At 54.6% G+C, this 57,138-nt stretch carries 53 protein-coding genes and 1 tRNA gene (2 of these 54 only partly in view); 36 read left to right on the top strand and 18 right to left on the bottom strand.

Going from position 1 to position 57,138, the window contains the following annotated elements:
- From CK627_RS03120 to CK627_RS03015, 22 genes are all read left to right on the top strand, one after another.
- Positions 1-829, top strand: partial view of a LuxE/PaaK family acyltransferase gene (locus CK627_RS03120; protein ID WP_095591652.1) — the 3' portion only. 230 nt of this gene lie to the left of the window's left edge; the window shows 829 of its 1,059 coding nt (coding positions 231-1,059); its start codon lies beyond the left edge, outside the window; the stop codon is at positions 827-829.
- Positions 826-2,013 (top strand): acyl-CoA reductase, encoded by a 1,188-nt coding sequence (locus CK627_RS03115; RefSeq protein WP_095591651.1) that lies wholly within the window; start codon positions 826-828, stop codon positions 2,011-2,013. Before CK627_RS03120 ends, CK627_RS03115 begins: the two co-directional genes overlap by 4 nt.
- Positions 2,014-2,183: 170 nt before the next feature.
- Entirely contained in the window at positions 2,184-3,128 is a 945-nt protein-coding gene (locus tag CK627_RS03110) for a glycosyltransferase family 2 protein (RefSeq protein ID WP_167385252.1), read from the top strand.
- 36 nt (positions 3,129-3,164) lie between these two features.
- Positions 3,165-4,265 carry a glycosyltransferase family 8 protein gene (locus tag CK627_RS03105; protein ID WP_095591649.1) on the top strand — a complete coding sequence of 367 codons (1,101 nt, stop codon included), beginning with the start codon at positions 3,165-3,167 and terminating at the stop codon, positions 4,263-4,265.
- 1,302 nt (positions 4,266-5,567) lie between these two features.
- Complete coding sequence (locus CK627_RS03100) at positions 5,568-6,614, top strand: glycosyltransferase (protein ID WP_226009258.1); 1,047 nt, start codon at positions 5,568-5,570, stop codon at positions 6,612-6,614.
- A 33-nt stretch (positions 6,615-6,647) separates the two neighbouring features.
- Positions 6,648-7,952 (top strand): nucleotide sugar dehydrogenase, encoded by a 1,305-nt coding sequence (locus CK627_RS03095; protein WP_043170568.1) that lies wholly within the window; start codon positions 6,648-6,650, stop codon positions 7,950-7,952.
- Between the two features lie 23 nt (positions 7,953-7,975).
- A complete protein-coding gene (locus CK627_RS03090; RefSeq protein WP_095591648.1) occupies positions 7,976-8,809 on the top strand; it encodes a glycosyltransferase family 2 protein in 834 nt (277 codons plus the stop codon).
- A gap of 41 nt (positions 8,810-8,850) precedes the next feature.
- Complete coding sequence (rfbF, locus tag CK627_RS03085) at positions 8,851-9,624, top strand: glucose-1-phosphate cytidylyltransferase (protein ID WP_005306697.1); 774 nt, start codon at positions 8,851-8,853, stop codon at positions 9,622-9,624.
- Positions 9,585-10,688, top strand: coding sequence for a CDP-glucose 4,6-dehydratase (gene rfbG, locus CK627_RS03080; RefSeq protein ID WP_174704169.1), 1,104 nt, complete (start codon positions 9,585-9,587; stop codon positions 10,686-10,688). Before rfbF ends, rfbG begins: the two co-directional genes overlap by 40 nt.
- Complete coding sequence (locus tag CK627_RS03075; RefSeq protein WP_080760857.1) at positions 10,685-11,248, top strand: dTDP-4-dehydrorhamnose 3,5-epimerase family protein; 564 nt, start codon at positions 10,685-10,687, stop codon at positions 11,246-11,248. The genes rfbG and CK627_RS03075 overlap by 4 nt, the downstream gene beginning before the upstream one ends.
- The gene (locus CK627_RS03070) at positions 11,245-12,468 is read left to right on the top strand and encodes a methyltransferase C-terminal domain-containing protein (protein WP_095591647.1); all 1,224 of its coding nucleotides are present in this window, start codon (positions 11,245-11,247) and stop codon (positions 12,466-12,468) included. The genes CK627_RS03075 and CK627_RS03070 overlap by 4 nt, the downstream gene beginning before the upstream one ends.
- On the top strand, positions 12,465-13,571 hold the full coding sequence (locus CK627_RS03065; protein ID WP_005306686.1) for a DegT/DnrJ/EryC1/StrS family aminotransferase: 1,107 nt from the start codon (positions 12,465-12,467) through the stop codon (positions 13,569-13,571). The genes CK627_RS03070 and CK627_RS03065 overlap by 4 nt, the downstream gene beginning before the upstream one ends.
- 19 nt (positions 13,572-13,590) lie before the next feature.
- Positions 13,591-14,370, top strand: a complete 780-nt coding sequence (locus CK627_RS03060; RefSeq protein WP_005306683.1) for a cephalosporin hydroxylase family protein — start codon at positions 13,591-13,593, stop codon at positions 14,368-14,370.
- A gap of 112 nt (positions 14,371-14,482) precedes the next feature.
- On the top strand, positions 14,483-15,562 hold the full coding sequence (locus CK627_RS03055; RefSeq protein WP_043172350.1) for a class I SAM-dependent methyltransferase: 1,080 nt from the start codon (positions 14,483-14,485) through the stop codon (positions 15,560-15,562).
- A 119-nt stretch (positions 15,563-15,681) separates the two neighbouring features.
- A complete protein-coding gene (locus CK627_RS03050) occupies positions 15,682-17,577 on the top strand; it encodes a hypothetical protein (RefSeq protein ID WP_095591646.1) in 1,896 nt (631 codons plus the stop codon).
- Positions 17,578-17,670: 93 nt separating this feature from the next.
- The gene (locus CK627_RS03045; RefSeq protein ID WP_043170571.1) at positions 17,671-18,627 is read left to right on the top strand and encodes a hypothetical protein; all 957 of its coding nucleotides are present in this window, start codon (positions 17,671-17,673) and stop codon (positions 18,625-18,627) included.
- Positions 18,628-18,664: 37 nt separating this feature from the next.
- Positions 18,665-19,186 (top strand): adenylyl-sulfate kinase, encoded by a 522-nt coding sequence (locus CK627_RS03040; protein ID WP_095591645.1) that lies wholly within the window; start codon positions 18,665-18,667, stop codon positions 19,184-19,186.
- Positions 19,186-19,761, top strand: a complete 576-nt coding sequence (locus CK627_RS03035; RefSeq protein WP_080760859.1) for a hypothetical protein — start codon at positions 19,186-19,188, stop codon at positions 19,759-19,761. The genes CK627_RS03040 and CK627_RS03035 overlap by 1 nt, the downstream gene beginning before the upstream one ends.
- Positions 19,758-20,480 carry a formyltransferase family protein gene (locus tag CK627_RS03030; RefSeq protein WP_095591644.1) on the top strand — a complete coding sequence of 241 codons (723 nt, stop codon included), beginning with the start codon at positions 19,758-19,760 and terminating at the stop codon, positions 20,478-20,480. Before CK627_RS03035 ends, CK627_RS03030 begins: the two co-directional genes overlap by 4 nt.
- Positions 20,477-22,873 (top strand): PEP-utilizing enzyme, encoded by a 2,397-nt coding sequence (locus CK627_RS03025; protein WP_095591643.1) that lies wholly within the window; start codon positions 20,477-20,479, stop codon positions 22,871-22,873. The genes CK627_RS03030 and CK627_RS03025 overlap by 4 nt, the downstream gene beginning before the upstream one ends.
- A 5-nt stretch (positions 22,874-22,878) precedes the next feature.
- Positions 22,879-23,508, top strand: coding sequence for a gamma-glutamyl-gamma-aminobutyrate hydrolase family protein (locus tag CK627_RS03020; RefSeq protein ID WP_167385251.1), 630 nt, complete (start codon positions 22,879-22,881; stop codon positions 23,506-23,508).
- A gap of 6 nt (positions 23,509-23,514) precedes the next feature.
- On the top strand, positions 23,515-24,282 hold the full coding sequence (locus CK627_RS03015) for a phosphocholine cytidylyltransferase family protein (protein WP_095591641.1): 768 nt from the start codon (positions 23,515-23,517) through the stop codon (positions 24,280-24,282).
- Positions 24,283-24,394: 112 nt separating this feature from the next.
- On the opposite strand, the gene pseC is transcribed toward CK627_RS03015, so the two are convergent.
- The 11 genes from pseC to CK627_RS02960 form a co-directional block, all read right to left on the bottom strand.
- Positions 24,395-25,528, bottom strand: a complete 1,134-nt coding sequence (gene pseC, locus CK627_RS03010) for a UDP-4-amino-4,6-dideoxy-N-acetyl-beta-L-altrosamine transaminase (RefSeq protein WP_095591640.1) — start codon at positions 25,526-25,528, stop codon at positions 24,395-24,397.
- On the bottom strand, positions 25,525-26,529 hold the full coding sequence (gene pseB / locus CK627_RS03005; protein ID WP_065018478.1) for a UDP-N-acetylglucosamine 4,6-dehydratase (inverting): 1,005 nt from the start codon (positions 26,527-26,529) through the stop codon (positions 25,525-25,527). The genes pseC and pseB overlap by 4 nt, the downstream gene beginning before the upstream one ends.
- Before the next feature lie 222 nt (positions 26,530-26,751).
- Positions 26,752-28,581 carry a maltodextrin glucosidase gene (gene malZ / locus CK627_RS03000; RefSeq protein ID WP_095591639.1) on the bottom strand — a complete coding sequence of 610 codons (1,830 nt, stop codon included), beginning with the start codon at positions 28,579-28,581 and terminating at the stop codon, positions 26,752-26,754.
- 5 nt (positions 28,582-28,586) lie between these two features.
- The gene (locus CK627_RS02995; protein ID WP_017764864.1) at positions 28,587-29,435 is read right to left on the bottom strand and encodes an HDOD domain-containing protein; all 849 of its coding nucleotides are present in this window, start codon (positions 29,433-29,435) and stop codon (positions 28,587-28,589) included.
- An 80-nt stretch (positions 29,436-29,515) separates the two neighbouring features.
- On the bottom strand, positions 29,516-29,935 hold the full coding sequence (locus CK627_RS02990; protein WP_167385250.1) for an META domain-containing protein: 420 nt from the start codon (positions 29,933-29,935) through the stop codon (positions 29,516-29,518).
- A gap of 176 nt (positions 29,936-30,111) precedes the next feature.
- Positions 30,112-31,473: a molecular chaperone gene (gene yegD / locus CK627_RS02985; RefSeq protein ID WP_095591637.1), complete on the bottom strand. Its 1,362-nt coding sequence runs from the start codon at positions 31,471-31,473 to the stop codon at positions 30,112-30,114.
- Between the two features lie 106 nt (positions 31,474-31,579).
- Positions 31,580-32,569, bottom strand: coding sequence for a 2-hydroxyacid dehydrogenase (locus CK627_RS02980; protein ID WP_095591636.1), 990 nt, complete (start codon positions 32,567-32,569; stop codon positions 31,580-31,582).
- Between the two features lie 77 nt (positions 32,570-32,646).
- On the bottom strand, positions 32,647-33,126 hold the full coding sequence (locus CK627_RS02975) for a CreA family protein (RefSeq protein ID WP_010635766.1): 480 nt from the start codon (positions 33,124-33,126) through the stop codon (positions 32,647-32,649).
- A 21-nt stretch (positions 33,127-33,147) separates the two neighbouring features.
- Positions 33,148-33,594 carry an Mpo1 family 2-hydroxy fatty acid dioxygenase gene (locus CK627_RS02970; protein ID WP_095591635.1) on the bottom strand — a complete coding sequence of 149 codons (447 nt, stop codon included), beginning with the start codon at positions 33,592-33,594 and terminating at the stop codon, positions 33,148-33,150.
- Positions 33,595-33,646: 52 nt separating this feature from the next.
- The gene (locus CK627_RS02965) at positions 33,647-34,504 is read right to left on the bottom strand and encodes a transporter substrate-binding domain-containing protein (protein ID WP_024942065.1); all 858 of its coding nucleotides are present in this window, start codon (positions 34,502-34,504) and stop codon (positions 33,647-33,649) included.
- Between the two features lie 173 nt (positions 34,505-34,677).
- Positions 34,678-35,064 carry a TraR/DksA family transcriptional regulator gene (locus tag CK627_RS02960; RefSeq protein ID WP_010635769.1) on the bottom strand — a complete coding sequence of 129 codons (387 nt, stop codon included), beginning with the start codon at positions 35,062-35,064 and terminating at the stop codon, positions 34,678-34,680.
- Positions 35,065-35,532: 468 nt separating this feature from the next.
- On the opposite strand from CK627_RS02960, the gene CK627_RS02955 reads away from it, so the two are divergent.
- The 9 genes from CK627_RS02955 to CK627_RS02915 all read left to right on the top strand — a co-directional run bounded on the left by CK627_RS02955 (position 35,533) and on the right by CK627_RS02915 (position 44,715).
- Entirely contained in the window at positions 35,533-36,864 is a 1,332-nt protein-coding gene (locus CK627_RS02955) for a glutamine synthetase family protein (protein WP_017764859.1), read from the top strand.
- Positions 36,865-37,039: 175 nt separating this feature from the next.
- Positions 37,040-38,401: an aspartate aminotransferase family protein gene (locus tag CK627_RS02950; RefSeq protein ID WP_005306621.1), complete on the top strand. Its 1,362-nt coding sequence runs from the start codon at positions 37,040-37,042 to the stop codon at positions 38,399-38,401.
- A 54-nt stretch (positions 38,402-38,455) separates the two neighbouring features.
- Positions 38,456-39,553: a polyamine ABC transporter substrate-binding protein gene (locus CK627_RS02945; protein WP_005306618.1), complete on the top strand. Its 1,098-nt coding sequence runs from the start codon at positions 38,456-38,458 to the stop codon at positions 39,551-39,553.
- 122 nt (positions 39,554-39,675) lie between these two features.
- Positions 39,676-40,755: a polyamine ABC transporter substrate-binding protein gene (locus CK627_RS02940; RefSeq protein WP_254425341.1), complete on the top strand. Its 1,080-nt coding sequence runs from the start codon at positions 39,676-39,678 to the stop codon at positions 40,753-40,755.
- Between the two features lie 75 nt (positions 40,756-40,830).
- Positions 40,831-41,985, top strand: a complete 1,155-nt coding sequence (gene potA / locus CK627_RS02935) for a polyamine ABC transporter ATP-binding protein (protein ID WP_005306611.1) — start codon at positions 40,831-40,833, stop codon at positions 41,983-41,985.
- Complete coding sequence (locus tag CK627_RS02930; RefSeq protein WP_010635771.1) at positions 41,982-42,887, top strand: ABC transporter permease subunit; 906 nt, start codon at positions 41,982-41,984, stop codon at positions 42,885-42,887. Before potA ends, CK627_RS02930 begins: the two co-directional genes overlap by 4 nt.
- The gene (locus CK627_RS02925; protein ID WP_017784198.1) at positions 42,884-43,729 is read left to right on the top strand and encodes an ABC transporter permease subunit; all 846 of its coding nucleotides are present in this window, start codon (positions 42,884-42,886) and stop codon (positions 43,727-43,729) included. Before CK627_RS02930 ends, CK627_RS02925 begins: the two co-directional genes overlap by 4 nt.
- 49 nt (positions 43,730-43,778) lie before the next feature.
- A complete protein-coding gene (locus CK627_RS02920) occupies positions 43,779-44,483 on the top strand; it encodes an MOSC domain-containing protein (protein ID WP_095591633.1) in 705 nt (234 codons plus the stop codon).
- Positions 44,484-44,638: 155 nt separating this feature from the next.
- Positions 44,639-44,715: transfer RNA gene (locus CK627_RS02915), tRNA-Pro, on the top strand.
- A gap of 411 nt (positions 44,716-45,126) precedes the next feature.
- Here the strand turns inward: CK627_RS02915 and CK627_RS02910 are convergent.
- Entirely contained in the window at positions 45,127-45,654 is a 528-nt protein-coding gene (locus tag CK627_RS02910; RefSeq protein ID WP_005306599.1) for an AbiTii domain-containing protein, read from the bottom strand.
- A gap of 124 nt (positions 45,655-45,778) precedes the next feature.
- Complete coding sequence (locus CK627_RS02905; protein ID WP_029306122.1) at positions 45,779-46,243, bottom strand: thioesterase family protein; 465 nt, start codon at positions 46,241-46,243, stop codon at positions 45,779-45,781.
- 133 nt (positions 46,244-46,376) lie between these two features.
- On the opposite strand from CK627_RS02905, the gene recQ reads away from it, so the two are divergent.
- On the top strand, positions 46,377-48,212 hold the full coding sequence (recQ, locus tag CK627_RS02900; RefSeq protein WP_095591632.1) for an ATP-dependent DNA helicase RecQ: 1,836 nt from the start codon (positions 46,377-46,379) through the stop codon (positions 48,210-48,212).
- A gap of 89 nt (positions 48,213-48,301) precedes the next feature.
- On the opposite strand, the gene CK627_RS02895 is transcribed toward recQ, so the two are convergent.
- Positions 48,302-48,601 carry a c-type cytochrome gene (locus CK627_RS02895; RefSeq protein WP_005306588.1) on the bottom strand — a complete coding sequence of 100 codons (300 nt, stop codon included), beginning with the start codon at positions 48,599-48,601 and terminating at the stop codon, positions 48,302-48,304.
- 103 nt (positions 48,602-48,704) lie between these two features.
- Between CK627_RS02895 and CK627_RS02890 the strand changes: the two genes are divergently transcribed.
- The 3 genes from CK627_RS02890 to CK627_RS02880 all read left to right on the top strand — a co-directional run bounded on the left by CK627_RS02890 (position 48,705) and on the right by CK627_RS02880 (position 51,237).
- Complete coding sequence (locus CK627_RS02890; RefSeq protein WP_095591631.1) at positions 48,705-50,132, top strand: protein adenylyltransferase SelO; 1,428 nt, start codon at positions 48,705-48,707, stop codon at positions 50,130-50,132.
- Between the two features lie 10 nt (positions 50,133-50,142).
- Positions 50,143-50,424, top strand: a complete 282-nt coding sequence (locus CK627_RS02885) for a DUF3630 family protein (RefSeq protein WP_167385249.1) — start codon at positions 50,143-50,145, stop codon at positions 50,422-50,424.
- A 138-nt stretch (positions 50,425-50,562) separates the two neighbouring features.
- Positions 50,563-51,237 carry a 7-cyano-7-deazaguanine/7-aminomethyl-7-deazaguanine transporter gene (locus CK627_RS02880; RefSeq protein ID WP_095591629.1) on the top strand — a complete coding sequence of 225 codons (675 nt, stop codon included), beginning with the start codon at positions 50,563-50,565 and terminating at the stop codon, positions 51,235-51,237.
- 270 nt (positions 51,238-51,507) lie between these two features.
- Here CK627_RS02880 and rraA read toward each other — a convergent pair whose 3' ends face one another.
- Positions 51,508-51,993, bottom strand: a complete 486-nt coding sequence (gene rraA, locus CK627_RS02875) for a ribonuclease E activity regulator RraA (RefSeq protein ID WP_005306574.1) — start codon at positions 51,991-51,993, stop codon at positions 51,508-51,510.
- Positions 51,994-52,139: 146 nt separating this feature from the next.
- Here rraA and CK627_RS02870 point away from each other — a divergent pair, with 146 nt between their 5' ends.
- Positions 52,140-53,993 carry a methyl-accepting chemotaxis protein gene (locus tag CK627_RS02870; protein WP_054543692.1) on the top strand — a complete coding sequence of 618 codons (1,854 nt, stop codon included), beginning with the start codon at positions 52,140-52,142 and terminating at the stop codon, positions 53,991-53,993.
- Between the two features lie 57 nt (positions 53,994-54,050).
- Here CK627_RS02870 and mgtE read toward each other — a convergent pair whose 3' ends face one another.
- The 3 genes from mgtE to nirC all read right to left on the bottom strand — a co-directional run.
- Positions 54,051-55,475: a magnesium transporter gene (mgtE, locus tag CK627_RS02865; protein ID WP_010635780.1), complete on the bottom strand. Its 1,425-nt coding sequence runs from the start codon at positions 55,473-55,475 to the stop codon at positions 54,051-54,053.
- A 132-nt stretch (positions 55,476-55,607) separates the two neighbouring features.
- Positions 55,608-57,014 (bottom strand): siroheme synthase CysG, encoded by a 1,407-nt coding sequence (gene cysG / locus CK627_RS02860; RefSeq protein WP_095591628.1) that lies wholly within the window; start codon positions 57,012-57,014, stop codon positions 55,608-55,610.
- A 12-nt stretch (positions 57,015-57,026) separates the two neighbouring features.
- Positions 57,027-57,138: the end of a nitrite transporter NirC gene (nirC, locus tag CK627_RS02855; protein ID WP_095591627.1), read on the bottom strand. It continues 701 nt past the right edge of the window; only the last 112 of its 813 coding nucleotides appear in the window; its start codon lies off the right edge, out of view; the stop codon is at positions 57,027-57,029.

The following is a 57,138-nucleotide window of genomic DNA, read 5'->3' as shown; positions in this document are numbered from 1 at the left end:
CGAAGTGTTCAAGGTGCTCACCTCGTCGGGCACCACGGGCTCGCCATCACGGATCGTGCTGGACAGGGAGACCGCAGCCCTGCAGAGCAAGGTGCTGGTGAAGATCCTGCAGGAGTTTGTTGGCAAGCAGCGCCTGCCCATGCTGCTGGTGGAGCAGCCCGCCCTCATCCAGAACCGCAGCGGCTTTTCGGCGCGGGGCGCGGGCGCGCTGGGGCTCTCCTTCCTCGGTCGTGACCACACCTATGCCCTCGACGAGCAGATGCGGCCCAATTGGCCGGTGATAGAGGCTTTTTGTGACAAATATGCCGGCCAGCCGGTGCTGTTGTTCGGCTTCACCTTCATGGTCTGGCAATGCCTGCTGGAGCCGCTGCGCGAGCGCGGCCTGCAATTGCCGCTGACGCAGGGCATTTTGTTTCACAGCGGTGGCTGGAAGAAGCTGCAGCACCTGGCGGTGGACAATTCCGCCTTCAAGGCCCGCTGCCGTGACCAGCTGGGGCTGGGCCGGGTGCACAACTTCTACGGCATGGTGGAGCAGGTGGGCTCCATCTTCGTCGAGTGCGAGCAGGGACACCTGCATGCTCCCGTGTTTGCCGATGTACAGGTGCGCGATCCGCTCACCCATCAGCCGCTCGGGATTGGCAGACCCGGCCTGCTGCAGGTGCTCTCCGCCATTCCCGGCAGTTATCCTGGCCACAGCCTGCTGAGCGAGGATCTCGGCGTGCTGCTGGGGGAGGATGACTGCCCTTGTGGCCGCCATGGCCGTTATTTTCACGTAACGGGACGCCAGCACGGCGCCGAGGTGAGGGGATGCAGCGACACCTTCCAATGACCCTGTCCGGGGCGACCACCGGACTCTGGCAGGAGGGGCCTGCGGTCAGCTTCGTGGCCCCGACGACGGGCTGGCCAACCTTCTGCCCGCAACCGCTGCCCTGCTTTGCCCCCGTCATCTGCGATTTCGTGGCGGCGCTGTCGGCCCGCCTGCAACAAGAGGGGCGTCGTCACCCCGATCTGGCCGCATTCGGTTTCTGGCTGCGGCCCCGGCAGCTGGCCAGAGAACAGCTGCGTTTGCAGGGACGGGGGCCGCTGGGGGTCACCTTTCACCTGGTGCCCTCCAACGTGCCGACGGTGGCTTTCTACTCCTGGTTGATGGCCCTGTTGATGGGCAACCCCTGCGTGGTGCGGCTGTCGTCACGCCGCGATCCGCAGCAGGAGGCCATGCTGGCGATCCTCAACGAACTGTTCAGCCTCGGTGAATGGCAAGCGATCGCCGCCCGCACCCGCTTTATTCGCTATGACCACGACGAGGGCATCACAACCTGGCTGTCGGCTCGCTGCCGGCTGCGCATCATCTGGGGCGGCGACGAGACCATTCGCCAGGTGCGGGCCATTCCCCTGGCACCAACGGCGCAGGAAGTGGTGTTTCCGGATCGCCGCTCGATGGCGGTGCTCGACAGCCGCTGGCTGGCCGGGCTGGATCCGCAAGAGTGGCAACGGACACTGGATGCCTTGCAGCAGGACTGCACCCGTTTCAACCAGCAGGCCTGCGCCTCGCCGACCACTCTCTGCTGGCTGGGCGAGCCCGACGAGGGGCTGCGCCGCCGCCTGCTGGAAGCCCTGTTTGCCCCCTTTGCCGCCGATCCCGCCCTGGCGATGGAACGACTCATCCACAGTCAACAAAATGCCGCCGAGCAGGGGGCAATGAAGGTGACCAGCTTGCCCGGCGTCACCTTATTGACTCCGGCGAGCGGGCTGCGGCTCGCACACGTCGGAGGAGGTACAGTTGCCGAATTTGTGGCCGATACCCTGAATGAGCTGCTGGCGCAGCCCTGGGACATGCAGACCTGCGTCTGGGTTGGCGGTGACAGGGCCGGGGTCGAAGCGGCGCTGTCGACTACCGCTGCCTGCCGGATTGACCGGGTGGTGGCGCCGGGACAAGCGCTCGCATTCGAATGGCACTGGGATGGCATCGACATGCTGCAACAGTGCAGTCGTGGCCTCAGCCGACGTGAATAATCGGGTGTGGCTCACATAAATCCAGCAGCTTCAATGGATTAGCTTGGTCAGGCATACCTCTTGCAGTAAAACCTGACAGAGAGGGAGAAGGGTTGACAGGGACCGTGCGGTAGCCTTGCCCATTTTCTTCCATCCGCTTCTTTTCTATTCATTTTCCCTTGGATTTCCCTATGAAAGTCAGCGTATTGGTGCCCGTCTACAATCTGGCGCGCTTCATCGAACCCTGCCTGCTCAGCCTGCTCGAGCAGCAGACGGATTTCGAGTTCGAGGTGATCGCCATCGATGACGGCTCGAGTGATGACTCCTGGTCCATCATGCAGCGGCTGGCAAGGCAGTGGCCGAGATTGCGTATCTTGCAAAACAAAAAAAACATAGGGGTGTGCCTGACCATACGTGCTTTGCTGGAACAAGCTCGGGGAATGTACATGGTTTATGTCGATGGAGATGATTTGGCTCTTCCCGGCAAGCTGCAGGCGCTGACCAATCATCTGGATAGGCATCCCGATTGTGGTTTCGTTTATCACGAGGCTGAAGTATTTGATAGCGACTCAAATCGTACCACCTCGCTATTCAGCAGGAATTATTACAACGCGAAATATATCCCTGAGCGAGCGGGTCCGGAACACCTAGTCCAGTACGGACTCTTTTTCAATACCAGTTCCTGTGCTTTCCGTCGGCATGAAAGAATGTTGGATGCAGTGAATCTTGATTGCCATGTAGTGAACGATTACTCCTGGCATATTCTCAATTCATTTTATTTGGGAGGAAGAATAGACCGTATTTCACAGGTGTATGGGCGTTATAGAGTCCATAGCGACAGCATTTGTGGAACTATTCGTGCTTCAGATGAACGTCGTAAGCTTGCCTTGCAAGATATGTTGTCCGCGTGTGACTTGGCACTTGAGGCAGGAATGGATGAGCTGTTGGTGAAAAAGGGGAAAAGCCATCTTTTGTTTTCCACTGCACTGTATTTTTTACGCGCCAGAAACTGGGCGTTGTTTGATTCGCTCATCACGGACTCTGTTCAGTCTCAGTGGTTCTTTGATGAGCGTCATGAATTTGCATGGCAGCATAGGAATGAACCGGAACGGGTGTTTAATAAAGTTTTTGGCTAATTTGACATTGTTTCAATAGCTGAGTTAGGTAATGATATGAGAAAAATAATTCATTCTGCTTTCTGTATTGATGATTCTTTTGCTGTTCACCTAGCGGCCCTAATACATAGTTTAGGGAAACACCTCAGTCATGACCTTCAACTACAATGTCATGTTCTAGCCAGGCTGAGTGAGACAAATAAATTTAAGCTATCAAAGCTAGAGTCAGAAAACTTAGTTATTAAGTTTTATGATAATCTACCAGATTATAAAGATATTCCCATCAGTAACCTCTATAATAATAGGTTGAATGAAGTCACCTATTATAGATTTGCGATCCCACATATTTTGAAAAGCATTGATAAAGTTTTATTTATCGATTCCGACATGATTGCTCTGGGAGATATCAGCCCGCTTTGGTCGATAGATATGGGGGATGCAATCGTTGCCGTTGTATCTGATCACATATTGGGATGTGATAAGAAAAAACAACTGACGCGAGGAATATCCTCAGGAAAGTATTTCAACGCAGGCTTTATGCTAATGAATCTCGATAAATGGAGAGACAAAAATATCAGTGAACAAGCATTGCGCTTACTGATTGAGAATAATGGCTTTGAGCATAATGATCAGGATGCATTAAATATTGTTTTAGAAAACAAGACGGTTTATATCGATAACAAATGGAATGCCCAGCCCAATCATCTTGCGCAGAATAATTCTCTACCCATTTTGGTACACTTCTGCGGTCAGGAGAAACCTTGGCATATATATTCTAATCATCCCTTTAAAGGTAGTTATTTGGTGAGTCGCAGAGAGACTGATTATGCTAATGAACCGTTGCAGTCATACCTTGATGATCATGACATTGAAATATTGTCTAGGTTAAGGCTTTCATTCCCTGATGGAGCACGTATAGGTGTTTGGGGAGCTGGGCAAAGAGGGCGTAGGTTGTGTCATGAAATATTAACAAATATGACATCATATTCTATTGAATGCCTTGTCGACAAGGTTGTAGTTGGCGATTTTATGGGGATAGAAATAAGAGCGTGTCTTGTCGATATAAGTTCAATTGATGTAGTGATAGTAGCATCACTTCCGCATCGTGAAGAAATAATAGAAGAAATTAAATCGAAGTTTGGAATTATGTATATATGAGGGCTTGTCCAATGGCGGTCAATAAATTAATATTTATCGTTGAGTGTCAAATTGAGCTAATATGACAGTCGTCATTACCTTTGTTTTATTAAGAGTTATTAATTCTCGAAGGAGTTTCAGTGACATATCGTTCAATCCGTTATCTAAGTTTAGGGGAGAGATTCCCTCAGCTATAAACTAGTTTTTGCATGAAGAACGTTTATAATTAGTTGTTATTTTTACTTACCAGTACTCATCTCATGTGGGCCTTGGTGGATCAGAGTGAGAGTAATGAAGGCAGCACCTTTCTATTAGTGTATTACTTTTCTTACGCTCCGCTTCTGTCAGTGCAAGAGGCATATCAACAGTGGGTAAGATCTGCTAGAGCGGTGAGATGGTTGGAGTTATCTGGTTTTAATTATTGGTCATCATAGCCGGAGGTTACTTTGAGGAATCTGAAATAGATATTAAAAATGAGTCTGCAAGACTATGGGATAATACCTGATTTGTTAGGCTTGGATAGGTGATATTATTATCTACTCTACATTGCTACAATAATCTTTATGATAGCTGCCACATGTCGTTCATGGTCACCGAAGGCACTACTTATAGAGACTCTGCTATTGATCAGCTGGGACTATTAGAATCTCAGTTGCATGTAATGAAAAACTTCATTAATTAATTGCTTCGATGATGGCGTATACCAGGCTCTAGAAGTAACAGCACAAGCAGCAAGGCCGGCGATATTAATTAACGCATATCCAGGTGAGGTCCGACAGCTCACCTCATTATTAATACCAATAGTTATCAAGGCCCATGATGAAGGAAAATTAAAAATTCACCAGCATGAGGAGGAGACGAGAGTAGCAGACAACGGTTTCTCAAATCATTGTAACTCATGATAAAACAGGTGAATATTTGATGGTTGTAATAACGCCAAGATCTGCCATATGCTACTGTAAAAAGAAGAAAAATCAAGCTATTATCTACACCATCTCAGTAAAGCATGCTCAATATTTACCACGTTGTTCATCATATATATAAGCAAGTTTATGGGACGTTTTTAAGAGCACGGTAAGCTTGTTGTTGTGATCCCACTTCGCTTATCGTTTTCTCATGATAAATGTCGGATTCCCTTATATTTTATAAGACAGTCAACCAAGGATTCAGGGATGTAGCGATTATCTATTCTAGATAAAGCTTTATTTTTTGTTTGAAAACTTTAGAGGTGTTATGTTAAATATATGCGTAATTGCTTGCGTTAATCTAAAGACAAAAGGTCTAATTGGTGTAAGAAAAAAAATTTACGCGCAGAGCATTCATATGTCAAAGAATAACGTAAGCATTTCTCTATTGTGTATGGATGGCTCGGACATTATCTTGACTAATTTTGTTGATGGGAGAGAAACAGGGCGAGAAACGCTTTATCGTCATACCCCATATGGGGATGAAATTTTTTTCGAGAAGGTTGTGTATTTAATAAGAAAAGGAAAAATAAACGCTGACAGATGGTATATACGATACTGTGTTCTTAATGATCACTCATTGGCATTGCTTTCAAAAGTTGCAGCCGAAAAAGCTACTGTTTATTTTGAGATCCCAACATACCCATACAATGGTGAGCTGACAGATGAACAATTAGTAGTTGATGTTGAAAATCAAAAGATGATAACACCTTATGTTGCGGGTGTATTTTCTCCTTCATGTGAAGATGGAGATGTTTTTCTTGGGAGAAAAATAATAAAAACAGGAAATGGCGTCCAATTTCTTGATTTTAACAAAAGCCCAGTAAGAAAAAAAATTGATAAAGAGTTTAATCTTATTGGCGTAGCCTTTCTAGCTTTCTGGCATGGCTATGACAGAATAATTAAGTCACTCAAAGATTTTAAAATTAAAGTGCCAGATGTGCGATGTCGTTATTATGTTGTTGGTGAAGGACCAGAAAAAAATGAATTAATCAGAATTGCTGAGAAATATGATGTTATGGACATGGTTGAATTTTGCGGTTCTGTAGATGGTGATGATTTAATTGAGCTTTATAACAAAGCTCATTGTGGTGTTGCATGCTTAGGGTTGCACCGGCGACAAGGAAGAAATATTAAAACAGAGCCGCTAAAGGTCAGGGAGTTTATGGCTGCTGGACTACCATTTATTCTAAGTTATCAAGATAGCATTGATTTCTCAAATCTCCCAGGTGTTTATCGTGTAAGTGATGATGATGCTGACGTCGATTTGGTTAATATATTTAATCAATGTAAATCCTTTTATATATCAGATGCAGAACATATATTACGAGATTTTGCAAAAAACAACTTCGACTGGGGGGTTTTCATGAAGAATCAAGTTGATCGGATTGTTAATAACCAATAGAGATCTTGACCAATTATTTTTGGGTGGTTGGAAATGAAATATTCACTGTTGAAAAAAATTTACGATCGAGATGCTATCGTTGCTATTATTGGTCTTGGGTATGTAGGTTTGCCACTGGCGCTTTGTTTCTGTAATAAAGGTTTTAAAGTGATCGGATTTGATGTTGATCATGAGAAAACTGACATGCTTAAAAATGGGTTTAGCTATATTTCTCATATAAAAAGCTCAGAGGTAGTAGCCGCCGTTTCTGATGGCCTAAGCATATCTAACGACATCAGCGATACTCGTATTGCTGATGTCGTTATAATTTGTGTTCCTACGCCATTAAATAAACATAGAGAACCTGATATATCTTTTGTCATTAATGCGATTGATGGAGTAAAACCTTATCTGCACAGCGGCCAGTTAATATCTTTGGAGTCAACAACATACCCAGGTACTACGGAGGAAGAGCTACAGCCAAGAATAGAGTCGAAGGGGCTAACAATAGGGGAGGATATTTTTTTAGTGTTCTCTCCAGAACGGGAAGACCCTGCCAATCCATTTTATACTACCTCTACGATTCCTAAGGTGTGTGGGGGAATAACAATACATTGCTTAGACGTTGGTGTTGCCCTCTATCAGTCGATAATAGAAACAGTAGTCCCTGTATCAAGTACCCGTGTAGCAGAGATGACAAAACTATTAGAAAATATTCACCGAGCGGTCAATATCGGTTTGGTTAATGAGATGAAAATAGTTTCAGATAAAATGGGTATTGATATATTTGAGGTGGTTAAAGCTGCGGCAACCAAGCCGTTTGGCTATGCTGCATACTACCCTGGCCCTGGTTTGGGAGGGCACTGTATACCTGTAGATCCATTTTATCTTTCATGGAAGTCAAAGGAGTATGGGATACATACAAGATTTATTGAATTAGCTGGGGAAGTGAATGCCGCAATGCCCGATTGGGTTATTAGTAAAATTGTATTTGCATTGAATGAAAAATTTAAGTCCATTAAGGGTAGTAAAATTTTAGTATTGGGCGTTTCTTACAAAAAAAATGTAGATGATATAAGAGAGAGTCCGTCAATCCACCTAATGGATAAGCTATCTCGTCTGGGGGCTTTAATATCATATAGTGATCCTTATGTGCCGAAAATTGAGAATGTTAGTGAGTATCAAATGGCTATGAGTAGTATAAGTTTATCGGCTGAATCCATATCAGGCTATGATTGTGTTTTGGTTGCCACTGACCATGATGATTTTAATTATGATATGATAAAAATGTGCTCTCAATTAATCGTTGACACCAGAGGTCGTTTTATTGAAGATGGTGATTTGGTTATACGAGCATAAATATAAAAGATAAGTGGGGCTTTATGTTTAAAGGGAGCGTAAGTGTTGGTCTACCAATTTTCAATGAGTATGAGTATATTGAGGAAACTATACAATCTCTTAAGCGACAGTCATGGAAAGATGTTTGCTTTTTGATATCTGATAATTGTTCAGATGATGGCACATTTGAGTTATGTCAGCAACTAGTTGCTGGTGATGCTCGTTTTAAATTATATAGGCAGGAAAAAAACATTGGTGCAATAGCTAACTTTGAGTTTCTTTTTAGAGAGGCGAATACAGAATTTTTTATGTGGCTTGGTGGGCATGATTATATATCAGATGGGTATATTGAGCGTGCAGTCCTTATGCTGATGGATCATGATGAGTTAAGCATGGTTTGTGGTGTACCATGTGCTGTTCGTGATGATGACGAAGTTGATGTAATGAGTGAGGCTATCTATCGTTTCAGCCCCAAAAGAATTGGTCGATATCTAGAGTCGGTAAGGTATATCAATAATTGTACTTTTTTTCATTCTGTCTTTAGAAGTAATAACCTTGTTAATTTCGAATTTAGAAAAAAAACTGGAGCTGATAATGTTATTATTAGTCACCTTCTATGGTTTGGTAATGTCCATTTCATGGAGAATGAATTCTACTATCGGCGTTATTTTGAGCATAGGACTGAAACTCAATCAAAAAGAATATCTGGAAATGATGAGTATCTAAGCAAATATGATTATATTTGCTATTATCTTGATGATTTCGCCACGCTTTACCATGGAGATGAACGGATGAAATCTTATGTTGAGAATGAAATAATACATGCACTCCAGAAAAATCTTGGTGTACAAGCTTTAATGCCAAATGATTTAATCTAACCAAGTTGTAATTTAAATCATCTCATTATAGGTGGCATTTTATGAAAGCAATCATTCTTGCCGGTGGGTTAGGAACTCGAATCAGTGAGGAGTCACATCTTCGCCCAAAACCCATGATTGATATTGGTGGAAAGCCTCTCCTTTGGCATATTATGAAAATATATTCACATTATGGTGTTAATGATTTCATTATATGCCTTGGCTACAAAGGCTATGTTATAAAAGAATATTTTGCCAATTACTTCTTACATATGTCTGATGTCACCTTTGATATGCAGAATAATCGCATGGAGGTGCACCATAACCACGTAGAGCCCTGGCGCGTTACTCTAGTCGATACAGGTGAAGAGACTCTTACCGGTGGAAGGTTACGACGTGTGGCTGAATACGTAAAAGACGAATCGGCTTTTTGTTTTACCTATGGTGATGGGCTTAGTGATGTTGATATCGGTCAACTAATCGATTTTCACCAACGTCACGGCAAGATGGCGACCGTGACAGCCGTTTCCCCTCCTGGACGTTATGGTGCTCTGACACGAGCGGGTGACGTGGTGACAGGTTTTTCTGAAAAACCGCGTGGTGATGGGGGGTTGATTAACGGTGGTTTTTTTGTGCTTTCTCCAGAGATATTTCAGTTATTGGATGGTGACCAGTGCAGTTGGGAAGGACAGCCACTGGTGACGTTGGCCAATATGGGGCAGTTGATGGCATTTGAGCATCAAGGTTTTTGGCAACCAATGGATACGTTACGGGAAAAGAATCAACTGGAGGAGTTATGGGCCAGTCACAAGGCCGCTTGGAAGGTTTGGGTATGACACGGGGTGTTGATGCATCCTTCTGGAAGGGGAAGCGGGTGCTCGTTACCGGTCATACCGGATTCAAAGGTAGTTGGCTGACTATATGGTTACATCGTCTTGGGGCTGAAGTGACGGGAATTAGCCTCGCGCCCCATTCAACACCAAATTTATTTGAAGCTGCCGAGGTAGCGAAGATTTGTCGGCACCATATCTGTGATGTCTGTGCCCCGGGACATTTCGGGCCTCTGATTTTGGAGTCACAGCCTGAAGTAGTATTCCATTTGGCTGCGCAATCTTTGGTACGCGAAGGATATGCCGAACCTGCTCGAACATTCGAAATCAATCTGATGGGCTCCGTGTATCTGTTAGACGCGCTTCGGTCGTCAGATTCGGTCAAGAGTGTTGTCATGGTGACCACGGATAAAGTCTATTCCAACTTGGAATCCAACTGGCCTTATCGTGAGAGTGACCGTCTGGGGGGGCATGATCCTTACAGTGCGAGTAAAGCGGCTAGCGAGCTGGTAATCACCAGCTATCGTGATGCGTTCCTGGCTGCACGAGGCGTTGCGGTTGCAACTGCTCGGGCTGGTAATGTCATCGGTGGGGGCGATTGGTCCGCAGATCGCTTGATACCAGATGCAGTGCGGGCCTGGCAAGTCGGTCAGACGTTAGCTATCCGAAGACCCGAGGCGGTTCGTCCATGGCAGCATGTCTTAGAACCTGTTGCGGCCTATATGGTCTTGGCACAACGTCTATATCACGAGCCACGGTTGGCCGGGGCTTATAACTTTGGTCCAGACAGCCGGGATGCGGCAAGTGTGGCGCAGGTGGTTAATTTGGCTGCGCTCAGTTTTGGTCTATGCCAAGAGGCTTGGCGCTTGGTGGGAGATCCTGGACCTCATGAGACTGGTTGGTTAGCACTGGAAACTGCCAAAGCGCGTCATGCGCTGAATATTTTGCCTCGCTGGTCATTGTCGCAAGCTATTGAGCAGACTATGTGTTGGTATCGTGATTGGTATCAGGGAGCGGACGCTCGAGAGTTGTGTGAGCAACAAATTAGAGCCTATGAGGCTCAGCTATGAGCCGTTTTACCCTATTGTCCGAACCTTTGCCTGGCGCCAGATTGTTACAGCGTGAAGTGCGTGGTGACTCACGCGGTACTTTGAGCCGACTGTTCTGTGCCGAAGAGCTGGCAATGTTGGGGTGGAAATCATGTATTGCTCAGGTCAATCTGACATACACGTCGCGCTGTGGCACGATTCGAGGACTGCATTATCAACATCCGCCGTATGCCGAGAAAAAGCTGGTGACTTGTATTCAGGGACGTATCTGGGATGTGATCGTCGACATTCGAGCGGATTCTCCGACCTTTCTACAGTGGTACGCTGAGGAGCTCTCTGATGATAACCACCGTTCTTTGTTGATTCCAGAAGGGTTTGCTCACGGCTTTCAGACGCTGAGTGACGAAGTTGAAATTCTCTATTGTCATTCGGCGGTTCATGTTCCTGCCGCGGAAGGTGGACTCTGTCCACTGGATCCACGACTTCAGATTTCATGGCCGCTGCCGATAACGGAAATATCCGTACGTGATCACCAGCATCCTGCATTAAACGACAATTTTCAGGGAATAGTAATTCAATGAGATGCCGACACTGCGATGCACCGTTGGTTCATCGTTTTCTCGATCTGGGCTTTGCTCCGCCCTCTAATGCATATTTGTCTTCTGATGATCTCTCTCGGCCCGAGGTGACGTTCCCATTACGTTTGCGAGTGTGTGACCAGTGTTGGTTGGTACAAACTGAGGATTTTGCCTCGGCAGATCAAATTTTTCATGCCGATTACGCATATTTTTCAAGTACTTCGAGCAGCTGGTTGGCTCATGCCGCTCTGTATTGCACGCGTATGCTCGATGAGTTATCTCTGACGCCCAAGAGTCATGTTGTTGAGATTGCTGCCAACGATGGTTATTTGCTTAAGAATTTTGTAGTAGCAGGTATACCTTGTCTCGGGGTTGAGCCTACCGCTGGCACTGCTGCCGTCGCAGAATCGCTGGGTATCCCTATCATCCGGGAGTTTTTCTCTGCCGAATTAGCCGAAAAGATGTGTAAACATGGTCAAGGTGCAGATTTGCTGATCGGCAACAATGTTCTAGCCCATGTTCCCAATATCAATGACTTCTGCCGTGGTTTGAAGCGATTGCTAAATTCTGGTGGAACCTTGACGCTGGAGTTTCCGCATTTGCTGCAACTATTGTTGCAGGTGCAGTTCGATACAATTTATCACGAGCATTTTTCGTATCTGTCATTGCGAACGGTGCGGCAGATTTTGGCTTCGGTTGGCTTGCTCGTGTTCCATGTCGAGTCTTTAGCGACCCATGGAGGAAGCTTACGCATTTTCGCCTGTCATGCTGATGAACAACGAGCCATTACTACGGCTGTTTCTGAGTGTTTGCGGCAGGAAGCCGTGGCTGGATTGTATCAGTTGGAGATTTATCAGACATTTCAAGCTCGGGCGGACTGTATCAAAAACGCTCTGCTTTCTTTCTTATTGGCGCAGCAAAAGTCTGGAAAAACTGTGGCTGCCTACGGTGCTGCGGCTAAAGGTAATACCTTGTTGAACTATGCGGGTGTTCGTCCTGATCTCATGCCCTATGTTTGCGATGCCGCTAGATCGAAACAAGGGCGCTTCTTACCTGGCAGTCATATTCCAATTATGTCTCCGGATGTGCTGATGGCTAATCCACCAGATTGTGTCCTGATTTTGCCTTGGAATTTGGCGGATGAAATCTGCCGCCAGCTGGCGCCACTGCGTTCTGCAGGTACTCGTTTTGTCGTCGCTGTCCCGAGTTTGGAGATTTTATGAGTGAGCGAATTTTATATACTAAGCCTTCTATCACCTCGTTGGAAATTAGTTACGCCACAGATGCGGCTGCCAATGGCTGGGGGGAGCGCTGTTACGAGTATATTGATCGTTTTGAGCGACTGTTCCGTGAATATTTGGGGGTTAAATATGCTATCGCTACCTCAAGTTGTACCGGGGCCTTACATATGGGGATGGCCGCGTTGGGTATCGGTGCTGGCGATGAGGTGATATTAGCGGATAGTAACTGGATTGCCAGTGTCACACCAGTGGTTCATCTGGGTGCGACACCTGTTTTCGTAGACATATTACCTGATTCTTGGTGTCTGGATCCTGAGTTAGTAGAGGCGGCGATCACTCCACGTACCAAAGCCATTCTTGCTGTACATCTATATGGCAATCTCTGCCACATGAGGCAATTGTTAGCCATTGGTGAGCGCTATGGCATTCCGGTGATTGAAGACGCCGCGGAGGCGATAGGTTCTGTGTTCCACGGACAACGCGCAGGCTCCATGGGACGTTTCGGTGCTTTCTCGTTTCATGGGACAAAAACCCTGACAACGGGTGAGGGCGGAATGTTCGTCACAAACGATGCTGAACTTTACGAACGTGTACTGACTCTGAGTAATCATGGCCGGGTTCGTGGACAGACTCGTCAGTTCTGGCCTGAGACTGTGGGTTATAAATACAAAATGTCGAACATTCAAGCAGCGATCGGTTGCGGTCAGATGGAACGGATTGAAGAGTTAGTTGCTCGCAAGCGACAGATATTGAATTATTATCGGGATGCTTTGTTGTCTTATTCTGGTCTAAGCATGAATCCAGAGCCAGATAATGGAGTTAATGGAGCTTGGATGCCAACGTTGGTATTTGGCTTATGTACAAATATTACGAGAGTTGATATTGAACATTTATTTCAATCGAAAGGCGTAGATGCCAGACCATTTTTTTGGCCGTTGAGTTCAACGCCACCATTTGCATCAAAAAATTCCACACCCAGATCATATTGCATTTCGACACGCGCAATTAATTTGCCGTCATATCATGATATGAGTGAGCAAAGCATTGATACAGTAGTTGGTATAGTAAAAAAAATTATGAGTTGAGATTGTGGAGCAATAATATATGAGACAAGACAAAATATTCCAAGAGCAATGTGTAGATGAAATTCGCCAAATGGCAGAATCTAAATCTCTTTGTGAGCTAACATCACGATGGATGTCTTTATCTTGTGAAAAAAAATATTCATATCATTTTCGTTGGGCTGGCCGACCAATTATTCAATATCCACAAGATATAGTCGCCATGCAAGAAATTATTTTTGATGTTAAACCAGATTTAATAATTGAAACTGGTATTGCTCATGGCGGGTCTATTATCTTTAGCGCAGCCATGCTTGCCCAGTTGGACTTGTTTGAAGCAATAGAGTCTGGCTCTACGATTGATCCTCGCCATAGTAAAAGGAAAGTGATTGGTATTGATATTGATATACGCGAGCATAATAGAGTACAGATAGAGAGTCATCCTCTATCATCAAGAATACAAATGCTACAAGGTTCTAGTGTCGACGCTGAAGTCATTAAAAAGGTTTATGAAATAGCGGCTGGATATGAAAAAGTCCTACTCTGTTTAGATAGTAACCATACACATGATCATGTGTTAGCTGAATTAGAGGCATATGCAGGCCTTGTCAGCGTAGGTAGTTATTGTGTTGTGTTTGATACTATAGTCGAAGACCTACCAGAATCATTATCCAGTGATCGTCCTTGGGGGCCTGGGAATAATCCTAAAACAGCTGTTCACTCATTTTTAGCTAAAGATACTAGATTTGTAGTGGACGAGTTCATCGAAAATAAACTAATGATAACGGTTGCGCCCGATGGGTACTTGAAACGAATAAAATAATGTGGGGTTACAAATGTCTCTGGCTACCATAATTATACGATGACATTTCTAATAAATGGTATGACTCTAAACATGAAGTCTAATCGCCGAAATATTCAATCGTAGGTGTTTTATGGAATATATATGCCCGCATTGCAGCTCTAATGTTGAGTTGTATTTTCATTTGGATAACTCTCCTATTCTTCAAAATGTTTTATATGATTCAGAAAGTGAAGCAATAACATGCAATAGAATTGCAGTGGATTTTTACTACTGTAATTCTTGTTGTTATTTATTTAATCCATCATTTCGTGCAGATGATATTGCTTATGATGCTCGATACAATAACGACCAAATGTCTTCTCCGTATTATAGAGAGTATTTATCTGGGCTGGCTGATAAGTTGATTTCTGAATGTTCTCTGGGTGAATCATCTAGCGTTCTAGAGATAGGATGTGGGAGTGGATATTTTTTAAAGTTATTAATAGATAAGGTAAAGGTTACAAAAGTTTGTGGTTTTGATCCTGCTTATGATGGACAGTACGGGTTGTCTAATATAATCCACAAGGAATACTTTTCCAAAAGTGAGACGAAATACAATCTTGTTATTTTAAGACATTGTTTCGACTCATTTATAAATTGTCCGAATCTGATTGACTCCATAAGGGACTCAATAGCTGACGATGGCGTCATTTATATTGAATATACAGCACTTGAATACATAATGGATGCTGGTGATTTCAGCATGCTATACCATGAGTATCATAGTTATTATTCTCTTCTGTCTATTACAGGATTGTTAAAAAAATTTCATTTAAAAATAGATAGTGTATTTAACCTCTTCAATGGTCAATATTCTGGAGTTATCTGCAGCAAACTAAATGCTGGGGTTCTTGATTTCTCGGAAATATTAAAAATAATAAGTGAATATAAAAATATATTGATCTGGGGGGTATCTGGTAGAGCGGTGACCTTGATGAATCATTTATGTTTGAATAAGGATATAGTAAAATTCGGTGTCGATGTTAATATAAATAAACAGGGTAGGTATATTCCAGGGACTGGGCAAAGGATAATATCTCCAGCTGATGCGGTTTTATTATCGCCAGAATTAGTTATCATATCCAATTATAATTATTTAGATGAGATAATGTCAAATTTTGACTCGAATGTTCATTTCGTAACGTTTGATGGTCAGTTGCATGTTAAATAATTTTAATTGTCAGATGATTTGGCTAAACGTTCTGATTTTTATGTTAAGAACGTCAAGAACGCTGTGTAATATAGCAGGAGGATAGCAATCTATATGTTTAAACTTTATGCGGTAACTATATGATTGGACAGCCAGTAGTTCGCTCGGTGACAGAACAGATTGATATTTGGAATCATTTTAATGGGGGTAAATACATTGTTGGTTTTAATTTATTCTTCAATGCTATCGCGAATCAATCGATACAATTTTTGCGCGAGCTAAATACCTACAAAAATATTGATTGTGTGGCTATCGTTCATGAGCTGGATTTTAAAAAAAACTATGTTTGGTATATGAAAGAGTGTTGCGATATTACTCTTGTTATATATAAAGACTCCGAGTTTGAAAGGCTATCACTGTTAGATGTTATCATTCTTGGTGAATCAAATTATGATCTCTTCTCTCGATTTCCCAGTTCAGTTGTAAAAGTTGGGTGCCAACATGGGATCGACATTGATATAAAGAAAACCATTGACGTATATGGTGGCGGTTTCTGCTTTGATTATATTCTTGGAATACGACATCATGTAGAGTCACCGAGCAACTCTTATATGAACAAGTTTCCAGAATGCATGCGATTTCACAAGCATCAGTTTGTGTGTGAAATCCCTTTTGGTCTTCCAAAGCTGGATGCTTTTTTCAATGCGGTTACATACTGCAAAAAACAAGATGCGATAATTTATCACCTTTCATACCTAGCGATAGAAAAATCGTGGGTGGTTGACTCCATTTTTCCAACATTAAAAAAATTACTTAACAACTTTCCTAATTATAAAATCATATTCAGACCTTATCATCTAGATCGTGGGCATGAGGTTATTCTCAGATGTATTGAATTAGGTTCTGGATTTGATAATTTCTTATATAGTGATTCAGATAATTATATTAGTGACTACTCTAGAGGTATCCTAATGCTAACTCATAGGGAATATTCAATCCATTTATTCGAGTTAGCAACTGGAAGACCTACGCTTTTGCATTTGCCTGAATCTGAGTGTAGTGACATAAATGATAGAGAGCGATACTACGTATGTCATGAAAATAATTTAATTGCCACCATTAATAAATTGATATCAACTAATGAAGTTCAGTCTGTAGAAAAAAGAGCTGGAGTATGTCAATCAGTTGGAGTACATAACGCTGGAAACTCAGTAGGTTATTTTGTCGAAAATATTGAGTATATACTCACTGGAAAACCACATCCTGACTGGAATTATTATGACATAACGTTTTCAGAAAAAATTGACATGAGGGTATTCATTGGTTTGCATGTTTTATCGTGTAGGCCAGCGAATATATTTTTTATAGCTCTATCGTCTTGTGGAATGAATTATAAACAGGCACTTTTGTTCGCAGCTGATTCATATTCTCGGGTCACTCAGCTAAAGTTTTATTATTATAGGCATGCGCTAAAGTTTTTTTATCAGTTTGTTATAGATGAATGTTTGAGTCTTGAGCTTTCAGATAAAGCTATCGATTGGTGGTTGAGCAAAGGTCGGAATATTTTAGAGTTTATTCAAAATGAAATGATAGATAATCATGATTCACTCAATGATAGTGAATCATGGCTAAAAAATACTTATGACAAAAATCTTATTGTTACTAAATCAAACATGTCAAGAGATTTAAAAGTAGTTAATCTCGCCACATTAAAACCTATATGTTCAATCCGTAATGTGATTCTATTCGGTGCCGGGCAGTTTGCTTTAGACTTTATTGAGTGGAATTTAGAAGAAAAAAGGGTGATTATAGTTGGTATTGTCGATTCTGACCCCCAAAAGCAAGGCTCATTTTTTTTAGGGGAGAAAGTCGGAGCGCCTCATGATTTAAATAATGCTTCGGCAGATGTGCTAATTTGTTCTCAGGCATATTTGCCGGAAATTTATTGTGACTTGGTTGATAAATATAAGTTTAAGAATGACATATTCACTTTTTCTGGTGATACATTTGCATTGTCATTTATGGATGTTTTGTGATGAGAGATTTTTTGTATACACTAATGCTTAAGATATTATTGTGTCTTGGGTTTGTGGGCTGACAATAGTTGATTTTAGTTATGAAGGATTATCATGAATACTGACTCTTTAAAGTCAAAAAGCATTGCATTTAGTTATCTTGAGTTTGGCTCGATTGATCCAGAACTTGGAAAAAAGACAGTATATGATTTCCGAACTAATGCTAAAGCATATGATTGGCTAATGCATGCTCGCTACTCGAATGATTTATTTTCGTATCATAGGATGATCCGACTTTTATGTAGCAATGAATTCAATGATATTGCCAATATATATGCCGATGAAATTCATCATGCTGACGATTTTGTTTTTAATTTAAATAAACTGATGGCGTTGGAGTTGATTGGTTCCTCTTTCTTTGAACTTGGCCAGACTTTACTTGGGTGCATCGATGGGATGGAGTTTATTCAGCAATTACAACTAGCTCTGGAATTGCCATCTATACAGGTCGATTTGTCTAGTATTAATTGGTTTGGTTATGATATTTCTCCATTTTTTAATTTAATGGCGAAGTTGATGCACGAAAAATACCAAGTAATTACAACTGATGCTTCCTCTGAACTACCCGTTAGTTATGATGTTTTTTTTGCCAAAGGCGTCACGTTACTTTATGCAATTCGGAGTGGCTCCGAGCTATTTGATTATATAAAAAACTCGAAAATTACTGTTTTTGACTATTCATTTAGTCTTGGCGCTGCAAAAGAAAGTTATATTGGGACAGGGAAGTTTGTTCGTTATTTAAGTAAAGATGAATTTGCTGAGGTTTATCAACGAATACTGCAAAGTGGAAAAGATATATGGGTTCGAGGTAATTCAAAGGCTGATCTTGATAGAGGACTATTTTACATGGAAGGTATTGTCGCTTGTGATGATTTGGCCTCGCAATTTATTCTTCGGCAGAATAAATGGATGGCATCATTCAGCGCTAAAAATCACGATTTGTATTCAACCTTGATTCATAATAAGAATGAAGAATATTGGCGCTGGGTGCGCTTGAGTAGCTTACTGTAAGCTTTTTGTTTTTATTTATAGTTGATTGAGGACTGTTATGGTTATTTGGATTGTCGGATTGTCTGGTGCAGGTAAAACAACCATTGGCCATGCTTTATATGAAAATCTGAAGATCGATCAGAAAAACTTAGTATTTGTTGATGGTGATGAAATACGGGCTCTGTTCTGTCACGATCAGATTGCCGACGCTTATTCTATCGCTGGGCGACGAATTAATGCAGAACGCATTCAATCACTTTGTCGTTGGCTGGATGGTCAGGGAATCGATGTAGTCTGCTGTAATCTAGCGATGTTTCCTGATATAAGGAACAGTAATCGTCATCTTTTCTCTGATTACCGAGAGATTTTTGTGGATGTTCCTCTGTCTGCGTTGATGCAGCGTGATGACAAGGGGCTCTATCAAGCGGCTCTTTGTGGTCGGCTGCACAATGTCGTTGGGGTTGATATTGAATATTGTCATCCTGTTGCTCCCGATCTAGTGATACACAATAGTTTTGATGCATCATTGTTGCCTGAATATATTAGCCGCATTCAGCAGGTCTGTGGGCGAGGTCTCTAATGCGTTATCCCTACTCAGAAGGTGATTTACTACAAACACCCCAGTGTTATCACTATACCCCATTCATGGGGGATGAATTTATGCACGCGTGGCGACTATCGCGAAGGTTGGCCTGTCAGCGTTTGCCTGCCCCTGAGTTGCCTCCGGTGACCTCATGCATTTTGGCAAGTGCTGATGACACTCTGTCATTGCTGCAGGTGATGTGTCGAGCCTTACGGGAGGCTGTTGCGGAAACCGATGATCAGGAGGTTGTTGATTACTGGTTGCTCCGGTTATTGAAAAAATTTGAAGTTAGTAAACGTCTGTATGTTGGCTATCAGGCCCAGCCCCCGCATCCACCACTGGCTGGAAGCAGCTATTTCGCTATAGAACCTTATTTGTGGCTGTCTGAGTGTCTCTCTCGTGCCTGGCAGCGTCAATCTGTCGGTTATTTTCTGAGTGGATTTCTCAAGTTGAATGACACTCTCATTTCACAAATTCAGCATCTTGATGCAGAACAGGGGGCTTATTTGGCTTGGCTCTTGAATATGGAACAGCAACTATTGAGTGAGTTGAGTTCGGAGATGGGTCTATGAGTGCACAACGTCTAGTACTGCTTTGTGGCCGTACGGTTCGTTCCTCCGTCTATGTACAGGCGTTAGCAAACTTGAACATAATTCCAGATGCTATTTTGGTATATGGCGATGGAGGGGGGAAGGTCCAGTCTACTCGGCAGGTACAGGGTGTAATGGTCGACGATCTATTCACTCCAGATCCATGTTGGGAGCTTGCAGATTGTCTCGATGAGCTGGGTTGGCCCTATCAGGTGTGTTCGGCACACTCCCTCTCGGATCCAGCATTGCTTGTGATGCTGGAATCTCTGAGTCCTGAATTGGTGGTCTACTCAGGCTACGCGGGGCAATTGGTTCCGGCGGAATTACTACGTTGTTATTCGGTGTTGCACGTTCACTCTGGCTGGCTTCCGGAGTATCGGGGTAGCACAACCCTGTATTATCAGATCATTGAGCAGGGCGGTTGTGCAGCCAGTGCCTTGCTGCTTGATGAGCGTATCGATACTGGCCCGATTTTGGCGCGGAAGCACTATCCATTGCCGCCTGCTGGAACGGATGTCGATTACCTTTATGACAATATGATTCGTGCCGATCTGTTGGTGACTGTGCTGGCTCAGTGGCGGTCAGGGTTGCCGTGGGATCGGATGTCTCAGCAAATAGACTCTCCGCCTTATTTCATCATTCATCCTCTACTCAAACATATGGCCCTGCTCGCCATCGATAAGCAGGAGAGGTCCTCATGAGTCTCAATGCTCCCGATTTTAATTTTGGAACTAAATCTGAAACTCTGGCTCGCTTACAAACGAGGGTTAGCCGTTCGGAAATTCTCCCTCTTTATTACTTCACTGCCACTCAGTGGCTATATCAAAAAGCTGTGATTCTTGCGGCCATCGCCGGTATGGAGCATGGTGGCTGCGTAATCATCCGTAGTAGTGCTCAAAATGAAGACAGCCAATGTGATTCCATGGCTGGAGCTTTTACCAGCTGTTTGAATGTGCCTGTGGATAGTCAGTCGGAACTGGAGCAGGCGATCGAGCGTGTGATTGCCTCATTCGGGCAGCATCAACATGGAGAGAATCAGATACTAGTGCAACCCATGCTCAGAGATATTCAGATGAGTGGGGTCGTAATGACCCACGATCTGGAGCATGGCGCCCCCTACTATGTGATTAATTATGATGATGAAAGTGGTCTGACAGACACAATTACGGGTGGTGTCGGAATCCAGAAAACAGTATTGATCTACCGTGATACTGCTCATCGTCTCGTGCGTTCAACACGTATTCAGGCACTGTTGGCGGCATGTCGAGAGCTGGAGGCTCTTTGTGGACGGGTGCCTTTGGACATCGAATTTGCTATCGATCGCCAAGAGTGCGTTTACATTCTGCAAGTTCGTCGCATCACTCTTTGTAATACCTGGCATCCGATCACTGAGCGGCGAGTTGCTCGTCAACTGGCCCATATTCGGCATTACCTTGAGCAAACCCTGCCTCCTCAGAGTGATCTATTTGGTGGTAAGTCACTACTGGGGGTGATGCCAGATTGGAATCCTGCCGAGATCATCGGAACTATGCCGCGCCCACTGGCTTCATCTCTCTATCGTCTGCTGGTGACCGATTCGGCATGGCGGGAGGCCCGAGCTAGGATGGGGTATTACCATCCCCGTCATCAAGTGCTTATGGTGATGCTGGGGCATCATCCCTATATCGATGTACGCAGCAGCTTCAACTCCTTTTTGCCAGCAGGTCTTGATGATGCAACGAGCGATCGTTTGGTCACAGCCTGGCTGGAACGTTTACGCGAGCACCCGGAATGGCATGACAAGGTTGAGTTTGAGGTTGTGCAAACCTGTCTGGATTTTACCTTCGAAGCCGATTTTGAGGTTCGTTATGCCGGATGTCTGACTTCCGATGCGTTTCAAACCTATCGACAGGAGCTGGGTGCATTGACGTGCCGCGCCATCGTCGGCGAGGGCGAGGGCTCACTAGCGGCCGCAATGGCGGGTATCCATGCGTGTGCATTCGATCAAGAGCAAAGGGGATCGATTCACGGCTGGCGAGCCGATCTGGTATCCGTCAAACGTCTTTTGATGGTGTGCCGTGAGTTCGGTACCGTTAACTTTGCGATCCTCGCTCGGCATGCCTTCATCGCCGAAGCGTTGTTGCGTTCCGCATGCCGTCGCGGAGCAATTTCTACGGAACGATTGCAGCTTTGGAAGCAGTCTTTACATACGGTGACAACCGATCTCACCACTGACTACGTGGCTGTTTGTGCTGGAACACAATCTGCTGACCATTTTCTCGCTCGATTTGGTCATCTGCGTCCTGGGACTTATGACATTACCTCGCTGCGCTATGATGAACGTCACGACCTGTTTGCGACCACACCTGGGTCGAATGGGCTGGAGTCGGTTCATGCGGCGAGAGGTTTTGAGCTACAGCCCGACGAGGAACAGGCGTTGCAGCGACTGCTGGATGAACGAAGCTGGCCTGTTACTGCCGCAGGCCTACTGGCTTACTCTGGCCAGGCCGTCCAAGCGCGAGAGTACGCCAAGTTGATCTTCACCCGAGACTTATCTGATGCGCTGGCTTTGCTCAATCGTTGGGGAGGAGAGGTTGGTCTGTCGCGGGAGGATCTTTCTTACCTGGATATATTCCAACTGCTGGATAGTCTGGTTTCTCCGCTGCTGGATGATATCGACCGCGTCGTATTGAAGTGGGTAGATAGAGCCAAACATGAGTATCAGCAGGCCATTTCTCTGAAACTTGGCCATTTGATTTCGGGGGCGGATGATGTGTTCGTTGTACCAATGCATCGCAGCCTGCCTAATTTTATTACGCAAAAACGAGTGGAAGCCGAGGGAATATTGCTGCAGCAAGACACACCGGTCACCACGGCATTACAGGGGCGGATTGTCTGCATCGAGAATGCAGATCCTGGTTATGACTGGGTCTTTACACGGGATATTGCTGGTTTGGTTACGCAATATGGTGGAGCCAATTCCCACATGGCCATTCGTTGTGCTGAATTTGGTATCCCGGCGGCTATTGGCTGTGGTGAGCAGTTGTTCAGCCGCCTGTTGCGTTGTCGGGGTATTGTCCTGAACTGTCAGGATAAGACAATTAATTTGGTGTGACACACATGAAGCGGATAGGCATCACTTTACGGACATGTCAGGCGGTGGGTTATCAAGAGGCCCGTGATGGGCTCGCTCGGGATTGGTATCGTTTTTTGCTGCAATTAGATTGGGGGTGGGAGTGGGTATTGTTACCCAATCTTGGTTCACAGAGCGTGGCTTACGCCCAGGCTCAGGGGGTCGAGGGGCTCATCGTAACTGGCGGTGAGGATCTCGGCTCGGATCCTCTACGGGATGAGAGTGAGTATGCTCTGCTGGAACATGCTGTAAACCACCAGTGGCCGGTGCTGGGCATCTGCCGAGGGATGCAGTTGATTCAACGCTTCTTTGGTGGCGAGCTGGTTATTATGGGTGGTGCCCATCATGTGGCAACTCGGCATTCAGTCTCAAAGCAACGGACATTGCCATGGGGAGGTATGAGCGAGGCATTGTGTTATGAGGTCAACTCCTATCACGCCAACCGGATACCCTTACCGCTACCTGCCTGTTTGCAGACTCTGGTCGTCGATGACGATGGTTATTGTGAAGCTTTTACCCATCAGCACATGAAATTAGTTGGTGTCATGTGGCACCCAGAACGTGAGGGATTCTGCCATGAATTTGATCGGCAACTATGTCGATGGCTTTTTGAGTGAGGTGATATGCAAGCCATAATTTTAGCGGCCGGGCGAGGTTCCCGTCTTGGCTCCATGACCGAAAACCAACCCAAACCGTTGGCAAAGTTGGCTGGTAAACCGTTGATTGAATGGCAGTTGGCATCGCTAGCCGCAGCGGGTGTCGATAGTGTTCATGTTGTTTGCGGATATTGCAGTGAAGCCCTACAAGGTTACGGTAACAGCCGAATCATGAACGCCAACTGGGCTAGTTCTAACATGGTCCGTAGCCTAATGTGTGCGGATGCTGTACTGTCGGCGGCGCCAACACTTGTCTGTTACGGGGATATTGCCTATCGTCCTGGGATCATCAGAACCTTGATGGCATCTGATGCGCCATTAGCCATCAGCTATGACAGGGAGTGGTGGTCACTCTGGTCGGCCCGGTTTGGGGATCCCTTATCGGACGCAGAAAGCTTCCGACAGCAGGAGGGTCAATTGATCACTATCGGTGAACAGGCTCAGGCTCGAGAAGAGATCGAAGGGCAATATATGGGCTTGTTAAAGTTTACCCCTGAGGGTTGGCAGGAAGTATCCGCAGTGTTAGCAGGACTCAGCACCGAACAAATTAACAAGCTGGATATGACTAGCCTGTTGCGATTATTGTTGTCTCAAGGTGCTCCTATTGCGACGGTTGCGATCTCTGGTGGTTGGGTCGAAGTAGATAATCCTTCGGATATAACTTTGTACGAACAACGGATTGCCGAACTTGGCTGGAGTCATGATTGGCGGGCTGATAGCAAATTAAGTTATTGATAAGTAAATTTTTATTGGTGTGGTGTACTGTGTGGTTGGTTCATAAGGCAACTGTAGTCTCACAATTAAGCAATATCGCCTAATGAAACCAGCAGTTCTGACTCGTGCTTGATTAAACCCTCCTGAGAACCTCTATAACCTTGTTTTGTTGAGTGTCAGATAGCATCGGATACAGAGGAATACTCGTTATAGTTTGATAAAAGTGATGGGCTGAGTCTGTATCTGCGGGCGCTTTTCGCTGATGGGCTGGTTGGGCTGAAATTGGCATGTAGTGTACGTTGGCAACGATTCCTGCTTCTTTCAACTGTACGAAAAGTGTCTTGCGGAGTTCTGCTGGTACTTTGATCACAAACAGATGCCAAGCAGAAATCCGTCCGTCGCGACGGGCTAATATTTTCAGACTGGGACGTGGCAATTCTGCCTGATAACGGGCGGCAATTGTTCGGCGTTTGTCCAGAAACTCGTCCAAATTCGCCATCTGGCTCAACCCCAATGCAGCCTGGATGTCGGTCATCCGGTAGTTGAAACCCAGCATCTGCTGCTCGTAGTACCAGGGGCCGTCCGGTTCGCTGATGAAGTCTTCCGGTTCGCGGGTGATGCCGTGGCTGCGTAGCATGCGCATGGTTTTGGTGAGCGCAGGGTCGTTGGTCATCGCCATGCCACCCTCGCCGGTGGTGATGATCTTCACCGGGTGGAAGCTGAAGACGGTGATGTCGCTGTAGCGGCCGTTGCCGGTGGGTTCGCCGTGATAGCGGGCGCCGAGGGCGTGGCAGGCATCCTCGATGATCCGAAAGCCGTACTCCTGTCCCAGGCGATGGATCTCCTGCATATCGCAGGGCAAGCCCGCGAAGTGTACCGGGATGACCACCTTGGGCAGACATCCTTGAGCCTTGGCGGCTACCAGCTTGCGCTCCAGCTCGATGGCGCACATGTTGCCGGTATCGGGCTCGATATCGACGAAGTCGACCTGGGCTCCGCAATAGAGAGCGCAGTTGGCCGAGGCGACAAAGCTGATGGGGGAGGTCCAGACCCAGTCACCCGGGCCGACACCCAGTGCCAGACAGGCGATATGCAGGGCGGCCGTGCCTGAGTTGACCGCCACCCCGAAGCGGGCTCCGCAGTAATCCGCCACTGCCTGCTCGAAGCGGGGCACCACTGGCCCCTGGGTCAGAAAATCGGACCTCAATACTTCGACCACGGCTTCGATATCCGCTTCGCTGATCGACTGTCTGCCGTACGGGATCATTCCATTACCACCTTGCTGTTCAATGCTTTCAGCTGCTCAACCGTCAGGAAATCATCGTTGTCTCGGGAGTTGTATTCGAATCCCTGGGCTACCATGGTTCCCTTTTCACCCGAGGCGGTGACGGAGAAGTCGTTGTTGCGGTTGTTGAAGTTGATGGTCGGCCCGATGATGAAGAAGTCGTCGAACTCGAAGGTGTGGTAGGAGTCGTCACACGGGCACATCACTTCATGCAGTTTCTCACCCGGGCGGATGCCGATGATCTCCTGCTCCAGCTGAGGGGCCATGGCGGTAGCCAGGTCGGTGATCCGCACCGAGGGCAGCTTGGGCACGAAAATCTCACCCCCCTTCATGCGCGGGAAGTTGTTCATCACGAAGTCCACTCCCTGCTGCAGAGTGATCCAGAAGCGGGTCATCTCGGCGTGGGTGATGGGCAGGGTGGTGGCGCCCTGATCGATCCGTTTCTGGAAGAAGGGCACGACCGAGCCACGCGACCCCACCACGTTGCCGTAGCGCACCACCGCAAAACGGGTTGGATCCTGACCGGCGATGTTGTTGGCGGCGACAAACAGCTTGTCGGAGGCCAGCTTGGTGGCGCCGTACAGGTTGATGGGGTTGGCGGCCTTGTCGGTAGAGAGGGCGATCACCTTCTTGACCTGATTGAGCAGGGCTGCCTGGATGACGTTCTCGGCCCCGTGGATATTGGTCTTGATGCACTCCATGGGGTTGTATTCGGCGGCCGGCACCTGTTTGAGCGCCGCTGCATGCACCACATAGTCGACCCCGCGCATCGCCATGGTGAGCCGGTTGGCGTCCCGCACATCGCCGATGAAATAGCGCATGCAGGGGGCGTTGAAGACCTGCTGCATCTCGAATTGTTTCAGCTCGTCGCGGGAGTAGATGATCAGCCGTTTCGGCTTGTAGCGTTCCAGCACTGTCTTGACCAGCATCTTGCCAAACGAGCCAGTGCCGCCGGTAATCAATAGGGTTTTATTGTCGAACATGACGGATTCTCGCTAGTGATGCCAAGTGACAAGCAATTTATGTGCCTTGGGCCAGTTTAGCCGAAAAGGGGCTGATGCGGCCTTGTATGATGCCAGTTTTATTCCACTCTGAGTGAACTAACTAGATGATTCATAGAGAAATCCAACCCAGCTCAAACAACTTTATGCGATTTCGGGGGCTTTAACAAAAAGCGGAACACAGGGGTTCCGCTTTTTTGACGCCTAGCTGGAGAGCAGCACTCTGGCCGAGTTGGCGGGGATGGTGAGCTGAACCTCGCCCTGCACCACTTCGAACTTGTCGCCGTTGAAGGCGTCGGTGAAGCGGCTGGCGGGGCTCGCGGTCTGCCATAGGGGCAGGCTGATGGTGCGCGGCTCGCTGGGGTGGCGGTTGCAGGCCACCACCACCTGATCGCTTTGCAGGGTGCGGGCAAACACATAGCTGTGCGGGCCGGCATAGAGGGTCTGGATGTCGCCGCGACGCAGTGCCGGACGCTGCCGGCGGATCTGGATCAACCGGCGGTAATGGTCGTGCAGCACGTGATCCCAGGCGGTGGTCTCCCACGGGAAGCAGCGGCGGCAGTCCGGATCGTTGCCGCCAGAGAGTCCCACTTCATCGCCGTAGTAGATGGACGGCACGCCGATGTAGGTGAGCAGCAGGGTGGCGGCGAGCCGCATCCGCTGCTTGTCCTCCCCCAGCAGGTGGAGGAAGCGGGCGGTATCGTGGCTGTCCAGCAGGTTGAACTGGGCCAGCTGATTCTTGAACGGGATGTGGGCTCGCGCCAGCTTGAGCCAGCGATCCAGCTCTTCGGCGCTGATCTTGATGGGGTGGTAGGCGATGTCCTGGCCAGCCAGGAAGGCGCGGATCGGGTGGGCGAAGCCGTAGTAGTTCATGGCGCCATCCTCCTGATCCCCCTGCAACCACTGGCTCGCCTCGAAGAAGTGTTCGCCCAGCACGTAGGCGTCCGGGTTCTCCTGCTTCACCGCGCCGCGAATGGCGCGCACGTGGCCGCGGTTGCCCTCGGCGGTGCCGCGTTCCCCCAGCATGTGGATGACGTCGAAGCGCCAGCCATCGATCTGGTAGGGGGCGCGCATCCAATAGCGCAGGATGGCGTCATCGGCGCGATAGACGGCGTCCTGCACCTGTTCGCTGGAGAAGTCGAGCTTGGGCAGGCTGCGGATGCCCTTCCAGCTGACGTAATCCCCTTCGTTGTCAAAGGTGTAGAAGCTGCGCCACGGCGAGTCCGGGTTGCGCTGGGCCCCCAGCGGTGGGCAGAACCAGGGGTGTTCGGTGGAGGTGTGGTTGACCACCGCATCCAGGATGATCTTCATGCCGCGCTGGTGCAGGTTGCGGGTCAGCTCGGCAAACTGGGCGTTGGTGCCCAGATGCGCATCCACTTTGAAGTAGTCCTGGGTGTCGTACTTGTGGTTGCTCGGCGAATCGAAAATGGGGTTGAGGTAGAGCGCCGTCACCCCGAGGGACTGCAGATAGTGCAGCTTGGCATCGATGCCCGCCAGGTCACCGCCATAAAACTCGCAGGCGCCGTGCCCCTCCTCGTGGCGGCTGACCGGCTCGCCCCAGGCCTTGCTGATGACCGCCTTGCCGCGGTACTCGTACTCGTGATGCTTGACGCTGAGGGACGGGTCGCCGTTGCAGAAGCGATCCGGGAAGATCTGGTAGAACACCTGATCCTGCACCCAGGCCGGCGGCTGGTGCAGGCTGTTGAAGCGAAAATGCTGTTCCCGCGGCGGCATGGCCGAGCTGACGCCGGCACCGTGCAGCCACCACTGCTCCTCGTCGGTGAGGCACTTGAAACAGTAGAGGTGGATATCCTGCCCCTTGTGAAGCGGCAGGGTGCCCTGCCATACCTGCAGCCGATCGCGGGTGGAGATCGCCGTCATCGGGATCAGGTACTCCTCGTTGTCCGGCTCGTGGCGCAGCCACACCTCGCGGATCGGCGCGTCCAGCTCGCTGAACAGGGTGAGTTGCAGGGCGTCGGCGCTCTCTTTGAACCAGGGCGCCACCTGGGGATGAAACAGAAACGGATGGGTCATGATGCTTATTGAGTCAGAAGATCGGCGAGGGCATTACCCTGTTCATGCAGTGTTTCGAGCTGACCGGCGAGGGACTTGGGATCCAGTCCCAGCTGGTCGGCCAGCGGCTTGGGGAAGCGGGCTATGATGGCCTGGGCCGGCACCCCGGCGTTCCAGGCGAAGGAGATGAAGACCGCGAGGCGGATCAGTACCGCCTCCTTGCTGACCGGATCGTGGGAGAGGGGATCCAGCTGCTGGGAGATTGCGTCGACGAAGGCCTCCGACAGGTTCCAGCGCCGTGCCAGCTCGGCACCGAGCTGGGCGTAGTCGTACCCCAGCATCTCGCGCTGGGCCTCGACCCGGCTGCTCCCTTTCTGGATCGCCAGATTGATGAGCTCCGCCTCTTCCGGCAGGGTGCTCTGGATCAGCAGTTCGCCGATGTTGTGGATGAGGGCGCAGGTGAAGGCGGTCTCGGGGTCGAGCACCTTGGCCTCCTGGGCCAGCGTCTTGGCGATGGTGGCGACCTGGAAGGTCTCGGTCCAGAACTTGTTCTTGTCGAAGCTGGGAGGGGCCTTGAAGCTGCCGATGATGCCGGAGGCGACCACCACAGATCGCAACCGGTTGAAACCGAGGCGGATCACCGCCTGTTCGATGGAGGTGACTTCGTTGCCGCGGCGCAGGGCGGCCGAGTTGGCCATCCGCAGCACCTTGACGCTGATCACCTGATCCATGGCGATCTTGGCCGCGATCTGGTCGATGCGGGCATTTTCATCGCTGAAGCTCTGCATCAACTCATGCAGCAGCTGTGGAATAGTGGGGAGTTGTTTGATCTTGTCAAACAGACGGTCCATCGACATGGCTGAGGCAGCCTCCATTGCGAGCACTGCCTCATATTGTGCCACAGGCGAGGCACATGTTCCTGTTTGTGATCCGGCTTTGTGATGCGAAGGGGGGGTTACAGCACCCAGTCGCGCAGGGTGTATTCCAAACGATGCCGTTTGCCCTGCAGGATCAGGGTCTGGGTGGTGCCATCCAGGGTGGCCCCTTCGGTGAGGGTGGTCAGCACCGCCTGCTCCACCGCATCAAGCGGGGCCTGGCAGGCCATCTCTGTGCTGCCCAGACTGGTCACCCAGAACTTGTTCCCCTCGAGGTGGCCCTGACCGAAGTAGCGGTTGCAACCGGCGATGCCGTTGACGGTGAAGTGCTCACCTATCTCGAAATCGGGCGGATTGTCTCGCGCCGCTGTGACGGGGTGGCCATCCAGCTTGTCGAGCACCCAGTGGTGGTGCTGCAGGTCTTGCGAGGCAAAGCGGGGAGTACTGCTGCAGGCGCTGAGCAGAAGCAGGGCGAGCAGCAGTAGCAAGAATCTGGGCATGAAAGGGCTCCGGTAGTGGGAGTGACAAGCATACCCTCTGTGCGGCCCCCCAGGCAGGGCAAGGGGGAGTGTCCCCGACCGCTTCTGTCGTCCCGCGGATTGGGCCTGTGTCGTTAAATGGCAACACTGGCCTTGCAAAGGGGGCCGGCGTCGTCGCCGGCCCCCCCGCCGGGGCGTCAGTTGCCGAACAGGCGCTCGGCGTAGCGGGCCAGACCGGAGGCGACCGAGCCGAAGTCATCGCCCCCTTCCAGCGGCACCTGGGGCAGCTTCTGGCGGATGAAGGCCTGGATGAGGGGCGAGCGGGCGCTGCCGCCGGTGATGAAGACCCGGTCCGGCTGGACGCCGGCGGCGGCGATGGCTTCGTCCATCAGCTCACCGATCTTTTCCAGCAGCGGGGTGGAGGCGCTGGCCAGCTGATCGCGCTTGAGCTCGGCCGTCAGCCCGCGCTCCAGCTCGGCCAGAGATTGCTGGGCCGACTCCTCCTGGGAGAGGGCGATCTTGCCCTGCTCGGCACGCCACACCAGTTGGTGGCTCAGCTTGTGGGCGCGCAGGCTGGCGAGGCGGCCCAGCTTGCTGCCGGGCTGGCTGTCGAGCTGCAGATCCTGCAACTGGCGGGCGGTCTCCAGGCTGTAGAAGCGGCTCTGGGCGCTGACGTCGTTGATGGCGGCGGCGTCCCAGAACAGCGGGTGGGGCAGCGGCTTGCCGGTCTTGAGGGTCTCGTGCATGCCGAGCAGCGGCATCATGCCCTCCACCGTCAGCCGGATGTCGAAGTCGTTGCCGCCGATGCGCTGACCACTGTGGCCGAGCAGATCGCCGCTGCGATCGAGCTGGGCACGATGGCTCGGGCCCATCCGCAGCACCGAACAGTCGGTGGTACCGCCGCCGATGTCCACCACCAGCACCACTGCATCTTCGCTCAGGCGGGCCTCGAATTCGAAGCCGGCTGCCACCGGCTCATAGAGAAACTCCACCTGCTCGAATCCGGCGAGGCGCGCCGCCTCGCTCAGGATGGCGATGGCCTGACGGTTGCTCTCTTCCCCCGCCAACCCCTGGAAGTTGACCGGGCGGCCGACCACGGCACGGCGAATAGGCGCGCCGAGCTGCTGCTCCGCCTCGCGCCGCACGTGCAGCATCATGGCGCAGACGATGTCTTCGAACAGGGCGATCTGCGGTGCCTTGAGGCCGTAGGCGCCGAGGAAGGATTTCGGCGACTTGATGTAGTAGCCGTCGTCCGGCTCTTCCAGATAGCGCTCCAGTGCCGCAGCGCCGAAGCTGAGCTCGTCGATCAGCCCCTCTTCGCGCATCTGGCGGCGTACCGCCTGGGCCCGGGTTACCACGGGGCCGCGCAGCTTGAGGTACTCGCTCTGCTGGGCAGGCGCCAGCCCTTCGGCCAACAGGCCGGCGATGGCATCCCGGTGGGGGGCGTGCAGGGTGGAGGGAAGATAGTGGGCACCGCTCAGGTTCAGCAGCCTGGGGCTGCCTTGTTCCATCACGGCGACGGCACAGTTGGAGGTACCGTAATCAAATCCGATAAACATGGGCAGCCAGACTCCTGAGCAAAAAAGGGCTGGTAGCCTACCCGAAGGCGCCGGGTCTCACAACCCGGCGCACGGCAATGAACCGCTGAGGGGTAGGGGAGGCCCCTTATTCCACTTCGTTGTCAGAGCGGCCCTGACTGTCGATGGCGCGGATGTTGCTGAGGGTGGTGTCGGCGATGGCGTGCAGCGCCTCGCGGGTCAGGAAGGCCTGGTGACCGGTGAACAGCACGTTGTGGCAGGCCGACAGACGGCGGAACACGTCATCGGTGATCACTTCGTTGGACTTGTCGGCGAAGAAGAGATCCTCCTCCTCCTCGTAGACGTCCAGCCCCAGCGCGCCGATACGGGAGGTCTTGAGCGCCTCGATGGCGGCGTTGGAGTCGAGCAGGCCGCCCCGGCTGGTGTTGATGATCATCACCCCGTCCTTCATCTTGGCGAACGCCTCCTTGTTCAGCAGGTGGTAGTTCTCCTTGAACAGCGGGCAGTGCAGGCTGATGACGTCGGACTGGCGGAACAGGGTATCGAGATCCACGTACTCGGCGCCCAGATCGATGGCCGCCTGGTTCGGATAGGGATCGCTCACCAGCAGGCGCATGCCGAAGCCCTTGAGGATGCGCAGGGTGGCGATGCCGATCTTGCCGGTGCCTATGATGCCGGCGGTGCGACCGTGCATGTTGAAGCCGACCAGCCCCTCCAGCGAGAAGTTGGCGTCACGGGTGCGCTGATAGGCTTTGTGGATGCGACGGTTGAGGGTCATCATCAGGCCCACCGCGTGCTCGGCGACCGCTTCCGGGGAGTAGGCGGGCACTCGCACCACCTTCAGCCCCAGCTCCTTGGCGGCGGCCAGATCCACGTTGTTGTAGCCGGCGCAGCGCAGGGCGATCACCTTGGTGCCGTTGGCGGCCAGCTCGGTCAGCACCTCGCGGTCGGCATCGTCGTTGACGAACAGGCACACCACGGGGAAGCCGTGGGCCAGCCGGGCAGTCTTGGCCTCCAGCCGCACGTCGAAGAACTCAAGTTCATAACCGTACTGGCTGTTGGCCTGATTGAAGTGCTCTTTGTCGTAGCTCTTGGTACTGAAAACGGCGACTCTCATGGTGCGCTCTCCGCAGATTATGATGTAGTTAAATTACAACAAATATGGGTCGTCATCACGGGATAAATGGTGGGGATTCAGCCCCACGGCATGATGGGCACGGCGCTGACCGCACTCTTGTAAGAACCATCCACCAGCTTGGTGCTGTAAGTCAGATAGACCAGCGCATTGCGCTTCTGATCGTAAAAGCGCACCACCTTCTGCTCCTTGAACACCAGCGAGGTGCTGACGTCGAACACCTCTTCCCCCGCTTTCAGCTTGGCGGGCAGGGTGATGGGACCGATCTGGTGGCACGAGAGGGAGGCATGGGAGGGGTCTTCCGCCAGCCCGAGCCCGCCCTTGACGCCGCCGGTCTTGGGGCGCGCCAGATAGCAGGCGACGCCGTCGATGCGCGGGTCGTCGAACGCCTCCACCAGGATCTTGTGGTTGGGGCCAAACAGCTTGAAGGCGGTGCTCACCTCGCCGACGGGGTCGGCCTTGTCGGCCAGCGCCGGGCCGGCAATCAATGCGCCCAGCAGCAGCGGCAGGGCGCGAGCAAGGGTGTGACGGTATCTCATGGTCTCTCCTGTTGGCTTCCCTCAGTAGGGAATGCCCAAACGACGATAGAGGCTGGCCAGCACCCAGGCGGGGCCGATCAGCAGAAATTGCAGGTCGGCAAGGAAGGAGGGGCGTTTGCCCTCGATCCTGTGGCCGACGAACTGGGCTATCCAGAGCAGCACGAACCCGGCCAGTGCCGGCCACAGCAGCGGGCCCTGCCAGCTGTGGCAAGCGACCAAGCCCAGCGCGGTCAGCACCGCCATCCCCACGAACAGCGCAAACGACAGCCGCAGGTAGAAGGCCAGCACCGGAATGGCGACCAGCGCAGCCCAGTTGAGCGACGGTGGCAGCGGCCCGGCCGGCAGGCACCAGAGCAGGGCCAGGGCGCAGAGATAGATGCCCGGTACCGCCAGCTTGTGGATCGCCACATTGACCGGGTGCTGGTGACTCTGGCCGTACAGTGCAAACCACTCCTCGATTCCCTTCATGGCACCTCCCTGGCGCGCTGTGTGTACCACCCCGGTTGAGGTGGCCGATGCGTCACCCCTGTGGGGGATACTCCCAATATTGGGCCGGAATGCTCTTGAGCAAGGGGGTCATGTCGGGATTGGGCAGGGCGATGGTGACCCGCTGGTCGAGCTTGGCACTGGCCAGCGCCTCGCGGATCTTGGGGTTCTCCCGGAAGAATTTCATGAAGCTGCCGTCGGCATAGGCCCGCTCAAGCCCGGTCTGAATCGCCTTGGCCAGTTTCGGCGCCTCGGGACTGACGAAGAAGAACTCGGCGAAGGGGTAGCGGATCAGCAGATGCTGATCGATGACCAGGTTGGGGTATTGCGCCACCAGCTCGCTGCGCTCGGCGAAGATCTCCACCAGGTTGCGCGGGAAGAAGTCCAGCTTGTCACCGTCGTTGATCAGCCGAAACAGGTTGCTGTAGCGCCCCGAATAGGTGGGGATGCCCGCGTTCTCCAGGATCTTGTTGTCGGCCCAGCCCACCCCTTGCGCCGCCTTCAGCTTCTTGAGATCGGCCAGCGAGTTGATCTGGTTGAACTTCTCCTGGGCATCGGCGTGGATGAAGGAGAGCCGCAGCCCTTCCAGACCGCGAAACAACGGGATCGGCACGGCGATGAGGGAGGATTCGAGGGCGCTTGAGGTTCCCATCCAGAACACATTGATGGTTTTGCCCTTGCTGAGCTGCTGCTGCAAGCTGTACTGGTTGAGGTTGAGTTCGACCTGCTGGATGCGAAACGGCTGGTCGGCATGGGTGAGGGCCAGTTCCAGCAGCTTGAGCTGATACTCTTTGTCGAGGTCGTTGATCGGTCGGCTGGGCACCTTGACCGTGAGGGTCTGTGCTTGTGCCAGCAACGGCAGACACAAGCACAGTTTGAGGAACCATTTCACTCTCTGCTCTCCTGTAGATTCCGGGGCTTGCCCGGAGTCTAACAGAACTTGTCACTCTGTTGCTGCGCCGCCGTGGCGCGGGGAGCGGCGAGGCAGGGACCCCGCCTGCATCGAGGCAGACAGGGCCTGCTCGTCATCCCGCCGGCGAGCGCCAGTGACGGCGCGGGGAGGCGTCAGGCGACGCGACGATACACGTGGGTATCGTTGAACTCCTTGGTGCTCTGGCATTCAACGCAGAAGCGGGACTCGGGACGCGCCTGCAGCCGCTTGAGGGAGATCTCGTCACCGCAGGATTCGCAGTAACCGAAATCCCCTTCGCTGATGCGCTTGAGCGCACCACGCAGCTTGCGCAGATGCAGCTTGTCATGCTCGATGCGGTTCAGCTCCAGACGGCGGGCTTCCTCGATGCTGGCACGGTCAATTTCATCAGCCATCTCGTTGGTATCGGTGGCGATGGCCTGGCTGGCCTGGGAGTTGAGGCGATCTTCGAGTTCGAGGATCTGGCGCTCGATCTGTCCCTTGTAAAAGGCCAGTTGGTCTTCAGTCATGAAATCACACATACGATTTACTACCAGTCAGTTTACTAACCCAATTATCCCTGTTTATGGGGGCTGTCTGCCTGCAGACCAAGCCCTGTGTCCTGTATTTGCACCAAATCCATGCAGGAGAGTGCAAATCAGGGCGGGCCTTGTACCAAAAAAATGCAGGCATGCAAAGCAAAGAGGACAAGGATTGTGCGCCCTTGCAAAAAAATGGCCCAATTCCGACAGGGTCTGACTGAGAACATACGGGGGTAACACGCCTCGTTGGCACCGGCTTTGCAGTAAGTCGTTACCATGACAGGGTGTTTAGTATTTGTCCCCGCCATGGTCATTATATGCGCCGTTATTTATAGTTTTTTAAACACCACTGCTTGACATTGCCCCTGATGGCGGGCTTTTATGGTGGTGTTGATTACAATTTGATAACAAGGGTGTTCCATATATTAGACACCCTTGCCAATGGCAACCGTAGAGTCGGGGTTTAACATGGACAGTATCAAGGGCTGGATGGAGAGCAATCGCATCACGGAAGTGGAGTGCCTGTTTCCGGATTTCACCGGCAATGCCCGAGGCAAGATCATTCCAGCCAACAAGTTTCTGCGCGAAGGGGGCATGCGGCTGCCCGAGGTCATCTTCACCCAGACGGTGACCGGCGAGTATCCGGATGACGACAGCATGATCGACCCGTTGGAGCGGGACATGCAGCTCTATCCAGATCCCAACACCATTCGTTTCGTACCCTGGGCGCTGGAGCCCACCGCCCAGGTGATCCACGACTGTTTCGACATCAATGGCAAGCTGATCGACATAGCGCCGCGCTCCGTGCTGCGTCGGGTCCTGTCATTTTACGAGAAGCAGGGCTGGAAGCCGGTGGTGGCCCCCGAGCTGGAGTTCTACTTGGTCAAGCGCAACGAAGATCCCGACTATCCGCTGGTGCCGCCCACCGGCCGCAACGGTCGCCCGGAGACGGCCCGCCAGTCGTTCAGCATCGACGCGGTGAACGAATTCGACCCCATCTTCGAGGACATGTACGACTACTGCGAGGCGCAGGAGCTGGAGGTGGACACCCTGATCCACGAGTCCGGTGCCGCCCAGATGGAGATCAACTTCCTGCACGGGGATGCCATCGATCTGGCCGACCAGGTGTTCCTGTTCAAGCGCACCATGCGCGAGGCGGCCCACCGTCACGGGATTTACGCTACCTTCATGGCCAAGCCGATGAGCGACGAGCCCGGCTCCGCCATGCACATCCACCAGAGTCTGGAAGATGAGAACGGTCGCAACCTGTTCGGGGTTGAGAACGGCGGCAACTCCGAGCTGTTCATGCACTTCATCGCCGGCCTGCAGAAATACACGCCGGCGGTGACCGCGCTGCTGGCCCCCAACGTCAACTCCTACCGCCGCCTCACCTTTGGCGAGAGCGCACCGCGCAACGTGCAGTGGGGGGTGGAGAACCGCACCTGCGGGCTGCGGGTACCCTTCTCCGAGGCCAGCGCCCGCCGGGTGGAGAACCGCTTCGCCGGCGCCGATGCCAACCCCTATCTGGCGCTGGCCGCCACCCTGGCCTGCGGCTACCTCGGCATGATGGAGAAGCTGGAGCCGCTGCCGGAGATGAAGTCGAGCGCCTATGAGCTGCCCTACAGCCTGCCCCGCTCGCTGGAGGAGGCACTGAGCCACCTGGAGCAGTGCGACCCCATCAAGGAGATGCTGGGCGAGCGCTTTACCCGCGCCTTCGTGGCGGTGAAGCGCAAGGAGTATGAAACCTATTTCGGGGTGATCAGCCGCTGGGAACGGGAGTTCCTGCTGCTGAACGTGTGACCCGGGTGCGCGTCTGACGCGCATCGGCCTGCCGGGAGCGCCCGAGGGCGTTCCCGATCATATCGACAATGCCGGGGCCAAGGTCAGGCTCTCCCATACGTGAGTGGGGGAGCCCCCCTCCCTCATCCGTTGACGAACAAACATCGCTTACATCGAAGGAACCGAGGAGCAAGCAATGCAGCACACCACCCGTGAGTGGCAGCAACTGGAAGCCAGCCATCATTTGCATCCGTTTACCGATTTTCAGGCGCTGAACAAGAAAGGCAGCCGCATCATCACCCGTGCCGAGGGGGTCTATCTGGAAGACTCCGAAGGCAAGCGCATTCTGGATGGCATGGCCGGCCTGTGGTGCGTCAACCTGGGTTACGGTCGCCAGGAGCTAGTGGACGCCGCCACCCGCCAGATGCAGCAACTGCCCTACTACAACCTCTTCTTCCAGACCAGCCACCCGCCTGCCGCCGAGCTGGCGACCCTGCTGGCCGAGGTGACGCCCTCCCACCTCAACCACGTCTTCTTCACCGGCTCGGGTTCCGAGTGCAACGATACCGTGCTGCGCATGGTGCGCCACTACTGGGCCAGCAAGGGGCAGCCTGAGAAGCAGGTGATCATCAGCCGCCACAATGCCTACCATGGCTCCACCGTGGCCGGGGCCAGCCTGGGCGGCATGAAGGGGATGCACGCCCAGGGCGGGCTGCCGATCCCCGGCATAGTGCACATCGATCAGCCCTATCACTTTGGCGAGGGGCAGGGGATGAGCGCCCACGAATTCGGCCTGGCCCGTGCCCGTCAGCTGGAGGAGAAGATTCTGGAGCTGGGGGTGGACCAGGTGGCCGCCTTCATCGGCGAGCCGATCCAGGGCGCCGGTGGCGTCATCATCCCGCCCGACAGCTACTGGCCCGAGATCCAGCGCATCTGCGACAAGTACGGCATCCTGCTCATCGCCGACGAGGTGATCTGTGGCTTTGGCCGCACCGGTCACTGGTTCGCCAGCGAGGGTTTTGGCATCAAGCCGGACCTCATGTGCCTGGCCAAGGGGATCACCTCCGGCTACCTGCCGATGGGGGCCGTGATGGTGGGGGACAGGGTCGCCAAGGTGCTGGTGGAAGAGGGGGGCGAATTCAACCACGGCTTCACCTACTCCGGTCATCCGGTGGCCTGCGCCGTGGCCATTGCCAACATTACGCTTATGCAAAACGAAAGCATAGTTAAGCGAGTTCATGATAGTATCGGCCCCTATTTGCAGCGTCGCTGGGCGGAGCTGGCGGACCATCCGCTGGTGGGCGAAACCCGTGGCAAAGGCCTGGTGGCCGCGCTGGAAATAGTGCAGGACAAGCAGACCAACAGCCGCTTCCCGGCTGAGCTGCAGGCCGGTATGACCTGTCGGGAGTTCTGCTTTAACAATGGCTTGGTGATGAGGGCGGTCGGCGATACCATGATCATATCGCCCCCCTTGGTGATCACCGAGGAACAGGTGGATGAATTGGTCAATCTGGCCAGGCTCAGTCTGGATCTGACGGCGGCAAAGCTGCGGGGATAGACGGGCGCCGGGCAGGTTGGCTTGCGCATACAATTTGCTTAGGAGACAAGGACGATGTCTTTCAAAACGGGAATGATTGCAGCCTCGGTGGCGCTGGTCATGATGAGCGGCGCGGCGATGGCCGAAGACAAGGTGTTGCACGTCTACAACTGGAGCGACTATATCGCGCCAAACACCCTGGAAGACTTCCAGAAAGAGACGGGCATCAAGGTGGTCTACGACGTGTTCGACAGCAACGAGGTGCTGGAAGCCAAGTTGCTGGCGGGCAGCTCGGGTTATGACATCGTGGTGCCGTCCAACCCCTTCCTGGCCAAGCAGATCAAGGCGGGCGTGTTCCAGAAACTGGACAAGTCCAAGCTCTCCAACTGGCAAAACCTGGATACCTCGTTGCTCAAGGCGCTCGAACCGAGCGACCCGGGTAACCAGTACTCCATTCCTTACCTGTGGGGCACCATCGGTTATGCCTACAACCCGGAGAAGGTGAAAGCCGTGCTGGGTGACAAGGCACCGGTGGACTCCTGGGATCTGGTGTTCAAACCGGAAAACATGGCCAAGTTGAAGGAGTGCGGTGTCTCCTTCCTCGACTCGCCGACTGAAATGCTGCCGGCCGCCCTGCAATACCTGGGCTTCAAGCCGGACAGCCAGAAGCCGGACGAGCTGAAGAAGGCGGAGGAGCTGTTCCTCTCCATCCGTCCCTACACCGCCTACTTCCACTCCTCCAAGTACATTTCGGATCTGGCCAACGGCAACCTGTGCGTGGCGGTCGGCTATTCCGGTGACTTGCAGCAGTCCAAGTCCCGGGCGATCGAGGCCAAGAACGGCATCAATCTGACCTACGTGATCCCGAAAGAGGGGGCAGGCAGCTTCTTCGACATGCTGGCCATTCCGGCCGATGCCAAGAACGTGGAAGCGGCCCATGTATTCCTGAACTATCTGATGAAGCCCGAGGTGATCGCCCAGATCTCCGACGCCGTCAGCTATCCGAGCGGGAACAAGGCCTCCGTGCCGCTGGTGTCCGAGAAGATCCGCAACGATCCGGGCATCTACCCGAGCGACGAGACCCTCAAGAAGATCTACACCTTCCCGGATCTGCCGGCCAAGGTGCAGCGTCTGATGACTCGTAGCTGGACCAAGATCAAGTCAGGCAAGTAAGTGAAGAGTGCCCCTCCCGGTCCGCAGTTCGGCCGGGAGGGTGGTGACCCACCCGACAGGTTGGACGGCGCGTATGGATGCGCACTGGCAAATCACACATAAAGAGGACTGAGTAAGTGCACATGACCAAGATAGCTACGCTGGCCCTGACCCTGGGGTTTGCAAATCTGACCCAGGCAGCCCCTGTGGTTCATTTTTACAACTGGTCCGACTATATCGGCGAGACCACCCTCAGTGACTTCCAGCAAAAGACCGGGATCAAGACTGTCTATGACGTGTTTGACTCCAACGAGACGCTGGAAGGCAAGCTGCTGACCGGCCGTACCGGTTACGATCTGGTCGTGCCCTCCAACAATTTCCTGGCCAAGCAGATCAAGGCGGGGGCCTTCCAGAAGCTGGATCCCGCCCTGCTGCCCAATCTGGCCAACCTGGATCCCGTGCTGCTCAAGCAGCTCGACAAAGTGGATCCAGGCCATCAATACGCCGTGCCCTATCTGTGGGGCACCAACGGCATCGGTTACAACGTCGAGAAGGTCAAGGTGGTACTGGGGGTCGACAAGATCGACTCCTGGGCGACCATCTTCGAGCCGGAAAACATGAAGAAGCTCTCCCACTGCGGGGTGGCCTTCCTCGATTCGGCGGACGAGATGATCCCGGCGGCGCTCAACTATCTGGGGCTCGACCCCAACAGCCATGAGCCGGCAGACCTCAAGCGTGCCGAAGAGCAGCTGCTCAAGGTGCGCCCCTACGTGGCCTACTTCCACTCCTCCAAGTACATCGGCGATCTCGCCAATGGCAACATCTGCGTGGCGGCCGGCTTCTCCGGCGACATCCTGCAGGCGGCGGCGAGGGCCGAGGAGGCGGGCAAGGGGATCAAGATCGCCTACAGCATTCCGAAGGAGGGGGGCAACCTCTGGTTCGACATGATGGCGATCCCGGCCGATGCCACCAACGTGAAAGAGGCGCACGCCCTCATCAACTACATTCTCGAGCCTGACGTCATCGCCAAGGTGAGCGACTACGTGGGGTATGCCAACCCCAACAGCAGAGCGGGAGAGTTCATGGAGAAACGCGTGCGCGAAGACGAATCCGTCTATCCACCCCAGGCGGTGCTGGAACGGCTCTATGTGCAGCAGGCACATCCCCGTGCGGTGCAGCGTCTGATCACCCGGAGTTGGACCAGGATCAAGTCCGGAACCTAACCTTGGCGCCCGTCCCGGGGCGCCAGACTGTTTTATGGATCGGCCCCGGCCGGTATTACCTTTGGGAGTTTGGTAATGGCGATAGCCTCCAGTGCCTACAAGAAAGCCCTCGAGGGCAGCCAGCAACGCAAAGAAGTGCTGGTCAAGATAGACAGGGTAAGCAAGCAGTTCGATGAAACGCTGGCGGTCGACAACGTGTCCCTCAACATCCACAAGGGCGAGATCTTCGCCCTGCTGGGCGGGTCCGGCTCCGGCAAGTCGACCCTGCTGCGGATGCTGGCGGGGTTCGAGCGCCCCACCGAGGGACGGCTGTTCCTCGACGGAGTCGACATCACCGACATGCCGCCCTATGAGCGTCCTATCAACATGATGTTCCAGTCCTACGCTCTGTTCCCCCACATGACGGTGGCCCAGAACATCGCGTTCGGTCTCAAGCAGGACAACCTGCCCAAGGCGGAGATCGACGCCAGGGTAGAGGAGATGCTCAAGCTGGTGCAGATGACCCAGTATGCTCGCCGCAAACCCCATCAGCTCTCCGGTGGTCAGCGTCAGCGGGTGGCGCTGGCGCGCTCGCTGGCCAAGCGGCCCAAGCTGCTGTTGCTGGATGAGCCCATGGGGGCGCTCGACAAGAAGCTGCGTTCCCAGATGCAGCTGGAGCTGGTCGAGATCATCGAACGGGTCGGGGTTACCTGCGTCATGGTGACCCACGACCAGGAAGAGGCCATGACCATGGCCGAGCGGATCGCCATCATGCACCTCGGTTGCATCGAGCAGATCGGCAGCCCGATGGACATCTACGAAACCCCGGCCAGCCGGCTGGTATGCGAGTTCATCGGCAACGTCAACCTGTTTGACGGCCTGCTGGTGGAGGACGAGCAGGACCACGCCACCATCGCCTGCGCCGATCTGGAGCAGCCCATCTACGTGGGTCACGGCATCAGCTCCCGCGCCGAGAACAAGAAGGTGACCTACGCCCTGCGGCCGGAAAAGCTGCTGATGAGCCTGCAAAAGCCGGTGGAGATCGAGCATCCGGACTTCAACTGGACCAAGGGCGAGGTCTACGACATCGCCTATCTGGGCGGTCATTCGGTTTACTACATCCAGTTGCCCTCGGGCAAAATCGTTCAGGCTTTCATCGCCAACGCCGAACGCCACGGCAAGCGGCCGACCTGGGATGACCAGGTGTTCCTCTACTGGGAAGATGACAGCGGCGTGGTGCTGCAATCATGATGGCATTGAAACGACTGAAGTCGTTGGGGGGGCGGCAGCTGGTGATCGGCATCCCGTTCTTCTGGCTGTTCCTGTTCTTCCTGCTGCCCTTCATCATCGTCGTGAAGATCAGCTTCGCCGAAGCGGACGTGGCGATCCCGCCCTACACCGACGTGGTGAGCTGGGCGGACAATCAGCTCACCATACTGCTCAACATGGGCAACTACCTGCTGCTGCGGGAGGATGAGCTCTACATCGCGGCCTATCTCGGCTCCCTCAAGATGGCCCTGGTCAGCACCATTCTCTGCCTGCTGATCGGCTATCCCATGGCCTACTCCATCGCGCGGGCCAACAAGGAGACCCAGACTGTACTGCTGCTGCTCATCATGATGCCGACCTGGACCGCGATCCTGATCCGGGTCTACGCCTGGATGGGCATTCTCAGCAACAACGGCCTGCTCAACAGCCTGTTGATGGGTATCGGCCTCATCGATGAGCCGCTGCAGATCCTCAATACCAACCTGGCGGTCTACATCGGCATCGTTTACTCCTACCTGCCGTTCATGGTGCTGCCGCTTTACGCCAACCTGGTCAAGCATGACCAGAGCCTGCTGGAGGCAGCCTCCGATCTGGGGGCCCGCAACCTGACCCGGTTCTGGCGGATCACGGTACCGCTTTCCAAGAACGGCATCATCGCCGGCTGCATGCTGGTGTTCATTCCGGTGGTGGGCGAGTTCGTCATTCCGGAGCTGCTGGGCGGCCCCGAGACCTTGATGATAGGTAAGGTGCTGTGGCAGGAGTTCTTCAACAACCGCGACTGGCCGGTGGCCTCCGCGCTGGCGGTGGTGATGCTGGCGGTGCTGATCATCCCCATCATCTTGTTCAACCGTAACCAGGCCAAAGAGCTGGAGGGCAAGGCATGATGAGACGTTTCGGTTTTGCCAAGCTGATGCTGTGGCTGGGGCTGCTGTTCATCTACCTGCCCATGATCATCATGGTGATCTACTCCTTCAACGCCTCCAAGCTGGTGACGGTATGGGGGGGCTGGTCGCTCAAGTGGTACTTCGGCCTGCTCGACAACAAGCAGTTGATCAGCTCCGTGCTGCGTTCGCTGGAGATCGCCTTCTACACCGCCGTCTCGGCGGTGGCGCTGGGGACGGTGGCGGCCTTCGTGCTGACCCGGATCCCGCACTTCCGCGGTCGGACCCTGTTCGGCGGCATGGTGACGGCGCCGCTGGTGATGCCCGAGGTGATCACCGGTCTCTCCTTGCTGCTGCTGTTCGTTGCCATGGCCCAGCTGGTGGGCTGGCCTGCCGAGCGGGGCATGGTGACCATCTGGATCGCCCACACCACCTTCTGTACCGCCTATGTGGCGATCGTGGTGTCGGCACGGCTGCGGGAGCTGGATCTCTCCATCGAGGAGGCGGCCATGGATCTGGGGGCCAAACCCTGGAAGGTGTTCTTCCTGATCACCATTCCGATGATCGCCCCCTCTCTGGCGGCGGGCGGCATGATGTCGTTTGCCCTGTCGCTGGATGATCTGGTGCTGGCGAGCTTCGTCTCCGGCCCGGGCTCCACGACCCTGCCGATGGAGGTCTTCTCGGCGGTGCGGCTCGGGGTGAAACCCGAGATCAACGCGGTGGCCAGCCTGATCCTGCTGTCGGTATCGCTGTTCACCTTCGGCAGCTGGTATCTGATGGCCAAGGCTGAGAAACGCCGCCGTGCCGAGATCGCCATGACCACCCAGATGCAGGCAGTCGCCTGACCCCTCACATGATAAGATCCGCATTCTCTCGTCAAACCGGAGGATGAGAATGCGGATCTCCATCTTTAGCGGCCAGGGTGCCGAACTGGTTCCCGGTCTTGTCAGTGCCATCCACAAACAAGCCACCACCATACCGCTCTGGTGCTGCGTCAGCGGTCTCGCTGGCGACGAACAGAGCGACCAGCGTCACCATGGCGGCCCTGATCGGGCGCTGCACTACTATCCCGCCGATCACTACCCCTGGTGGCACAACTGGCAGACGGCGCTGGGCCTGCCGGCCCCGCGTACCCCCTGGCAGCCCGCCGCCTTCGGCGAGAACCTCTCCGGGGTCGGGTTGACCGAGGCGCAGGCCTGCATCGGCGATGTTTATCGACTCGGCGAGGCGCTGATCCAGATAAGCCAGCCCAGATCCCCCTGTTTCAAGCTCAATCAGCGTTTCGGTTATGGTCAGTTGTCGCAGGTGATGCAGCTCAGTGGCCGCTGCGGCTGGTTGCTGCGGGTGCTGGAGGAGGGGATGGTGATGCCGCAGGAGAGGCTGGAGCTGGTGGACAGACCCTACCCTGAGCTCACGGTGAAGCGTACTGCCGATATCCTGTTCAATCAGCTACGCAACGAGGCGGACCTGCTGTTGCTGCTGGAAAATCCGGCCCTCTCGCCCAACTGGCGCAAGCATGCGGCGGACTGGCTGGAGCACGGCACGATTGCGGACTGGCAACGCCGGTTGCTGGGGCCTGAGTCGCTTCGTCTGCCCTGAGGCTGGGTTAGCGAAATGTCACCGTCCGGCTGCATTTCGGTAAAACGGCGAGGGGAGTGCTGAATAGTTGAGCGAACAGCACTTTTTTTCCTTTTTAATGCAAAAAAGGCTTGTGTCGGGTCGGGGCTTTCGGTAAATTCCCGTCCCGCAGACATCGGTGTGTAGCGCAGCTTGGTAGCGCACTTCGTTCGGGACGAAGGGGTCGGAGGTTCGAATCCTCTCACACCGACCACATTAGAAAAGGCCGCTCAATAGAGCGGCCTTTTCGCGTTTGGCTTTCGCCTCAACAGAGGCTGGCTCCAGCGCTGGCAGTCGTACGATGGTATGCGATGCTTTCCTGCTTTCCTGCTTTCCTGCTTTCCTGCTTTCCTGCTTTCCTGCTTTCCTGCTTTCCTGCTTTCCTGCTTTCCTGCTTTCCTGCTTTCCTGCTTTCCTGCTTTCCTGCTTTCCTGCTTTCCTGCCTCGCTGCCTCGCTGCCTCGCTGCCTCGTTTGTTGGGTTGTTCTGTGCAAGACAACCAGACAATAAAAGGGCCACCGCTCGGTGGCCCAGGGTGGAGTCTGATCCTGACTCCGGCATTCTAGATTGTGGCAATCTCTCGTTGGGTTCTGTCTATGGTGCCCTCCTTGCGCGCCAGGCGCCTGTTAGATATGCCAGTGCTGATGCCGCAATGCCTTGAAGCTGTGTTGAGGTTGCAAGGCCGCGTGCTTGGGGTACTCACTAATGAAATGTTCTATTCCCTCCATCAGTTGTTCGCGTAATGAAGACACGGGCTCATGCCAGGCTTGTAGGCACAGATGGCCAGGGATCAGCTGCTCCTGATAATCTTCCAGCAGCTGTTCTGGCCAGGGCTCAATACCGGAATTGCGTTGCAGCAAATAGTGGGCGGCGGGTTCACGGGCATAGATGAACTGAATCTGGGCCAGATCGCGTTGGCTTAGCGTTTGACTGTTGATGTGACAGGTCAGGTATTTTCCCGTCTTCAGATCCAAGAAGTGACCGCGTTGCCGACAGGCTATGATGCGATACCAGGGCAGGGGCGAACAGAGAGAGTATCCCTCAAGCTCCTGTTCCAGCCAGTGGCGACACTCGGGTGTCTGCACCTCGTCGAGCATGGACTCGAGCTGCCTCAACAAGGCTCTGGATGGTTTGGTGGCCAGTTTCGCACTCATCGCCTGCAATCCTCCTTCTGCACACAATCCCGACTTTCAGTATGAACCCCGTGGCGGCAGAGGGGGTAAGGTTTCTAATGATTAAAATCAGATTAGCAGCGCTGTTTTTATGCAATGAGCGGGTTCAGCCCACCAGATAGGTGCCGGTACCGAAGGCGATATGGGTGCCCTCTTCGTTGTGCAGTTCCATGCGGGCAACTGCGACCTTGCTGCCGGCCCGGATGATGTGGGCGGTGGCGATGAACTCGTTGCCGCGCCCCGGTCGCAGATAGTCCACCCGCAGATCGATGGTGCCGAGGCGGGAGAAGCGCTCCTTGAGATAGCTGGGGGAGAAGTCTTCCAGCTCGTCGATGCAGGAGGCGGCGACTATCATGCCGCCGGCCACGTCGAGCAGGCTGGCGGTGACGCCGCCGTGCAGTATGTTGTGGAAGGGGTTGCCGATCAGCTTCTCCTCCATCTTGATACGCAGCTCCACCTTGTCGAAGTCGTAGTGGGTGACCTGCATGCCGATCAGCTTGTTGAAGGGCATCCTCTCGGCGAACAGGTTGGCAATGCCACTGAGCGCCATCTTCTTGAGCATCTGTTTCATTCCTTGAGTCCAATCCCTGTCGGCATAGCCGAGTAAAAACTCCAGCCAGTCTGCAACACTTCCTTAACAGTCGCAATGGCAGGTTTATTGTGGGCGGCGGCTGCTTTAGAATGGCGACCCCAAAGGAGAGCCCATGACCGTCATTGCCGAAACCCTGCCTGACCCTCAGCCAGAGAACCCCCTTGCCCTGTTGCAGGCGGTGTTCGGCTATCAGCAGTTTCGGCCGGGTCAGCTCGAGATCATCGAGCAGATAGTGGCGGGGCGCGATGCGCTGGTGCTCAAGCCCACAGGCGGCGGCAAGTCGCTCTGCTACCAGATCCCTGCGCTGCTGCGGCCCGGGCTCGGGGTGGTCGTTTCTCCCCTCATTTCGCTGATGAAGGATCAGGTGGACAGCCTGCGTGCCAACGGGGTGGCGGCGGTCTATATCAACTCGGCCCTGAGCCGGGAGGAGATGATCCAGAACTTTGCCGCCATGCGGCGCGGCGAGATAAAAATCGTCTACGTCTCCCCCGAACGCCTGCTGCAGCACGAATTCATGGACCGGCTGGCGGAGCTGCCGCTCGGCCTGTTCGCCATCGACGAGGCGCACTGCGTCTCCCAGTGGGGGCACGATTTTCGGCCGGAGTATGCGGCGCTGGGGCGGCTCAAGCAGTGGTTTCCCCAGGTGCCCGTGGTGGCGCTGACCGCCACCGCCGACGAGGCGACCCGCAGCGACATGCTGCACCGGTTGGAATTGAACGATCCCTTTATCCACACCGCCAGTTTCGACCGGCCCAATATCCGCTACAGCCTGGTGGAGAAGTTCAAGGCGGCCGAGCAGCTGCTGCGCTATGTGCAGAGCCAAAAGGGCAACTGCGGCATCGTCTACTGCTCCAGCCGCAACCGGGTGGAGGAGGTGGCCGAGCGGCTCTCCCGTCACGGCTGCAAGGCAGCTCCCTATCATGCCGGCCTGCCCCTCGAGCTGCGCCAGCAGACCCAGGAGGCCTTCCTCAAGGATGACATCGAGATAGTGGTGGCGACGGTGGCGTTCGGCATGGGCATCGACAAGCCCAACGTGCGCTTCGTGGTGCACTACGACATCCCGAAGAACATCGAATCCTACTATCAGGAGACCGGCCGTGCCGGCCGCGACGGCACCCCGGCCGAGGCGCTGCTGCTCTACGATCCTGCCGACATCGGACGGGTGCGCCGGCTGCTCGACAACATCGAAAACCCCCAGCAGTTGCAGGTGGAGCAGTACAAGCTCAACGTGATGGCGGCCTTCGCCGAGGCGCAGACCTGCCGCCGTCAGGTGCTGCTCAACTACTTCGGCGAGTACAACGACAAGCCGTGCGGCAACTGCGATATCTGCCTCGATCCACCCCAGAGCTATGACGGCACCGAAGACGCCCAGAAGGCGCTCTCCTGCGTCTGGCGGGTGGGGCAGAACTTCGGGGTAGGCTATGTGGTGGAGGTGCTGCGCGGCTCGCTCAATCAGCGCATCAAGGATCACGGCCACGACAAGCTCTCGACCTACGGCATCGGCAAGGATCAGAGCCACGAGTACTGGATGAGCGTTATCCGCCAGCTGATCCACAAGGGGTTGCTGACCCAGAACATCACCCGCAACCTGGTGCTGCAGCTGACCGAGGCGGCCCGCCCCGTGCTGCGCGGCGAGGTGAAGCTGGAACTGGCGGTGCCCCGCCTGCAGCCCATCTCCAGTCGCAAGGAGAAGCGCAACGGCCTGCTCGACAACGCCAACTACGACAAGCGGCTGTTCAAGGAGCTACGGGCACTGCGCAAGCAGATCGCCGAGGATGAAGAGGTGCCGCCCTACGTGGTGTTCAACGACGCCACCCTGGTGGAGATGGCGCAGCTCATGCCGATGACGGAAGACGAGATGCTGGCGATCAACGGCGTCGGTCACCGCAAGCTGGAGCGTTTCGGCGAAGCCTTTATGGACCTGATCATCGACTACTGCCGCCGGTAGGGGAGATTCGCAAGGCGTCATCGGCCGCGGCGGACTCAGGCCCGTGCGGCACATCAGGGGAGTGGCGCCCGTTGGCCGGGCGCCGTGAATTATTTCAAGCTGGCGTAATAGGCTGCCAGGTTCTCCATGTCTGCCTCGGTGAGCGGCGCCATGAAGGGCACCATCAAAGGTTCCTTGCGGCTGCCATCCTTGAAAGCCTTCAGCTGTTTCACCAGATAGGCGGCGTTTTGTCCCGCCAGATGGGGATAGTTGGGGACAAGGGCCCTGCCTTCGGCCCCATGACAGGCGGCGCATACGGCGGCCTTGGCCTTGCCAGCCTCGACATCGGCCGCCTGGGCCGGCCCCCACAACAACAGCAACAGGGGCAGGGCGCCCAACCATCTTTGCATCTTCTTCTCCTTGAAATGAAATAGCGCATCGCCCGTTAGCCACTGCTGGCCGACGGCGGTATAAAGAGTGACACGAGCATACGCAGGGACGAACCGCACCACCATGAAGCTGATCAACACTTTTGCCACCGAACTGCCCTGGGCCTGTGAGCCCGTTGCCCCCCAGCCATTGCATGCTCCCGGCCTGCTGCACCTCAACCGTGCGCTGCTCGGCGAGCTGGGGCTGGGGACGGTGAGCGATGCCGACTGGCTGGCCTGCTGTGGCCATGGCCAGCCTTTGCCCGGCATGCAGCCGGTGGCCCAGGTCTATGCGGGCCATCAGTTCGGCGGCTACAGCCCGCGTCTCGGTGATGGCCGTGCCCTGTTGCTGGGGGAGCAGCAGGCACCGGATGGCAGCCGCTGGGACCTGCACCTGAAAGGGGCGGGTAAGACCCCTTTCTCCCGGTTCGGCGATGGCCGTGCCGTGCTGCGATCCAGCATTCGCGAGTATCTCGCCTCCGAGGCGTTGCATGCCCTCGGCATCCCCACCACCAGGGCACTGGTGCTGGTGGGCAGCCAGGAGCCGGTCTACCGCGAACAGGTGGAGACGGGCGCGACCGTGCTGCGCACCGCCCCGAGCCATCTGCGCTTCGGCCATGTCGAGTATTTCGCCTGGAGCGGGCAGGGGGAGAAGATCCCGGCCCTCATCGACTATGCGCTGCGTCATCATTTCCAGGAGCTTGCGAACGGGGTCGAGCTGTTTGCCGAAGTGGTGCGCCGCACCGCGCGGCTCATCGCCAAGTGGCAGGCGGCAGGTTTCTGCCACGGGGTGATGAACACCGACAACATGTCGCTGCTCGGGCTGACCCTGGATTACGGCCCCTACGGCTTCATCGATGCCTATGTGCCGGACTTTGTCTGCAATCACTCGGATCCGGGCGGTCGTTATGCGCTGGATCAGCAACCGGCGGTCGGCTACTGGAACCTGCAGAAGTTGGCCCAGGCGCTGGCCGGCCACGTCGACGGCGACGCGCTGGCGTCGGCCCTGGCCCAGTACGAACACCAGTTGATGCTGCACTATTCCGAGCTGATGCGCGCCAAGCTGGGGCTGGTGGTGTGGGAAGAGGAGGATCCGGCGCTGTTTCGCGAGCTGTTCAGGCTGCTGGCGGCGTATAAGGTGGATTACCACCTGTTCCTGCGTCGGCTGGGGGCGCTTACCGCTCAGGGCGACTGGCCCGCTAGCCTGCTGGCCCTGCTGTCCGACCCTGCCGCCTGGCAAGGGTGGCTTGAGGCCTATCGGGCGCGACTCGCCCGGGAGGGGAGCGAGGATGCTGTGCGCAAGGCACAGATGGATGCGGTCAATCCCAAGTATGTGCTGCGCAACGCGCTGGCCCAGCGGGTGATCGAGGCTGCCGAGCAGGGCGACATGGCACCGTTCGAGCGGCTGTTTGCGGCCCTGCAGCATCCCTATGATGAACAACCCGAGTACGAGGATCTCGCCACCCCGTCCCCCGCATGGTATTGCGGTGGCGAGCTCTCTTGCAGCAGTTGAGGAGCAGCCGATGAACTGGCGTATCACGCAGATAGACAGGGAGGCCGGGGTGGTGACGCTGGAGCACCCCGCGCTCGACTGGGACAGTTTTCCAATCCTGGCCGATTCCCTGTTGCAGGAGTGGGAGCTGGTGGCGCTCGAGCGTGAGTGTGGCGCCGATCGTCACAGCTGGCTGCTGGAATTCGAGGGGAGCCGCTTTCGGCTCGAGTACGAACACTACAGCGGCTGCTGGCTGGCGGCGGAGCAGCCGGTCGATGCCGAGGTGTTGCTCTGGCTGGCCCGCCAGCATTAGGGCTGAGCAGGCGCCGCAGCCTCAACCCACCGCATAAAGATTGAACTATCAATTTGGGGGCGTATAATCTCGCCCCTCAATTATCGCCAATGGTGGCGGTATGGGTTCCCTAACCCCATTAACCAAAAAGGTCACAATATGAATCTGACCCCTGCTCAGCACCAGACGGCGCTGGTGCGCCTCTCGTTGTTCCACATCCTGATCATTGCCAGCAGCAACTACCTGGTGCAGCTGCCGATCACCATCTTCGGCTTCCATACCACCTGGGGGGCCTTCAGCTTCCCGTTCATCTTTCTGGCCACCGATCTGACGGTGCGGATCTTCGGTGCCGGTCTGGCGCGCAAGATCATCCAGACCGTGATGTTGCCGGCGCTGGCCATCTCCTATGCGCTGTCGGTGCTGTTCTTCGAGGGCAGCTTCCAGGGCGTTGGCAATCTGGCCGAGTTCAACCTGTTCGTGGCACGTATCGCCCTGGCCAGCTTTATGGCCTATCTGGTGGGCCAGTTCATGGACGTGGTGGTGTTCAACCGGCTGCGGCTGCTGAAAGCCTGGTGGGTGGCCCCGGCCGCCTCCACCCTGTTCGGCAATCTGGTGGATACCATCACCTTCTTCACCATCGCCTTCTGGTGCAGCACGGATCCCTTCATGGCCGAACACTGGGTCGAGATCGCAACCGTGGACTACGTGTTCAAGCTGCTGATAAGCCTGGGATTGTTTGTGCCGCTCTACGGCGTGCTACTGCGTTATCTCAGCCGCAAGCTGGTGGGTGAGGCTGGTTTGAGCGGCCTGCAAACGGCCACACGGCAAGCCTGACGACATTGACCACCCCTCGGGGTGGTCAATTTTTTTGCATTTATGGCAAATAAGGGTTGCTTAGTTAAATGAGAATGATTATTGTTACCTTGTTTTCCGGGAAAGACTTCATTCGTTCCAACGTGATGGACTTCTTGTGAAGGCACGACATTGCTCACATTGCTTCCAGTTAAGGGGCCAGTTTTTACTGGCCCTCTTTTTTTGTCCGCGTCCGGCAGCACGCGGGCATAAAAAATGGGAGCCTTGGCTCCCATTCTCACTCTGCTCTGCTTACTCGATGTCGAGCGCATCGGGGGAGAGGATCACCCCTGTGGTATCGGCGTAGAGATGGTCGTCCGGCAGGAAGGTGACGCCGCCGAAGTTGACCGGCAGATCGGTCTCGCCTACGTCCTTGCTGTCGGCACCCACCGGAATGGCCGCCAGCGCCTGAATGCCGATATCCAGATCTTCCAGAATGTCGACCTCGCGCACGCAGCCGTAGCAGACGATCCCTTCCCACTCGTTCTCGGCCGCCGTGGTGGCGATCTCGCTGTCGATCAGGGCACGGCGCATGGAACCGCCGCCATCGATCAGCAGTACCCGACCAACGCCGTTCTCTTTGACGAGTTCACGGATCAGGCCGTTCGATTCGAAGCATTTGACTGTGGTGATGACGCCGCCGAAGGAGGCGCGGCCGCCGAAGGAGCAGAGCATGGGTTCGAGCACATCCACCATGTCCTGATAGATGTCGCACAGTTCTGAAGTGTTGTATTCCATTGTGTCAAATCCACCGCTGGAAACAGGTGGGATCCAGTATAAGGAGTGGGACTGGCATTTCAATGAATATTCCTTGAACAACAACAGGGATAACGTTTTCTGCATAAGCTCAATGCATGCCACCCCATGTTTGTGAGAGGTTCATCGTGCTCATCCGTCATAAATTGATCCTGAATACCGCGCTGGTCGCCGTGGCCATGCTGGTATTGAGCAGCCTGTTTTTCTACTCCAACCAGGTGAGTCGCCATCTGACCGAGGCCCAGCGCAATGTGGACAGCCTCGAGATCGCCATGCTCAACCTGCGACGAGCGGAGAAGGACTTCCTGATCCGCAAGGATCTGACCTTCGTTGCCCGCTTCAATGAAGTGCTGGCTGACTTTCACCGGCTCAACCAGACCCTGAGCCAGGAGGACAACCTGAGTGCCGTGCAGGGCGAGCTGACCATGCTGGATCAGCAGATGGAGGCCTATGGCAAGGCCTTCAACGAGCTGGTGGTCCAGCAGCAGAAGATCGGGCTGGGGCCGGAGGATGGACTCTACGGTCGCCTGCGGACGGCGGTGCACGAGGTGGAGGAGGGGCTCAAGCAGCTGGATGAGCAGGGACTGCTCATCACCATGCTGCAGCTGCGGCGGGCGGAGAAAGACTTCATGCTGCGCTCCGACATCCAGTATCTGGAGCGCTTCCAGACCCTGCACAAGGATTTCCAGCAGCGGCTCGCGACCTTGCCGGAGGCTGAACGCGGCAAGCTGGAGCAGGCCAGCGAGCAGTACAAGCAGGACTTCATCGCCCTGGTGCAGGGAATGCAGGTGCTGGGGCTGAATGAGGGGGAAGGGCTGCGCAGCCAGATGCGGGACTTGGTGCACCAGACCGAGCAAGGGTTCGCCGCGGTCGACAAGCACATCGCCGACGAGCTGGTACGGCAGACCTCGCGCCTCAACACCCTGATGCTGGTCTGTGGCGGCGTCATCATAGTGCTGATGGGCATCATGAGCATGCTGCTGGGCCGCAGCATCGATCGCCCCATCTCGCGGGTGAACGACACCGTCAACCGCATCCGGCAGGACAATGACCTGCGCCTCAAGATCGAGCTGCAGGGGGCGGACGAGATGGCGCAGCTGGCGAGCAACCTGGACGTCATGCTGGGAGGTTTTCGCCACCTCATCGGCGATGTGAAGCAGAGCGTGCACACCCTGACTGAGGCGGCGGATCATCTCTCAGGCAACGTCCGCCGCACCAGCGAGGGGGCGGCCCGCCAGCTGCAGGAGACCGACATGGTGGCGACCGCCTCCACCGAAATGGGCTCCACCATAGAGGAGATCGCCCGCAACACCGAGCAGGCCGCCAACAATGCCCAGACCACCAACAACAAGGCGATGGAGGGGCGCAGTGCGGTGGAGAACACCGTCAGCCAGATCCGCTCCCTGGCCGACAACCTGGAGAACTCCTCCCGCGAAGTGGCCCAGCTGCAGCAGGAGAGTGAAACCATCGGCTCTGTGCTGGACGTGATCCGCGGCATTGCCGAGCAGACCAACCTGCTGGCCCTCAACGCGGCCATTGAGGCGGCGCGGGCGGGAGATCAGGGCCGCGGCTTTGCGGTGGTGGCGGACGAGGTGCGCAGCCTCGCCATCCGCACCCAGAAGTCGACCCAGGAGATCGCCGGCATCATCAGCTCGCTGCAGAAGCAGACCGGCAACATAGTGGGCATGATGGCGACCTGCCGCGAGCAGGGCAACAGCAGCTCGGAGCAGGCCAGCATGGCGGGTGAACTGCTGGAGCAGATCACCCAGGACGTCACCCACATCATGGACATGAGCACCCAGATTGCCGCCGCCATCGAGCAGCAGAGCCTGGTGGCCAACGAGGTGAACCGCAACGTCAACAACATCCGCGACATCGCCCAGGAGTCGAGCCTGATGGCGGAGGAGAACGCCAAATCGAGTCATGGCCTGACCGAGCAGGCCAAGCTGCTCAACCAGGCGGTGGCCAAATACCGGGTGTAGCGGCTGCGCTGAATGAACAAGGGAGCCATGAAGGCTCCCTTTTTGTTGCAGACCGGATTAAAGCAGGAACAGGGTGGCCAGCCCCAGGAAGATGAAGAAGCCGCCGGTGTCGGTGATGGCGGTGATCATCACGCTGGCACCCACCGCCGGGTCGCGGCCCAGCCGGCTCATGGTCATGGGGATGATGACCCCCATCAGCGCCGCCACCAGCAGGTTGAGCATCATGGCGAGCGTCATCACGGCGCCCAGCGCCGCATCCTGATAGAGGATGTAGGTGGCGACCCCCATGGTGCCGCCCCACACCAGGCCGTTGATCAGGGCCACCCCCAGTTCGCGCCACAGCAGGAAGGAGACGTTGCCGGTTTGGATGTGCTGCAGCGCCAGTGCCCGCACTATCATGGTGATGGTCTGGTTGCCGGTGTTGCCGCCGATGCCGGCGACGATGGGCATCAGCGCCGCCAGCGCCACCAGCTGGGAGATGGTGTGCTCGAACAGGCCGATCACCCGCGATGCCACGAAGGCGGTGCAGAGGTTGATGGCGAGCCAGGCCCAGCGAGTCTTGACCGCCTTGGAGACGGGCGCGAACACGTCCTCCTCCTCGCTGATCCCCCCCATCCGGCGCAGGTCGGTATCGCTCTCCTCATAGACCAGATCCACCACCTCGGCGACGGTGAGCCGGCCCATCAGTTTGCCCCTGGCATCCACCACGGCGGCGGAGACCAGGTCGTCCCGCTCGAAGGTACGGGCGGCGGCCTCATCGTTGTCTTCCGGATCGAAGGTGACCGGATCCTTCTCCATCACATCGCTCACCCGGGTCTCGGGTCTGTGCAGCAACACGGTCGTGAGCGGCAGTTCTCCCTGCAGCCGGTTGCGACGGTCGATGACGAACAACTTGTCGGTGTTGTCGGGGATCTGGCCGCGCAGGCGCAGGTAGCGCTGGACGGTGGCCAGGGTCACATCCGGACGCACAGTCACCAGGTCGAAGTCCATCATGGCGCCAACCGTGTGCTTGCCGTAGCGGATCACCTCCCGCACCCGATCCCTGTCCATGGGGGCCATGGAGGTGAGCAGCCGCCCCATCAGGTTGCGGGGCAGGTACTGGCCCAGATAGATCTGATCGTCGATGTCGAGGGTGCTCAGGGCATGCAGCAGCTCCTTGTCGCTCATGCCGCTGATGAGGCTGTCCCACACCGTCTCCGAGGCCTCCACCAGGATCTGGCCGTGCTTGTCTGCATCCACCTGCTGCCACAGTACGTGACGCTCGTCCGGCGGCAGGGACTCCAGCGCATCGGCGATATCGGCGGCGGGCAGGCTGTTGACCAGTCGGGTGAGCTCGCTGGTCTGGTCCCGCAGTTCGGCGTCCTGCTCCCCTTGCGGGTCGAGCAGGCTGTCGGTGAGGGCGTCGTCGGCGAGCAGCAGGGTGAGGATGCGGGCTCTGTCCTGTTCACGCTGCTTGGCGTTGTTCTTGGCGGGGAGAGACATGAAACTGAATTCCTGAATTCGGTGGTCCGGCTGACACACCCCATAGGATACCAGACTCAAAACAAGAGGTTATGACAGTAAATGCAGGAAAAGAAACGCCACCCCAGGATGGCGTTTGCATATGAGGTGATATCAGGCCGAAGCCAGCGCCCTCTCCGTGGCAGCCCCTTGCCCGAACCAGGCGAGGGAGTCAGCCAGGGTTACCACCGAGCCCACCATGATAAGGGCCGGGCTTTCGACGCCGATGGCGAGCGCGGGCAACTGGTCAAGGGTGCCGCGAATGACCCGCTGGCTCGGCTGGGTGCCGCGCTCGATCAGCGCCACCGGGGTGTCGCCCCCCTTGCCGTGGGCCAGCAGTTGCTCGCGGATTACCCCGCAGGATGAAAGCCCCATATAGAACACCAGGGTCTGTTTGTCTTTGGCCAGTAGCGGCCAGTCGAGATCCTGGGCGCCACCTTTGCCGTGGGCGGTGACGAAGCGCACGCTCTGGGCGTGATCCCGGTGGGTCAGCGGAATGCCGGCGTAGGCGGCGCAGCCGCTGGCCGCGGTGATCCCCGGCACCACCTGAAAACCGATGCCGCTGCCCACCAGCGTCTCCAGCTCCTCGCCGCCACGGCCGAAGATGAAGGGATCGCCCCCCTTCAGCCGCACCACCCGCTGACCCTTCTTCGCCTCCTCCAGCAAGAGCTGGTTGATCCCCTCCTGCGGCACGCAGTGGTTGCCCGCCTGCTTGCCGACAAAGATGCGCTTGGCATCGCGGCGCACCAGCGCCATCACCTCGTCGGAGACCAGGCGGTCATAGACCACCACGTCCGCCTGCTGCATCTGGCGCAGGGCGTGCAGGGTGAGCAGGCCCGGATCCCCGGGGCCGGCACCGACCAGCACCACCTCGCCGTGAGCCTTGCTCTCGTCAGCAAACAGGGTGTCGGCCAGTTGATTGGCAGAGGCGCTATCCCCCCGCGCCAGCGCCTGCCCGAGGCGATCGGCCCCGAGCAGCCGCTCCCAGAAGCGGCGCCGCTCCCCCATGGTGGCGAAGCGCGCCTTGACCCGATCCCGCAGGCTGCCGGCAAAGGTCGCCACGGCGCCCAGGTGCTGGGGCAGCATGGCTTCGAGTTTCTCCCGCAGCAGCCGGGCCAGCACCGGCGCCTTGCCGCCGGAGGAGATGGCCACCATCAGCGGCGAGCGGTCGATGATGGATGGCATGATGAAGCTGGAACGCTTGGGGTCATCCACCACGTTGGCAAAGATCCGCGCCTGGTTCGCGCTCTGGTAGACCAGAGCGTTCACCTCGCGCCTATCGGTGGCGGCCACCACCAGCCACTTGCCCGCCAGTTGCTGCGGCGCGAATTCACCGGCCAGCCACTCGATGCTGCCGTTGGCAGCCAGTTCAGCCAGCTCGGGGTCGAGCTCGGGCGCGACCACGGTGAGGTGGGCCCCGGCATCCAGCAGCAGGCGCGCCTTGCGCTCAGCTACCTCGCCACCGCCGACCAGCAGCACGGGTTTGTTGTCGAGTCGGCAAAAGATGGGCAAGTAGTCCATGGGGCCTCCTGATCAGGCGGTTTGGGTCTGGCTGGCGGTGTTGGTGGCGTCGGTCACCGCGACAGGGCGTTCAGCCTTGGGGGTGGCATACCAGTAGCCGAGGCCCATGAAGAGGGTGCCGGAG

The organism is Aeromonas dhakensis (genome assembly GCF_002285935.1).
In the GTDB taxonomy this organism is placed as follows: Bacteria; Pseudomonadota; Gammaproteobacteria; order Enterobacterales; family Aeromonadaceae; genus Aeromonas; species Aeromonas dhakensis.
This window is presented reverse-complemented; position numbering and strand designations above follow the sequence as displayed.

Excerpts from the sequence above, each read along its gene's own strand:
- CK627_RS03115 (WP_095591651.1), top strand. The coding sequence starts at position 826 with ATGACCCTGTCCGGGGCGACCACCGGACTCTGGCAGGAGGGGCCTGCG.
- CK627_RS03110 (WP_167385252.1), top strand. The coding sequence starts at position 2,184 with ATGAAAGTCAGCGTATTGGTGCCCGTCTACAATCTGGCGCGCTTCATC.
- CK627_RS03105 (WP_095591649.1), top strand. The coding sequence starts at position 3,165 with ATGAGAAAAATAATTCATTCTGCTTTCTGTATTGATGATTCTTTTGCT.
- CK627_RS03100 (WP_226009258.1), top strand. The coding sequence starts at position 5,568 with ATGTCAAAGAATAACGTAAGCATTTCTCTATTGTGTATGGATGGCTCG.
- CK627_RS03095 (WP_043170568.1), top strand. The coding sequence starts at position 6,648 with ATGAAATATTCACTGTTGAAAAAAATTTACGATCGAGATGCTATCGTT.
- CK627_RS03090 (WP_095591648.1), top strand. The coding sequence starts at position 7,976 with ATGTTTAAAGGGAGCGTAAGTGTTGGTCTACCAATTTTCAATGAGTAT.
- rfbF (WP_005306697.1), top strand. The coding sequence starts at position 8,851 with ATGAAAGCAATCATTCTTGCCGGTGGGTTAGGAACTCGAATCAGTGAG.
- rfbG (WP_174704169.1), top strand. The coding sequence starts at position 9,585 with ATGGGCCAGTCACAAGGCCGCTTGGAAGGTTTGGGTATGACACGGGGT.
- CK627_RS03075 (WP_080760857.1), top strand. The coding sequence starts at position 10,685 with ATGAGCCGTTTTACCCTATTGTCCGAACCTTTGCCTGGCGCCAGATTG.
- CK627_RS03070 (WP_095591647.1), top strand. The coding sequence starts at position 11,245 with ATGAGATGCCGACACTGCGATGCACCGTTGGTTCATCGTTTTCTCGAT.
- CK627_RS03065 (WP_005306686.1), top strand. The coding sequence starts at position 12,465 with ATGAGTGAGCGAATTTTATATACTAAGCCTTCTATCACCTCGTTGGAA.
- CK627_RS03060 (WP_005306683.1), top strand. The coding sequence starts at position 13,591 with ATGAGACAAGACAAAATATTCCAAGAGCAATGTGTAGATGAAATTCGC.
- CK627_RS03055 (WP_043172350.1), top strand. The coding sequence starts at position 14,483 with ATGGAATATATATGCCCGCATTGCAGCTCTAATGTTGAGTTGTATTTT.
- CK627_RS03050 (WP_095591646.1), top strand. The coding sequence starts at position 15,682 with ATGATTGGACAGCCAGTAGTTCGCTCGGTGACAGAACAGATTGATATT.
- CK627_RS03045 (WP_043170571.1), top strand. The coding sequence starts at position 17,671 with ATGAATACTGACTCTTTAAAGTCAAAAAGCATTGCATTTAGTTATCTT.
- CK627_RS03040 (WP_095591645.1), top strand. The coding sequence starts at position 18,665 with ATGGTTATTTGGATTGTCGGATTGTCTGGTGCAGGTAAAACAACCATT.
- CK627_RS03035 (WP_080760859.1), top strand. The coding sequence starts at position 19,186 with ATGCGTTATCCCTACTCAGAAGGTGATTTACTACAAACACCCCAGTGT.
- CK627_RS03030 (WP_095591644.1), top strand. The coding sequence starts at position 19,758 with ATGAGTGCACAACGTCTAGTACTGCTTTGTGGCCGTACGGTTCGTTCC.
- CK627_RS03025 (WP_095591643.1), top strand. The coding sequence starts at position 20,477 with ATGAGTCTCAATGCTCCCGATTTTAATTTTGGAACTAAATCTGAAACT.
- CK627_RS03020 (WP_167385251.1), top strand. The coding sequence starts at position 22,879 with ATGAAGCGGATAGGCATCACTTTACGGACATGTCAGGCGGTGGGTTAT.
- CK627_RS03015 (WP_095591641.1), top strand. The coding sequence starts at position 23,515 with ATGCAAGCCATAATTTTAGCGGCCGGGCGAGGTTCCCGTCTTGGCTCC.
- pseC (WP_095591640.1), bottom strand. The coding sequence starts at position 25,528 with ATGATCCCGTACGGCAGACAGTCGATCAGCGAAGCGGATATCGAAGCC.
- pseB (WP_065018478.1), bottom strand. The coding sequence starts at position 26,529 with ATGTTCGACAATAAAACCCTATTGATTACCGGCGGCACTGGCTCGTTT.
- malZ (WP_095591639.1), bottom strand. The coding sequence starts at position 28,581 with ATGACCCATCCGTTTCTGTTTCATCCCCAGGTGGCGCCCTGGTTCAAA.
- CK627_RS02995 (WP_017764864.1), bottom strand. The coding sequence starts at position 29,435 with ATGGAGGCTGCCTCAGCCATGTCGATGGACCGTCTGTTTGACAAGATC.
- CK627_RS02990 (WP_167385250.1), bottom strand. The coding sequence starts at position 29,935 with ATGCCCAGATTCTTGCTACTGCTGCTCGCCCTGCTTCTGCTCAGCGCC.
- yegD (WP_095591637.1), bottom strand. The coding sequence starts at position 31,473 with ATGTTTATCGGATTTGATTACGGTACCTCCAACTGTGCCGTCGCCGTG.
- CK627_RS02980 (WP_095591636.1), bottom strand. The coding sequence starts at position 32,569 with ATGAGAGTCGCCGTTTTCAGTACCAAGAGCTACGACAAAGAGCACTTC.
- CK627_RS02975 (WP_010635766.1), bottom strand. The coding sequence starts at position 33,126 with ATGAGATACCGTCACACCCTTGCTCGCGCCCTGCCGCTGCTGCTGGGC.
- CK627_RS02970 (WP_095591635.1), bottom strand. The coding sequence starts at position 33,594 with ATGAAGGGAATCGAGGAGTGGTTTGCACTGTACGGCCAGAGTCACCAG.
- CK627_RS02960 (WP_010635769.1), bottom strand. The coding sequence starts at position 35,064 with ATGTGTGATTTCATGACTGAAGACCAACTGGCCTTTTACAAGGGACAG.
- CK627_RS02955 (WP_017764859.1), top strand. The coding sequence starts at position 35,533 with ATGGACAGTATCAAGGGCTGGATGGAGAGCAATCGCATCACGGAAGTG.
- CK627_RS02950 (WP_005306621.1), top strand. The coding sequence starts at position 37,040 with ATGCAGCACACCACCCGTGAGTGGCAGCAACTGGAAGCCAGCCATCAT.
- CK627_RS02945 (WP_005306618.1), top strand. The coding sequence starts at position 38,456 with ATGTCTTTCAAAACGGGAATGATTGCAGCCTCGGTGGCGCTGGTCATG.
- CK627_RS02940 (WP_254425341.1), top strand. The coding sequence starts at position 39,676 with ATGACCAAGATAGCTACGCTGGCCCTGACCCTGGGGTTTGCAAATCTG.
- potA (WP_005306611.1), top strand. The coding sequence starts at position 40,831 with ATGGCGATAGCCTCCAGTGCCTACAAGAAAGCCCTCGAGGGCAGCCAG.
- CK627_RS02930 (WP_010635771.1), top strand. The coding sequence starts at position 41,982 with ATGATGGCATTGAAACGACTGAAGTCGTTGGGGGGGCGGCAGCTGGTG.
- CK627_RS02925 (WP_017784198.1), top strand. The coding sequence starts at position 42,884 with ATGATGAGACGTTTCGGTTTTGCCAAGCTGATGCTGTGGCTGGGGCTG.
- CK627_RS02920 (WP_095591633.1), top strand. The coding sequence starts at position 43,779 with ATGCGGATCTCCATCTTTAGCGGCCAGGGTGCCGAACTGGTTCCCGGT.
- CK627_RS02910 (WP_005306599.1), bottom strand. The coding sequence starts at position 45,654 with ATGAGTGCGAAACTGGCCACCAAACCATCCAGAGCCTTGTTGAGGCAG.
- CK627_RS02905 (WP_029306122.1), bottom strand. The coding sequence starts at position 46,243 with ATGAAACAGATGCTCAAGAAGATGGCGCTCAGTGGCATTGCCAACCTG.
- recQ (WP_095591632.1), top strand. The coding sequence starts at position 46,377 with ATGACCGTCATTGCCGAAACCCTGCCTGACCCTCAGCCAGAGAACCCC.
- CK627_RS02895 (WP_005306588.1), bottom strand. The coding sequence starts at position 48,601 with ATGCAAAGATGGTTGGGCGCCCTGCCCCTGTTGCTGTTGTTGTGGGGG.
- CK627_RS02890 (WP_095591631.1), top strand. The coding sequence starts at position 48,705 with ATGAAGCTGATCAACACTTTTGCCACCGAACTGCCCTGGGCCTGTGAG.
- CK627_RS02885 (WP_167385249.1), top strand. The coding sequence starts at position 50,143 with ATGAACTGGCGTATCACGCAGATAGACAGGGAGGCCGGGGTGGTGACG.
- CK627_RS02880 (WP_095591629.1), top strand. The coding sequence starts at position 50,563 with ATGAATCTGACCCCTGCTCAGCACCAGACGGCGCTGGTGCGCCTCTCG.
- rraA (WP_005306574.1), bottom strand. The coding sequence starts at position 51,993 with ATGGAATACAACACTTCAGAACTGTGCGACATCTATCAGGACATGGTG.
- mgtE (WP_010635780.1), bottom strand. The coding sequence starts at position 55,475 with ATGTCTCTCCCCGCCAAGAACAACGCCAAGCAGCGTGAACAGGACAGA.
- cysG (WP_095591628.1), bottom strand. The coding sequence starts at position 57,014 with ATGGACTACTTGCCCATCTTTTGCCGACTCGACAACAAACCCGTGCTG.